The 57,508-nt window shown below is 66.8% G+C and carries 55 protein-coding genes and 1 tRNA gene (2 of these 56 running past the window's edge); 28 read left to right on the top strand and 28 right to left on the bottom strand.

The features are described from left to right. The 3 genes from J6U32_RS11385 to J6U32_RS11375 all read right to left on the bottom strand — a co-directional run. On the bottom strand, positions 1-1,077 hold the beginning of the coding sequence (locus tag J6U32_RS11385) for a PEP/pyruvate-binding domain-containing protein (RefSeq protein WP_208795535.1). 1,476 nt of this gene lie to the left of the window's left edge; only the first 1,077 of its 2,553 coding nucleotides appear in the window; the start codon lies at positions 1,075-1,077; its stop codon lies beyond the left edge, outside the window. Beyond that, positions 1,074-2,030, bottom strand: coding sequence for a DUF7064 domain-containing protein (locus J6U32_RS11380; protein ID WP_244332818.1), 957 nt, complete (start codon positions 2,028-2,030; stop codon positions 1,074-1,076). Before J6U32_RS11380 ends, J6U32_RS11385 begins: the two co-directional genes overlap by 4 nt. Before the next feature lie 63 nt (positions 2,031-2,093). Then, positions 2,094-2,690, bottom strand: a complete 597-nt coding sequence (locus J6U32_RS11375) for a TetR/AcrR family transcriptional regulator (protein ID WP_208795533.1) — start codon at positions 2,688-2,690, stop codon at positions 2,094-2,096. A gap of 151 nt (positions 2,691-2,841) precedes the next feature. On the opposite strand from J6U32_RS11375, the gene J6U32_RS11370 reads away from it, so the two are divergent. Continuing rightward, positions 2,842-3,465, top strand: a complete 624-nt coding sequence (locus J6U32_RS11370) for a histidine phosphatase family protein (RefSeq protein ID WP_208795532.1) — start codon at positions 2,842-2,844, stop codon at positions 3,463-3,465. 29 nt (positions 3,466-3,494) lie between these two features. Further along, entirely contained in the window at positions 3,495-4,352 is an 858-nt protein-coding gene (locus J6U32_RS11365) for a patatin-like phospholipase family protein (protein ID WP_208795531.1), read from the top strand. A 27-nt stretch (positions 4,353-4,379) separates the two neighbouring features. Here the strand turns inward: J6U32_RS11365 and J6U32_RS11360 are convergent, their stop codons facing one another. From J6U32_RS11360 to mca, 3 genes are read right to left on the bottom strand one after another with little or no spacing between them, the layout of a single operon-like run. Next, positions 4,380-6,416: a thioredoxin domain-containing protein gene (locus tag J6U32_RS11360; RefSeq protein ID WP_208795530.1), complete on the bottom strand. Its 2,037-nt coding sequence runs from the start codon at positions 6,414-6,416 to the stop codon at positions 4,380-4,382. A 52-nt stretch (positions 6,417-6,468) separates the two neighbouring features. Then, positions 6,469-6,789 (bottom strand): hypothetical protein, encoded by a 321-nt coding sequence (locus tag J6U32_RS11355; RefSeq protein ID WP_208795529.1) that lies wholly within the window; start codon positions 6,787-6,789, stop codon positions 6,469-6,471. Next, positions 6,786-7,652, bottom strand: coding sequence for a mycothiol conjugate amidase Mca (gene mca, locus J6U32_RS11350; protein WP_208796069.1), 867 nt, complete (start codon positions 7,650-7,652; stop codon positions 6,786-6,788). The genes J6U32_RS11355 and mca overlap by 4 nt, the downstream gene beginning before the upstream one ends. Positions 7,653-7,814: 162 nt before the next feature. On the opposite strand from mca, the gene J6U32_RS11345 reads away from it, so the two are divergent. The 4 genes from J6U32_RS11345 to J6U32_RS11330 all read left to right on the top strand — a co-directional run bounded on the left by J6U32_RS11345 (position 7,815) and on the right by J6U32_RS11330 (position 10,701). Further along, a complete protein-coding gene (locus J6U32_RS11345) occupies positions 7,815-8,303 on the top strand; it encodes a DUF4307 domain-containing protein (protein WP_006372303.1) in 489 nt (162 codons plus the stop codon). Continuing rightward, complete coding sequence (locus J6U32_RS11340; protein WP_208795528.1) at positions 8,300-9,052, top strand: queuosine precursor transporter; 753 nt, start codon at positions 8,300-8,302, stop codon at positions 9,050-9,052. The genes J6U32_RS11345 and J6U32_RS11340 overlap by 4 nt, the downstream gene beginning before the upstream one ends. A 138-nt stretch (positions 9,053-9,190) precedes the next feature. Continuing rightward, positions 9,191-9,685: a transcription elongation factor GreA gene (gene greA, locus J6U32_RS11335; protein ID WP_006372305.1), complete on the top strand. Its 495-nt coding sequence runs from the start codon at positions 9,191-9,193 to the stop codon at positions 9,683-9,685. Between the two features lie 116 nt (positions 9,686-9,801). Further along, positions 9,802-10,701: an SGNH/GDSL hydrolase family protein gene (locus J6U32_RS11330; RefSeq protein ID WP_208795527.1), complete on the top strand. Its 900-nt coding sequence runs from the start codon at positions 9,802-9,804 to the stop codon at positions 10,699-10,701. A gap of 24 nt (positions 10,702-10,725) precedes the next feature. Here the strand turns inward: J6U32_RS11330 and J6U32_RS11325 are convergent, their stop codons facing one another. From J6U32_RS11325 to J6U32_RS11315, 3 genes are all read right to left on the bottom strand, one after another. Further along, a complete protein-coding gene (locus J6U32_RS11325) occupies positions 10,726-11,607 on the bottom strand; it encodes a hypothetical protein (protein WP_208795526.1) in 882 nt (293 codons plus the stop codon). 174 nt (positions 11,608-11,781) lie between these two features. Then, positions 11,782-12,525 (bottom strand): DUF4352 domain-containing protein, encoded by a 744-nt coding sequence (locus tag J6U32_RS11320; protein WP_244332817.1) that lies wholly within the window; start codon positions 12,523-12,525, stop codon positions 11,782-11,784. Between the two features lie 124 nt (positions 12,526-12,649). Beyond that, entirely contained in the window at positions 12,650-13,528 is an 879-nt protein-coding gene (locus J6U32_RS11315) for a hypothetical protein (RefSeq protein ID WP_244332816.1), read from the bottom strand. A 166-nt stretch (positions 13,529-13,694) separates the two neighbouring features. On the opposite strand from J6U32_RS11315, the gene J6U32_RS11310 reads away from it, so the two are divergent. The 3 genes from J6U32_RS11310 to J6U32_RS11300 all read left to right on the top strand — a co-directional run bounded on the left by J6U32_RS11310 (position 13,695) and on the right by J6U32_RS11300 (position 15,957). After that, entirely contained in the window at positions 13,695-13,997 is a 303-nt protein-coding gene (locus J6U32_RS11310; RefSeq protein ID WP_208796067.1) for a hypothetical protein, read from the top strand. 89 nt (positions 13,998-14,086) lie between these two features. Further along, positions 14,087-15,124 carry an ATP-binding cassette domain-containing protein gene (locus tag J6U32_RS11305; RefSeq protein ID WP_208795524.1) on the top strand — a complete coding sequence of 346 codons (1,038 nt, stop codon included), beginning with the start codon at positions 14,087-14,089 and terminating at the stop codon, positions 15,122-15,124. Continuing rightward, positions 15,121-15,957: an ABC transporter permease gene (locus tag J6U32_RS11300; protein WP_208795523.1), complete on the top strand. Its 837-nt coding sequence runs from the start codon at positions 15,121-15,123 to the stop codon at positions 15,955-15,957. Before J6U32_RS11305 ends, J6U32_RS11300 begins: the two co-directional genes overlap by 4 nt. On the opposite strand, the gene J6U32_RS11295 is transcribed toward J6U32_RS11300, so the two are convergent. Further along, complete coding sequence (locus J6U32_RS11295; protein WP_208795522.1) at positions 15,939-19,250, bottom strand: BTAD domain-containing putative transcriptional regulator; 3,312 nt, start codon at positions 19,248-19,250, stop codon at positions 15,939-15,941. The two genes, J6U32_RS11300 and J6U32_RS11295, sit on opposite strands and share 19 nt — an antisense overlap. An 80-nt stretch (positions 19,251-19,330) precedes the next feature. Here J6U32_RS11295 and J6U32_RS11290 point away from each other — a divergent pair, with 80 nt between their 5' ends. Beyond that, positions 19,331-19,849: an SRPBCC family protein gene (locus J6U32_RS11290; protein WP_208795521.1), complete on the top strand. Its 519-nt coding sequence runs from the start codon at positions 19,331-19,333 to the stop codon at positions 19,847-19,849. A 40-nt stretch (positions 19,850-19,889) separates the two neighbouring features. Here the strand turns inward: J6U32_RS11290 and ilvA are convergent, their stop codons facing one another. The 3 genes from ilvA to J6U32_RS11275 are packed head-to-tail and all read right to left on the bottom strand — an operon-like array spanning position 19,890 to position 23,696. Continuing rightward, positions 19,890-21,089 (bottom strand): threonine ammonia-lyase, encoded by a 1,200-nt coding sequence (ilvA, locus tag J6U32_RS11285; protein WP_208795520.1) that lies wholly within the window; start codon positions 21,087-21,089, stop codon positions 19,890-19,892. Positions 21,090-21,097: 8 nt separating this feature from the next. Continuing rightward, positions 21,098-22,252, bottom strand: a complete 1,155-nt coding sequence (locus J6U32_RS11280; protein WP_208795519.1) for a cystathionine gamma-synthase — start codon at positions 22,250-22,252, stop codon at positions 21,098-21,100. A 43-nt stretch (positions 22,253-22,295) separates the two neighbouring features. Next, entirely contained in the window at positions 22,296-23,696 is a 1,401-nt protein-coding gene (locus J6U32_RS11275; protein WP_079930412.1) for a cystathionine beta-synthase, read from the bottom strand. 139 nt (positions 23,697-23,835) lie between these two features. Between J6U32_RS11275 and J6U32_RS11270 the strand changes: the two genes are divergently transcribed. Beyond that, a complete protein-coding gene (locus tag J6U32_RS11270) occupies positions 23,836-24,774 on the top strand; it encodes an SGNH/GDSL hydrolase family protein (RefSeq protein WP_208796066.1) in 939 nt (312 codons plus the stop codon). 37 nt (positions 24,775-24,811) lie between these two features. Here J6U32_RS11270 and J6U32_RS11265 read toward each other — a convergent pair whose 3' ends face one another. Continuing rightward, a complete protein-coding gene (locus tag J6U32_RS11265) occupies positions 24,812-26,212 on the bottom strand; it encodes an MDR family MFS transporter (RefSeq protein WP_208795518.1) in 1,401 nt (466 codons plus the stop codon). A gap of 85 nt (positions 26,213-26,297) precedes the next feature. On the opposite strand from J6U32_RS11265, the gene J6U32_RS11260 reads away from it, so the two are divergent. Together J6U32_RS11260 and J6U32_RS11255 are read left to right on the top strand one after the other, a co-directional pair. Next, positions 26,298-26,900, top strand: coding sequence for a TetR/AcrR family transcriptional regulator (locus J6U32_RS11260; RefSeq protein WP_208795517.1), 603 nt, complete (start codon positions 26,298-26,300; stop codon positions 26,898-26,900). Between the two features lie 59 nt (positions 26,901-26,959). Next, entirely contained in the window at positions 26,960-28,183 is a 1,224-nt protein-coding gene (locus J6U32_RS11255) for an acetyl-CoA C-acetyltransferase (protein ID WP_208795516.1), read from the top strand. Positions 28,184-28,250: 67 nt separating this feature from the next. Here the strand turns inward: J6U32_RS11255 and J6U32_RS11250 are convergent, their stop codons facing one another. The 3 genes from J6U32_RS11250 to J6U32_RS11240 form a co-directional block, all read right to left on the bottom strand. Then, complete coding sequence (locus J6U32_RS11250; protein ID WP_208795515.1) at positions 28,251-29,108, bottom strand: Bax inhibitor-1/YccA family protein; 858 nt, start codon at positions 29,106-29,108, stop codon at positions 28,251-28,253. A 121-nt stretch (positions 29,109-29,229) separates the two neighbouring features. Further along, a complete protein-coding gene (locus J6U32_RS11245; protein WP_208795514.1) occupies positions 29,230-29,910 on the bottom strand; it encodes a TetR/AcrR family transcriptional regulator in 681 nt (226 codons plus the stop codon). Next, positions 29,864-32,245: an MMPL family transporter gene (locus tag J6U32_RS11240; protein WP_208795513.1), complete on the bottom strand. Its 2,382-nt coding sequence runs from the start codon at positions 32,243-32,245 to the stop codon at positions 29,864-29,866. The genes J6U32_RS11245 and J6U32_RS11240 overlap by 47 nt, the downstream gene beginning before the upstream one ends. A gap of 165 nt (positions 32,246-32,410) precedes the next feature. Here J6U32_RS11240 and J6U32_RS11235 point away from each other — a divergent pair. From J6U32_RS11235 to cynS, 5 genes are all read left to right on the top strand, one after another. Next, positions 32,411-32,484: transfer RNA gene (locus J6U32_RS11235), tRNA-Leu, on the top strand. A gap of 239 nt (positions 32,485-32,723) precedes the next feature. Continuing rightward, a complete protein-coding gene (locus tag J6U32_RS11230) occupies positions 32,724-33,152 on the top strand; it encodes a hypothetical protein (protein ID WP_208795512.1) in 429 nt (142 codons plus the stop codon). Next, the gene (locus J6U32_RS11225) at positions 33,149-33,346 is read left to right on the top strand and encodes a hypothetical protein (protein ID WP_208795511.1); all 198 of its coding nucleotides are present in this window, start codon (positions 33,149-33,151) and stop codon (positions 33,344-33,346) included. The genes J6U32_RS11230 and J6U32_RS11225 overlap by 4 nt, the downstream gene beginning before the upstream one ends. Positions 33,347-33,453: 107 nt before the next feature. Beyond that, on the top strand, positions 33,454-33,597 hold the full coding sequence (locus tag J6U32_RS11220) for a hypothetical protein (protein WP_208795510.1): 144 nt from the start codon (positions 33,454-33,456) through the stop codon (positions 33,595-33,597). Positions 33,598-33,903: 306 nt separating this feature from the next. Then, a complete protein-coding gene (cynS, locus tag J6U32_RS11215; protein ID WP_208795509.1) occupies positions 33,904-34,356 on the top strand; it encodes a cyanase in 453 nt (150 codons plus the stop codon). A gap of 98 nt (positions 34,357-34,454) precedes the next feature. On the opposite strand, the gene J6U32_RS11210 is transcribed toward cynS, so the two are convergent. Then, positions 34,455-35,726 carry a chloride channel protein gene (locus tag J6U32_RS11210; RefSeq protein ID WP_208795508.1) on the bottom strand — a complete coding sequence of 424 codons (1,272 nt, stop codon included), beginning with the start codon at positions 35,724-35,726 and terminating at the stop codon, positions 34,455-34,457. 293 nt (positions 35,727-36,019) lie between these two features. On the opposite strand from J6U32_RS11210, the gene J6U32_RS11205 reads away from it, so the two are divergent. Beyond that, positions 36,020-36,655, top strand: coding sequence for a GPR1/FUN34/YaaH family transporter (locus tag J6U32_RS11205; protein WP_244332814.1), 636 nt, complete (start codon positions 36,020-36,022; stop codon positions 36,653-36,655). Here the strand turns inward: J6U32_RS11205 and J6U32_RS11200 are convergent. The 3 genes from J6U32_RS11200 to J6U32_RS11190 all read right to left on the bottom strand — a co-directional run bounded on the left by J6U32_RS11200 (position 36,580) and on the right by J6U32_RS11190 (position 40,393). Then, positions 36,580-38,406: an MFS transporter gene (locus J6U32_RS11200; protein ID WP_208795506.1), complete on the bottom strand. Its 1,827-nt coding sequence runs from the start codon at positions 38,404-38,406 to the stop codon at positions 36,580-36,582. The two genes, J6U32_RS11205 and J6U32_RS11200, sit on opposite strands and share 76 nt — an antisense overlap. Beyond that, positions 38,403-38,837 carry a MarR family winged helix-turn-helix transcriptional regulator gene (locus J6U32_RS11195; protein WP_006373008.1) on the bottom strand — a complete coding sequence of 145 codons (435 nt, stop codon included), beginning with the start codon at positions 38,835-38,837 and terminating at the stop codon, positions 38,403-38,405. The genes J6U32_RS11200 and J6U32_RS11195 overlap by 4 nt, the downstream gene beginning before the upstream one ends. A gap of 98 nt (positions 38,838-38,935) precedes the next feature. After that, entirely contained in the window at positions 38,936-40,393 is a 1,458-nt protein-coding gene (locus J6U32_RS11190) for a dihydrolipoyl dehydrogenase family protein (RefSeq protein WP_208795505.1), read from the bottom strand. 214 nt (positions 40,394-40,607) lie between these two features. Here J6U32_RS11190 and J6U32_RS11185 point away from each other — a divergent pair, with 214 nt between their 5' ends. From J6U32_RS11185 to J6U32_RS11165, 5 genes are all read left to right on the top strand, one after another. Continuing rightward, positions 40,608-42,131: a phospholipase C gene (locus J6U32_RS11185; protein ID WP_244332812.1), complete on the top strand. Its 1,524-nt coding sequence runs from the start codon at positions 40,608-40,610 to the stop codon at positions 42,129-42,131. Positions 42,132-42,166: 35 nt separating this feature from the next. Then, positions 42,167-42,403 carry a hypothetical protein gene (locus J6U32_RS11180; RefSeq protein ID WP_208795503.1) on the top strand — a complete coding sequence of 79 codons (237 nt, stop codon included), beginning with the start codon at positions 42,167-42,169 and terminating at the stop codon, positions 42,401-42,403. A gap of 279 nt (positions 42,404-42,682) precedes the next feature. After that, on the top strand, positions 42,683-44,209 hold the full coding sequence (locus J6U32_RS11175) for a DEAD/DEAH box helicase (protein WP_208795502.1): 1,527 nt from the start codon (positions 42,683-42,685) through the stop codon (positions 44,207-44,209). Between the two features lie 109 nt (positions 44,210-44,318). Beyond that, the gene (locus J6U32_RS11170) at positions 44,319-44,954 is read left to right on the top strand and encodes a TetR/AcrR family transcriptional regulator (RefSeq protein ID WP_208795501.1); all 636 of its coding nucleotides are present in this window, start codon (positions 44,319-44,321) and stop codon (positions 44,952-44,954) included. A 13-nt stretch (positions 44,955-44,967) separates the two neighbouring features. Then, positions 44,968-47,313, top strand: coding sequence for an MMPL family transporter (locus J6U32_RS11165; RefSeq protein WP_208795500.1), 2,346 nt, complete (start codon positions 44,968-44,970; stop codon positions 47,311-47,313). Here the strand turns inward: J6U32_RS11165 and J6U32_RS11160 are convergent. The 3 genes from J6U32_RS11160 to J6U32_RS11150 all read right to left on the bottom strand — a co-directional run bounded on the left by J6U32_RS11160 (position 47,305) and on the right by J6U32_RS11150 (position 48,880). Then, a complete protein-coding gene (locus J6U32_RS11160; protein ID WP_208795499.1) occupies positions 47,305-47,754 on the bottom strand; it encodes an Imm63 family immunity protein in 450 nt (149 codons plus the stop codon). The genes J6U32_RS11165 and J6U32_RS11160 overlap by 9 nt on opposite strands. Before the next feature lies 1 nt (position 47,755). Next, positions 47,756-48,256: a TNT domain-containing protein gene (locus J6U32_RS11155; protein ID WP_244332810.1), complete on the bottom strand. Its 501-nt coding sequence runs from the start codon at positions 48,254-48,256 to the stop codon at positions 47,756-47,758. 303 nt (positions 48,257-48,559) lie between these two features. Beyond that, positions 48,560-48,880 carry a putative quinol monooxygenase gene (locus J6U32_RS11150; protein ID WP_208795497.1) on the bottom strand — a complete coding sequence of 107 codons (321 nt, stop codon included), beginning with the start codon at positions 48,878-48,880 and terminating at the stop codon, positions 48,560-48,562. Between the two features lie 158 nt (positions 48,881-49,038). Between J6U32_RS11150 and J6U32_RS11145 the strand changes: the two genes are divergently transcribed. Both J6U32_RS11145 and J6U32_RS11140 read left to right on the top strand, forming a co-directional pair. Beyond that, entirely contained in the window at positions 49,039-50,466 is a 1,428-nt protein-coding gene (locus J6U32_RS11145; protein WP_208795496.1) for an aldehyde dehydrogenase family protein, read from the top strand. Positions 50,467-50,724: 258 nt separating this feature from the next. Further along, positions 50,725-51,975, top strand: coding sequence for an SAM-dependent methyltransferase (locus tag J6U32_RS11140; RefSeq protein WP_208795495.1), 1,251 nt, complete (start codon positions 50,725-50,727; stop codon positions 51,973-51,975). Here the strand turns inward: J6U32_RS11140 and J6U32_RS11135 are convergent. From J6U32_RS11135 to J6U32_RS11125, 3 genes are read right to left on the bottom strand one after another with little or no spacing between them, the layout of a single operon-like run. Continuing rightward, complete coding sequence (locus tag J6U32_RS11135; RefSeq protein ID WP_208795494.1) at positions 51,938-52,780, bottom strand: alpha/beta hydrolase; 843 nt, start codon at positions 52,778-52,780, stop codon at positions 51,938-51,940. The two genes, J6U32_RS11140 and J6U32_RS11135, sit on opposite strands and share 38 nt — an antisense overlap. A 2-nt stretch (positions 52,781-52,782) precedes the next feature. Further along, on the bottom strand, positions 52,783-53,175 hold the full coding sequence (locus J6U32_RS11130; RefSeq protein WP_208795493.1) for a hypothetical protein: 393 nt from the start codon (positions 53,173-53,175) through the stop codon (positions 52,783-52,785). A 57-nt stretch (positions 53,176-53,232) separates the two neighbouring features. After that, positions 53,233-54,183 carry a helix-turn-helix transcriptional regulator gene (locus J6U32_RS11125; RefSeq protein ID WP_208795492.1) on the bottom strand — a complete coding sequence of 317 codons (951 nt, stop codon included), beginning with the start codon at positions 54,181-54,183 and terminating at the stop codon, positions 53,233-53,235. A 159-nt stretch (positions 54,184-54,342) separates the two neighbouring features. Here J6U32_RS11125 and J6U32_RS27390 point away from each other — a divergent pair, with 159 nt between their 5' ends. Next, a complete protein-coding gene (locus J6U32_RS27390; RefSeq protein ID WP_348273372.1) occupies positions 54,343-54,519 on the top strand; it encodes a DUF433 domain-containing protein in 177 nt (58 codons plus the stop codon). Positions 54,520-54,925: 406 nt separating this feature from the next. Here the strand turns inward: J6U32_RS27390 and J6U32_RS11115 are convergent, their stop codons facing one another. Further along, positions 54,926-56,197: a CoA transferase gene (locus tag J6U32_RS11115; protein ID WP_208795491.1), complete on the bottom strand. Its 1,272-nt coding sequence runs from the start codon at positions 56,195-56,197 to the stop codon at positions 54,926-54,928. Between the two features lie 20 nt (positions 56,198-56,217). On the opposite strand from J6U32_RS11115, the gene J6U32_RS11110 reads away from it, so the two are divergent. Then, positions 56,218-57,508: the 5' portion of an amidohydrolase family protein gene (locus J6U32_RS11110; RefSeq protein ID WP_208795490.1), read on the top strand. 131 nt of this gene lie beyond the right edge of the window; only the first 1,291 of its 1,422 coding nucleotides appear in the window; the start codon lies at positions 56,218-56,220; the stop codon falls past the right edge of the window.

The raw sequence follows: 57,508 nt of genomic DNA, 5'->3' as shown, positions 1-57,508 counted from the left end.
GGTGCCGCGTCTGCCTTTCGGCAGGGCCCGCGCCATACTGGCCGCGTAGGTTCCGTCCATGTACATGTACCCGTTGAAGAACTTGAACGGCTCACGGACCGCGAGATCACCACGCTTCTGCAGCCGCGGGAGTTCGACGAACATCGGGATGTCCATCCACGCGCCCATCACCGCCGACGACAAGGGCAGCGAGTATTCGGATTTGTACTCGTCGCCCCATCGTCGCGACCACACGTTGTCCGGGTCGGCGCTCGGCAGCGAGGTGATGGGACGATCCTGCAGGACGTACACCGAGCCGTCGCAGATCGCCCATTCGATGTCCCGGGCGGGCCCGATGGTGCTCCCCACCTGACCAGCGGTGGCGTGCAGTGCCGCGAGGTCCGTGTCGTCGAGGCATGCCACCTCCGCGCGTTCCGGTGGCACCGGACGGTCGAGAAGTGCTCCTTCATACACGGTTTCGATCTTCTTGTGGGCGACGCGTTGCTCTCGCACCGATCCGGTGACTCGGTCGAGCACCACGTGGTCGGGGTTCACCTTGCCCGACACGATCGACTCGCCCAGACCCCAGGATGCGTCGATGACGATGTCGTGAGCGAAGGGCCGGTGCGGATTGGCCGTCAGCATCACCCCGGCGCATCGCGGTTCGAGCATCCGTTGCAGCACGATCGCAATGCCTCCGGCACCATCGATGTCGCGGCCCTCGCGATACACCGCGGCGCGGTCCGCACCATGTGCACGCCAGCACTGCGCCACCGCCGCTTCGAGTTCGGCCTGGCCGTCGACGCCCAGAACGGTCTCGTACACGCCCGCGAACGACGCGCCATCGAGGTCCTCGGCGACAGCTGAGGACCGCACGGCCCAACGCGCGTCGGGATACTCCGCATGCACCTGGGTCCACCAGCGTTCCAATTCGTGGGCACACCGCTGCTGCAGATCGTCGTTCAGCGATACCTCGGCCGGGATCACCCAGGCCTCGGGCACGGTGAGTCCGGCTCGCAGTAGTCGGACCAATCCCAGTGCCTTGCCACCGATTTCAGCGATGTCCGCCGATAGTCCGGGTTCGAGTCGCAGGATCATCGCAGTCGCCCTTTCAGTCCGGCACCAACCACCCGCGCCAGGTCGGGAATCCGGCGTGCGATCTGTCGGCGATCGGCGTGCCAGGCATGCTCGAGAACCCCGTGCCCACGACGGGGGACCCCGTCGAGGACCGTCTCGAAACGGGCGTGCGTCTCCTGGAGGAAGAGTCCCTTCTTCACCAGCGGCACCTGAGCGATCGCGGTGGCGGTGATTTCATACGTGGCGCCGGTTTCGTCGCGCATGAAGATTCGCGCGGACTCCGGCACCTGCGGCACCCGACCCCAGGTGTAGTCGACGTCGATCGCGGTGACCGCTCGATTCTCGCCGTCACGGAACACGAATCCGGCGGGTTCGTCGCTGCTCGCAAGCAGTGCCAGGGTTGCGTTGAACGCGAAATCGGGTCCGAATTGTGCTGTCAGCCATTCCCATCCGGTGATCGACGCCCAATCGCGCACACCCCACGACTTGTCCCGATGACCCAGAGCCTCCACCCGGCGTGTCTGTCCGCCGATTCCGATGGTGCCCTCGACGGTGCCGACCTGCTCGAAATGGTGGGCACCATCGGTGGCGTCGCGCAGCTCGGTGAAGTCGTGCGGCGGACCCGCCGCCGTCCATGTCAGTGCGACCTCGGTGGGGCCGGTCAGCTCGATCCGCCACCGTTGGAACGGCTCACGCATGGTGTACGAGAGCCTGCCCACAGCCAGCCCTCGCTCGACCGGTACCGACCGATCCTCGGCGGTGACGGCGATACCGACACCCGGATAGACGTATTCGAGCTGTCCGTCGCGGACCAGGATGAGCAGTGCGTCGGCCTTTCCATCGGCCGGGTTCACCCCGATGCGGGTCAGTCCGAAGGACCGGCCGTCGACGTCGGCCCAATTGAAGTAGTAACTCTCCTGCCAGGACCGCTGGTCGGCGGGAGGGTGCATTTGTTCATCGACAACTGTGATCACGAGAAGATCCATTCATGAGAGTGACGACCAACACACTCTCATCATTAATTGACACTTGTCAATCTACTTCTGGCGCAGCCCGTCGATCACCACGTCGACCGCCAGCAACGCGACGTCACTACTGCGCAGCGACTCGCGTCCCCGGATCTGCGCGGTGGTGCTCGCGAGGCCGCCGATCCCCCATGTCGTCAGGAAGAAGTAGACCGCCTCGACCGCGCCGGCGCGTATGACCTGGGCACTCTGCAGTTCTTCGAGCAGCGCCGCCGTGAGTTCCCGGGTCGGGGTGATGTATCGCTCCAACATGTATTCGAATCGCGGGCCCGGACGTGCCGATTCCTGTTGGATGATCCGCGCCAGCGCGGGATGATCGAGAGTTGCCAAGGCGTACTTGCGCATTCCGATCCGCAGCAGTTCCAGCGGGTCGTCATCGGATTCGTCGGACTCGATGGTCAAGTCCGAGAAGAGCTGCGCGAAACCATGATCGACTGCCGCATACCATGCCGCTTCCTTCGACTGGTACCGACTGTGAATGAGGTTGTGGCTGATACCGAGGTGCCGGCACAGGGCGCGCACGCTCGCACCCTCGAAGCCGAGATCGGCGAATGCGCGCAACAGATTGTCGAGGAGGTCGGCCTCACCGATGACCAGAGGACGGGGCATCGGCCCAGTATAGGAAGCAAGACCCCGGTACCGGTTCCTCCTCGACGGCCCACCGACGTCGGGACGTGTCACGGCAAATCGACCATCGCCGAGACCCTCCACCGGCCCGGATGTGCCCTCACCTCGTGAACCGGCGACTACGCTGAATCGCGTGTCCACCGATCGCACCCGCCGCCGTGTTCTGCTCATCCGCCACGGACAGACCGAATGGTCGCTGTCCGATCAGCACACCGGGCGCACCGACATCGACCTGACCGCCAAAGGCGAGCAGGATGCCGCGGCACTGAGGGGCATCACCGAGCGCATCGGTTTGCACCAGCCGTTCGTGTTCGCCTCTCCCCGACGCCGCACCCAGCGGACCGCCGAACTCGCCGGCCTCAGCGTCGATGAGACCAGCGAGTTGTTCGCGGAGTGGGACTACGGCGACTACGAGGGGTTGACCCGCGTGCAGATCCAGGCGGATCACGATCCGACATGGGCGATCTGGACCCACGGCGCACCCGGTGGCGAATCGGTCGCGGACATGACCACACGAGTCGACGCCGCCGTCGATCGCGTCGAAAGTCAGCTCGGCTCAAGTGATGTGGTGGTGGTGTCGCACGGGCACTTCTCGCGGTCGTTCATCTGCCGATTCCTGCGATGGCCCATCGGCCAAGGCGCCGACATCGACTTGCGGCCGGCGGGTTCGGCGCTGCTCGCCGAGGCGGGCGGCGATCGCCGACTGTCCGAATTGCGTGGGCCCGTGGGCGAATGGGCCACACCCACATCAATCTGACAAGCGATGGATCCGAGAGGTGGCCGGTGATGACGACAGCAATCGTGCTCGGCGGTGGCGGTCTGGTCGGTATCGGCTGGATGACCGGCGTGCTCGCTGCACTGGAGGAGGCCGGCGCGGTGCGCCTCGGTGACGCCGCCGCAGTGATCGGCACCTCCGCGGGATCGGCAGTCGGTACGGCCATTCTTCAATCAGGCTCGGCCGCCGATCAATTCGACATCATGGTGCGCGCGTCACGGCGCAATGCAGAGCTGGGGCCCGAGGGTGACGTCGCCTCGGCGCTCGAGGCGTTCTTCGAGGTGGCCACATCCGGCGCACCGCGCGCCGAGCGGGCCCGGCGATTCGTCGAACTGTCACACACTCACGCCGGCACGGAACCGGACCGCCGTCGAGCCGCGGTCCGCGGCCGGTACACCTCCGAGTTCTGGCCGCCGAACCTGCAGATCACGGCACTGCGCGAGGATGGCGAACTCACCGTCTTCACCACCGAGGAGCGCACGGTGCCCGACGGAGCGCGATGCGTCGAAGGCGTTGACCTGACCGATGCGGTGACCGCGAGTTGCGCCGTCCCCGGTATCTGGCCGACCGTCACCATCGGCGGCGCCGAGTACATCGACGGCGGATCGTTCTCGCCCACCAACGCCCACCTGGCCGCCGGGTTCGACGAGGTCATCGTCATCGCGCCGATGCTCGACGATCCCGATACCGTCGCCCCGCAGGTCGCGACCGTCCTGGCCGCAGCGCGCGTGATCACCCCGTCGCAACGTTCGGCAGCCGGTTTCGGAACCAACCCCCTTGATCCCGACATCCGTGGTGTGGCAGCGGTTCTCGGCTACGACGACGGCGTCCTCGCGCTCACGTTGTCGGAGTGGTCGGCGGCGGTGTGATGATGCGACTCGCACCTCGCAGCCCGATCACCCCAGCGCAGTGCGCAGCGCCTGCCCGTCGGTGACCGGGAGATCACACACCGTACCTCTGCACACATAGGCGGCATCGACACCTGAGACGGGCCCGCGATCTTCCAGTAGCGGCAGCGAATCCCGTTGACCGGCAACGACGATCGATCCTCCGGGAGCGAAGGTCCGAGCCTGGGCGGCGAGTTCCCCGGTGCTGCCCGGCGTCTGGGAGACCGCGATCTGCAATGGCCCGGCGGCGCGCGCCTGTGCCACCGCGAGCCACTGGCCGGCCGAGCGCGGAAGTTTCGCCAACAGCACCGCACCCCGGCCGAGAGTGGCGTCAAGCAATTCCGCGTAGCGCGCGGCGCGAGCGGTATCGGCCAGTGCCGACGCGGCGAACAATGCCTCGGCCAGCAGTGACGCACCTGCGGGAGTGGCCCCGTCGATCGGGTCGCGGGGTCGTGCGATCAGGTCGGTACCCGCCGCGTCGTACCAGCTTCCCGGCTCGTCGGGGTCGGCGAAGATCTCGATCGTGATGTCCAAGAGTTCCAGCGCCTGCTCCCGATGGGAGATCTCGCCGGTCACCTGGTGCAGGGTCAGCAACGCGGTAACCAGCGCTGCGTGATCATCCAGTGCGGCAACGGGATCGCCGATGACGCCACCGAGCGACGCCCGGCGCAATCGGCCGCCTCGGACGTGCTCGGCGAGTAGCGTCGCGGCAACCTCACGTGCGAGGTCGATCCATTCCGGGTGACCGAGCCCTGCGCCTGCCTCTGCCAGGGCGGTGACGGCGATCGCGTTCCAGCCGGTGACCACTTTGTCGTCGCGGGCCGGTTGGGGCCGATCGGCACGCGCGGCCAGCAGCCGTCGGCGTACGTCGTCGAATCGTTGTCGAACGGCATGGGTGTCGAATCCGTCGGGGTCGAGCCGCAACCGCAGGGTCGAGGTACCGTGTTCGAAGGTCCCCGACTCGGTCACACCGAAAAGTTCTGCGGCCCAACGGCCGTCCGGGTCGCCGAGCACCTCGGTCAATTGCGCCGGCGTCCACACATAGGTCGATCCTTCGACGCCTGCGGCATCGGCGTCGAGCGCGGACGCGAAGCCCCCGGGCACCCGTAGGTCCCGTCGGAGGAACTCCACGATCTCACCGGTGACGCGGGTGGCCAGAGGATCGCCGGTGATGCGCGCCAGATGCGCGTACACCCGCAACAACTGCGCGTTGTCGTAGAGCATCTTCTCGAAATGCGGTACAACCCAGTCGTTGTCGACCGCGTAGCGGGCGAACCCGCCGGCGAGCTGGTCGTGGATACCGCCGCGCGCCATGGCATCACACGTGCGGCGGACCGCGTCGAGGGCCTCGGGCGTTCCGGTGTATTCGGTGTGCCGCAGCAACGCTTCGAGCAGCGCCGACGGCGGGAACTTCGGTGCTCCGCCGAATCCGCCGGACTCCCGGTCCTCCTCGCCGAGGACGCTGTTCACCGCGTGCGTGAGGAGCCGATCATCGACGTCGAGTGCCCCGGCCGGCAACGCCGAGGCGTTGGCGTGCAGATGATCTCGAACCTTGCGACCGACTCCGGAGACCTCGTCGCGCCGTTGCGTCCACGCCTCGGTGATGGCGGTGAGGAGTTGCCGGAAAGACGGCATGCCGTTGCGCGGCGAGTCCGGAAAGTACGTGCCGCAGTAGAACGGCTCCCCGCCGGGCGTGAGAAAGCAGGTCATCGGCCAACCGCCCTGCCCGGTCATGGCGACGGTGGCGTTCATGTAGATCGCGTCGATGTCGGGCCGCTCTTCACGATCGACCTTGATGCACACGAACTCGGCGTTCATCTGTGCGGCGGTCGCCTCGTCCTCGAACGATTCGTGCGCCATCACATGACACCAGTGGCATGCGGCGTACCCGACCGACAGCAGGACCGGGACGTCCCGGCGGGCAGCCTCGACGAGCGCATCGTCACCCCACTCGCGCCAGTGCACCGGGTTGTCGGCGTGCTGACGCAGATAGGGGCTGGTCGCCGCCCCGAGTTCATTGCGCGTAGCGCTGGACTCACTGGTCATCGGTGTCCTCGCATCCGGAGCTCGGGTGTCCGACGATCCACCTGCCGCCGGATCAGGTGTCGGCCGGCTTCTTCGCCGTACCCGCGTCACCGATGGCGTTCGCATCGCTCAGCGACTGCGGGGTCGTGGGGCCCACCGAATCGGTGCCCTCGTCGAAGGCCTGATCGGCTTCGGGGTGCTCGGTGTCGAAGGTCTTGGGCAGCTTGCGCAGTTGCCGGTTCATCGACCAGATGAGCAGGGCCGTGCAGATCAGCAGCAGGATGATGATCAGCAGACCCAGCGGAGAGGCCTTGCCGAACTCCGGGCCCTGTGGCTGCTGGTCGGCGGCCAGCAGCACACCGTGCAGCCCGGCGGCGATCGAAACGGACGTCATCGGGAAACCTCGCTGTTCGCCTCGAGCCCGGCGAACAGATCGCTCTCGGGAATCGAGGTGGTCACACGGGTCTGCGCCAGCTCGAACTCCTCGGTCGGCCACAGACGCTGCTGCCACTCGAGCGGGACCGCGAAGAACATCCCGTTCGGGTCGATCTGGGTGGCGTGCGCACGCAACGCCTCGTCACGTTGAGGAAAGTACTTGCCGCACTCGACCTGGGTGGTCACCCGCGCCATCAGGTCGCCGCGGCTGGAGTCCCACTTGCTCAGCCACTCCTTGAACGGGCTCTCCTGCCCGTGGCGTTCGAACTCGTCGGAGAACAGGATCATCCGGTCCCGGATGAAGCCGTGGGTGTAGTAGAGCTTCGAGACGGTCCACGGTTCACCGGTCCCGGGGTAGGCATCGGGGTCACCGGCGGACTCGAAAGCGGCGACCGACACCTTGTGGCACATGATGTGGTCGGGATGGGGGTATCCGCCGCGCTCGTCGTAGGTGATCATCACGTGCGGCCGGAACTCGCGGACGAGCTTCACGAGCGCTTCGGTGGGCACCTCGAGCGGCAGGGTGGCGAACGACCCCTCCGGCAGTGGCGGTGGCGGATCGCCCTCGGGTAGCCCGGAGTCGACGAAACCGAGCCACTGTTGCTGCACACCGAGCGCCGCGGCGGCCTTGGCCATCTCTTCCTTGCGGACCTCGCTCATCCGCTCCTTGACGCCCGGACGATCCATCGCAGGGTTGAGGATGTCACCGCGCTCACCGCCGGTCAGCGTCACGATGAGAACGTCGTTGCCCTCCGCGGCGTATTTCGCCGACGTCGCCGCCCCCTTGCTGGATTCGTCGTCGGGGTGGGCATGCACCGCCATCAGTCGGAATCCACCGCCCGGCGACGTCGTGACAACCCCGGTCGGCGTCGACGCGCCGTCCCCCTGGGTCGACGATGTCGACGGGTGGGATTCGGCGGTGTGGGTCTCGCGCACGGTTCCTCGCCTTCGGGTCGGTACTTCTCTCATGGTAGGTATTGACCCGTGAACAGTTCAGACGGGGGCACGCCACCGGGCTCCGACCTGCAGGATCGCCCGCAGAGCGGCCCGCGGGCGACCTATCCCGTCGCGCAATCGGCGTCGAGCCGTCGACTGTGGTTCATCGCACTGTCGGTGCTCGTCGTGGTCGTCGGCGTCATCCTCGCGGTGATCGGGTACCACAAATTCGCCGATCCGGACGTCTCCGGTCAGGCCACCGGATACGACATCCTCAACTCGTCGACCGTTGCGGTGCAGTTCACGGTGAACCGCGCCGATCCGTCACAGCCGGTCGCCTGTGTCATCCGAGCCCGCTCCAAGGATGGGTCGGAGACCGGACGCCGCGAGGTGCTGATCGGCCCCGGACAGGTACAAGAAGGACACCGGGTCGAGGTGAAGACCTCCGAGCCACCGGTGATCGGTGAGGTGTTCGGCTGCTCGACGAGCGTGCCCGCGTATCTGACCGCACCGCCGTCGGCAGGATCGGCCGGATGACCGCGACCGACACGCGTACCAACCGCGCGGTCTTCGCGACCGTGTCGAGCCACTATCTACCGATGCTGACCGCGCTGTTCGTCGGGGTCATGCTCATCAGCAACATCACCGGCACCAAGGGTGTGCTGCTGTTCGACCAGTGGTTGCATCTCGATCTCGGCCCGTTCCACCTCAACGGCCTGGTCACCGACGGCGCCTTTTATCTGTTCCCGCTTGCCTACGTACTCGGCGACGTCATCAGCGAGGTGTACGGCTTCAAGACGATGCGACGGGTGATTCTCGCCGGATTCGTCGTCCTGCTGATCGCCTCCGCATGCTTCTGGCTGACCATTCACCTCCCGGCCGCCCCGTTCTATTCCAATCAGGAATCATTCAAAGCCGTCGCCGGGGTGGTACCGCAGTTCTTGTTGGCCGGACTACTCGGATATCTCGCCGGCGAATTCCTCAACTCCTTTGTCCTGGTGAAGATGAAGGAACGCGCCGGAGAACGGCGACTGTGGGCTCGGCTACTCGGCTCCACCGTCGTCGGCGAATTCGCCGACACCCTGGTGTTCTGTTCGGTCGCCGCGTCGGCGCTGGGCATCTCGACCTGGGGAGACTTCTGGAACTACACCATCGTCGGATTCTTGTGGAAGACCTTGGTCGAGATCATCATCATGCCCATCACCTATCTGGTGTGCGCATGGTTGAAGAAGGCCGAGCCAACTTATGTGACGGCTCTTGCGGAGGCACACGCGACCCCGTCGTGATGTGCGTTCGATCTCATTCGCTGGTATCCTCGTCGGATACACGGCTCCGCAAGGGGTCGTGTTGCTGCATTTAGAGCAGTCCACATGCCCGTCGTGAAGACATCGCGGCGGGGCGCGGACAACACAAAGGAGTGACCGATGACCGACACCCAGGTGACCTGGCTGACCCAGGAGTCCTACGACCGCCTCAAGGGCGAGCTGGATTCCCTGATCGCCAACCGTCCGGTCATTGCTGCGGAGATCAACGAGCGTCGTGAAGAGGGTGACCTCAAGGAGAACGGCGGCTACCACGCTGCCCGCGAAGAGCAGGGCCAGCAGGAGGCGCGTATCCGCCAGTTGCAGGAACTCCTGAACAACGCCAAGGTCGGCGAGGCACCCACCCAGTCGGGTGTTGCGCTGCCCGGTTCGGTCGTGACCGTCTACTACGACGGCGACGAGAACGACACCGAGACCTTCTTGATCGCCACCCGCGAGGAAGGTGCTCAAGGCGGGAAGCTGGAGACCTACTCCCCCAGCTCCCCGCTCGGCGCTGCGCTGATCGACACCAAGGTCGGCGAAACCCGCGAATACACCGTCCCCAGCGGGGCGACGGTGAAGGTGACGCTGGTCAAGGCCGAGCCCTACCACAGCTGACCGGTTCATCCCGAGATCTGCGATCGCGGCCGTCCCTCACCGGACGGCCGCGATCGTCGTCTCCGGGTGCGCTGATCCGGCCACGTGGCGAACGAGAACGTGTTACAACATTCGGCGTGAACCTGCATGCACGCGCACGCAGGGTCGGGGGCCTCATCGCATCCGCCGTCGTCGCTTCCGCGTTGATGGGCGCCGGACCTGCCCTCGCCACCCCTGGACCGACCTCTGCGCCGACCACCTCTGCGCTGACCTACGTGAATCTCGGCGACAGTTATTCGGCCGGTTCCGGTGTCGTGCCGACGGCACCGGGCACCCTCGAGCAATGCGCACAATCGGCGGACAACTACTCGCACCTCATCGCGCAGCGGTTCGGCTATCACCTCACCGACGTCAGTTGCGGCGGCGCGACCACCGAGGATTTCTTCGGGGTGCAATACCCGGGCCTTCATCCACAACTCGACGCCCTCGGCCCCGGCACCGACCTGGTCACCTTCATGATCGGTGGCAACGACGGAATGGTCTTCGCCGGGACCGTGGGCAAGTGCCTGGCAGCCGCCGCGACCACCCTGGGCCGCGGCTCACCGTGTAAGGACACCTACGGCGACACCATCGCGAATGAGATTCGGACACAAACCTTTCCGAAGCTGGTGAAGGCCATGAGAGCGATACGCAGCAAGGCACCGCACGCTCGCATCGCGGTGATCGGCTATCCGTGGATCATGCCGGCGACCTACGAGCCCTGTCCCGCATTTCCGGTCGCCGCAGGCGATGTCGCCTACACCTACGACATCGAGGCAACGCTCAACGACGCGATTCGACGCGCCGCCGCCGAGACCGGTGTGACCTTCGTCGACGCCACCACCCCGTCGGTCGGCCACGACAGTTGCAAGCCGGTCGGGACCCGCTGGATCGAACCGATCCTGACCACCCAGCAAATCGTTCCGGTCCATCCGAATGCGTTGGGCGAGCGGGAGTTGGCCTCGATCACTGCCGGTGCGCTGGGTCTGGGGCGCTGAGGGCCACATCACCCGGATTGCCGCTCACGCAGCATGCACCAGGGTCAGGCCCGCACCGGATGCACCGACGTCGGTGCGCACCGCGCCGTCGTGCATGGCATGCGCGAGTGCGATGGCGAGTTCGACGACCGGTGACAGGTTGTCGGCGACCGAATGATGCTGCTGGAGCGGAACATCGATCACTGTCGCCTCGGTGAGGATCGACGATTTCCATCCCATGCCCCGCAGTGGCTGCAGCGCAGTACTCCGGGTCAGTGGGCGCAGAACCACCATCGGTGCGATGTCGTCGGCGTGCGCGGCCCACGCACCGATCGCCTTGGGATGCCAGAGCAACCCGTCGACAGTCACCTCCGGCATGACCGGGGTACCCGGCCCGAGGTCCTCATGCATGCGCGCCGGCGGCCGCTCGAACAGCAACAACCCACTCGGCCCGAGTGAAGCGAGGATTCGGGTGTCGCGCATATCGATTCCGGGCGTACCCAGTTCCGTCATCACGGTCTCGGGCACCCAGACCGGGCCGACCCCGGCCACCGCCTCGCTGATGGCCTCGGTGGTGAGCATGCTGCGATACACGGTCACATACATGTAGGCGTGTTCGAACGATCGGGCGTCGAGTTCGCGAAACGCGTCGGTGTCCTGCCGGCCGTTGGCCTTCATCGCGTCGAGCACCCGATCATAGTGTTCGAGGCGCTTCTCGATGTGTGCGAGGTGGTACGGCCATTCGGTCAGGAGAAGGCGGTAGGCCTGCACGAGACCGGAGTACACCGTCGGCGCCCAACCCGGGCCCCACGGCGAGATCTCCTGACCATCAGTCGCTTTCGCCTGCGCGAGCTGGTCCTCGAGACGCTTGCGTCGGCGCGGGGTAGGCGTCGCTGGCTTCGGGGTTGTGTAGTGTCGTCGTCCCATGCGTTGCAGCGTAAGACCGTTCGGCACGAAGGCCGCTCCGGAATTCCACAGGCACGAAAAACGATGAACTCATCGGTTCACATTCGCGGCAAGCTCCCTCGTGACGACACCCTCCGGTGTCCGCACCGCCCATTGCGGACGGTGCGGACACCGGTACGTCGTGGCTTCCTCAGGTCAGCCGAGGGTGACCTTCGCGCCGCCGAAGAACATCGAGTCGTGCAGCTCGATGGCGGTGGGCACCGCGTCCTTGGACATGTCGAAGACCACCTTGGCGGTCACGGTGTTACCGGGATTGATGTTGTCCCACACCGGGATATCGGAGCCGCCCAGGGCGATCTGCGCACTCGTGCTCGGCTCGAATTCGCGCCCCTGCGCGTCGAGCAGCTTCTGATCCGACGGGCTGAATCCGTAGGCCTTGTCGGAGATGTTCTTGACGGTCATCGTGACGACCACGAACTGCCCTTGCGCCTGCTCGGTGAGATACGGGTTGTCGCCGACGCTGGCGAGCCCCTTCTCGACACCGGTCACGACGAACTCGAATTTGCCGTCCCGCACCGGGGTGTTGAGCCCGGCCGCCTGCTCCCCGCCGCCGTTCGCGGGCGCATTCTGGGCTGCTCCGTTCTGCGCTGGTCCGTTCTGCGCTGGTCCGTTCTGCGACCCACTCGGAGACGAGTCGTCGGAGCCGCCGCTGGTCGCCACAGCGATGATGATGATCAGCACCACGATGGCGCCGAGAATCCACGGCCACTTGCGCTTCTTCTTGGGCGGTGCCGGAATCGGTTGCGGCGGAAACCCATAACCGGTCTGGCCGTACTGGGGTGCACCGAATTGGGGCGACCCGTATTGGGGTGTACTGTACTGGGGTGCTCCATACTGGGGCCCGGCGTTCTGGGCATTCGGATCCTGGGGAGTGGTCACGTCGATCTCCTTTGACTTGGTGCGGTAACCGGTCGGTACCGCCTCCCGACTCACTCAACAGAGAGGGTCTGACAATTCCGACGAATCTGTCATTCGACCGGACGACCCGTGGGACCCGCACCCGTCATGCGGCCTTCGCAGCCACCTGCACCATCCATCCCCCATCGATCTCGACGAGACCGATAGTGTTGTTCTGCAATGCCTTTCCGATTCGACACAGCATCTCGATCAACGGCCGCGCCCCATCGGGAACGTCGAAAGTGCTTCCGATCGGCACGCGCACGCCGGTCACCTCGACCAGGGTCGACGACACACAATTCTCACGTTGCGGCGAACGTGCACCACGCCGACGAGCCAACGCCACCACCTCCAGGACCTCATCGACCTCGCCGTCGACACCGTCATCGACCATCCCGTCGTCTTCGGGTTCGGCCGTCCACCACAGCACCGCGTCGACATCGACGTCGGGTGTCTGCGGACAGTCGCATTCATAGATCTCGCCGGCCTTGACGAAGGGTTTCGCGAACACCATCAGCCCTCGTGGAAGCAGTCCGGTCAAGCCGAAGGTGCTCTGACCGGCGACATCGGTCGCCGCCGAGGCCACCGTCAACGCCGACGTCGGTAACCAGATCGGCGCAAGGCCCGAAAGTGCCTCGCTCGCATCGACGCAGCGATTCGCCACCTCGTCCGCCATGCGATACATCGACAACTGAGCTCGCACTTCACCAAGCAGCCAGCCGTAGTCCTCGTCACCGGTCTCGCGACCCAGGCCGGCCAGCTCGTGGCATCGGGCGCTCAATGCGCGCAGACGTGGCTCCAAGTCTTCGGTCACCGCGGCGCAGTCACGCAGGATCCGGTCATAGGCGTCGGAAAGCTCATCGCGGAGCACGACCATCCGTTCGGGTGACCACCGCGCCTGGAGCGATCGGGACGACGTCCGGTTGGCGCGCCGCGCGTGCGACGTGGTGCGAGGAGCTCTGCGGTGGCGTTTGCGTTTTCCCATGGCCGAGGAGGCTAGGCGCATCTCGGGCATTCACGGCGAAGCTGTCCACAACCAGTGCGATGGGTCACAGACGATCCACAGGTTGATCGCAGACCGCCGTCAACCTGCGGGTTCACAGTGGTTCTATCGCGTTCACCACAACTCGCGAACGGAGAGACCGATGAGAATGCACAAGCCCGCACCCGAGGTGCCGATGATCGTCCTCACCGACGATCGGGCCGTCCACGCCTACGCCGACACGCTGTTCGACGCGGGGGTACCGCTGGCCGTCGTCAGCAGCACGTACTCCGACGTCGTGCCCTACATGCTCGGCAACAACGGCCATACCGTCGCGCTCGTCGCCGATGTCGACGACCCCGAGCAGCTCGCGGGCGCCATCGTCACGGTCGAGCGCCGTCTCGGCCCGGTCGGTGCGGTCGTCCGCTACGCCACCGACCTTCCGGCAGCCTCGGTGTCCTCGGCCGCCTGACCTGCAGAGATCGTCGCGCTGTCGGTCGCCGACACCACGCGTAAGCCGACGTAAGCGCGACGACAGCAGCACCGGGCACAGTGGTGTCCATGACCACAGCACTGCACACCAGCCCGGCTCCGGGTGGCGCGGCTCGGACCACCGACCTCGCCATCGACGCTCACGGCCTGGTCAAGACCTTCGGTAACAACCGCGCCGTCGACGGCGTGGACCTGGCCGTCCCCACCGGTTCGGTCTATGGCGTCCTCGGCCCCAACGGCGCCGGCAAGACCACAACGGTCAGCATGCTGGCCACCCTCCTGAAACCCGATGCGGGGTCGGCGACGGTCTTCGGATACGACGTCGTCTCCGACGCGGTCGCGGTCCGCTCGCTCGTCGGTGTCACCGGGCAGTACGCCTCGGTCGACGAGGATCTCACTGCCACCCAGAACCTCGTCGTCTTCGCCCGGCTCCTCGGTTTCTCCCGCAAGGCCGCGAAGTCACGCGCCGAGGAACTCCTCGACGAGTTCTCTCTCACCGACGCCGCCGACCGGCCGCTGAAGAACTTCTCCGGGGGCATGCGTCGCCGCCTGGATCTCGCGGCCAGTCTCATCGACACCCCGCCGCTACTGTTCCTCGACGAGCCGACCACCGGCCTCGATCCCCGTACCCGCGCCCAGATGTGGGACACCATCCGCAATCTCGTCCGCGGTGGGTCGACGGTGCTGTTGACCACGCAGTACCTCGACGAGGCCGACCAACTCGCCGATCGCATCGCCGTCATCGATCACGGACGGGTCATCGCCGACGACACCGCCGACGGGCTCAAGAACTCGATCGGCGCGGCCACCCTGCAGCTGCGGCCCGCGGACCGCGCCGACGCCCCGCGCGTCGCGGAGATCGTCGAGCAGATGCTCGGCGAACCCGCCGCACTGTCGGCCGAGGCCGGCCGGGTCTCGGCGTCGTTGCACCGCCCCGACCTCGTCCCCGACATCCTCATCGCCATGCGTGAACAGGACATCACCGTCGACGAGATCAACGTCCAGAAGCCCAGCCTCGACGAGGTGTTCATGACGCTCACCGGCAAGCCCGCGGAGACCGACACCGACACCCCCACCGATGACTCCACCGAGGAGACCCAGTCATGACCACCACACTCAACCGGACGTCCACCGCGTCGGCCATCACCACACGCGAAGTCCGTGACAAGGTGAAAACCTCTGTGAGCCTTGGTGAAACGATCCGCCAATCGTTCACCATGGCCTACCGCGGTGTGCTCAAGATCCGACACAACCCCGAGCAGTTGTTCGACGTGACGCTCCAGCCGATCATCTTCACGCTGATGTTCACCTACATCTTCGGTGGCGCGATCAGCGGCAACATCCACTCGTATCTGCCGGTGATCATTCCGGGCATCATGGTGCAGACGGTGATCACCACCTCCATCGTCACCGGCACCCAACTGCGTGAGGACATGGACAAGGGCGTCTTCGACCGATTCCGGGCCCTGCCCATCGCGCGGATCAGCCCGCTCGCCGGCGCGCTGCTCGCCGACATGATCCGCTATCTGATCGCCACCACACTGACCATCGTGATGGGCATCATCATGGGCTGGCGCCCCGACGCCCTCGGCGCCATCGGTGCCGCCCTGCTGGTCATCGTGTGCAGCTTCGCAATCTCCTGGATCTTCGCACTCATGGGCTGCCTGATGAGCAAAGCCTCAGCCGTGCAGGGCATCTCGATGCTGATCCTGTTTCCGCTGACCTTCATGTCCAATGCCTTCGTCCCGGTCAGCACCATGCCCGGCTGGTTGCAGGGCTTCGTCAACGTCAATCCGATCAGCCATCTCGTCACCGCGGTCCGGGAACTGACCACCAACGGACACATCGGCATTCACGTGGTGTGGTCGTTGATCGGTGCGGCCGTCATCACCGCGGTGTTCGCACCGCTCGCGGTGCGCGCCTATATGCGCAACGCCTGAGCACCATCGGCACGCCTCGACGCCAGGATGGCCTGCAACCGTGCGGCCGCCTGGCGTCGGGGCAGGTCCGCGACCGGACCAGTGTGCGCCTGCCACTCCTCATCGGTGAGACCCGACAGTTCCTGCATGTGCTCAACGGTGTAGACGAAGCCCGGGTAATCCCGACGAGCCCGTAGTCGCTGCGACAGCACCATGAGTCGGGCGCCGTCGCCGCGCGTCTGCGGGTCGGCGCTCAGGACATAACCCGCGGCCAGGGCCATCGCCCCGGCCTGCGGCGAATCGTGCCAGCCGAGCGCGGAGAATGTCGCCGCCACACCGTCGCCCAGGATCGGCAGATAACCGCGCGCCAGCTCGGTCAGCCCCGCTCGCATCAACCCGATCACCGCCACGCTCACCATCATGAGCGCTCCCGGGTCCTGGCCCCCGAGTGGATGCTCGCGCCTCACCAGCTCACCGGCCCGACGATAGAGATCACCGGCGACTTCGGTGTCCCCCTTGGCGAATCGGAACTCGGCGTGGGCAAGCATCAGAGCCGCACCGATTTCCGGGCTGCCCTGCGGATCGGGCTGATCCGGCGTCCACCCGTCCGAGACGACCTCGAGCTCTGTTGCCGCAGAATCCATTTCACCGAGCGCGATCAAGGTGACCACCAGATACGTTCGGGTCTGCATCTCGTCCTCGTAGGCGCCGAGGCGCACGAGTTCGACGATGCCCCTGCGATAGTGACCTACCGCGTCACGCCACAGCATCTGCTGGCCCAGGACGCTACCGACACTGATCTCGACCATCGCCGACATCCACGTGTCGCCGTTCGCCTCGGCTCGCTTCTGCAGGGTCGCCCCGTCGCGCAGCGCACCCTCGAGGTCACCCATGTTCTCTCGGATGTTCATGCGCGCGGCCATCGCCGCGGTGGCCACTCGCTCCTCGGCGGCCCGTGTGCCGCGGACGATGTGGCGCATGGCCTCGAGGGCGGTACGGCTGAGCGCGCATGCCGCGATCAGATCGGTCTGTTCATCGTAGGCGTGATCGGGTCGGTGGAGCAGGCGCAGGTGATAGCGACCCTTCGCCAGCGCACGCAGATCACGGCGCATCACCTGATGGGCGAGCGCGGCGAGCAACGACGCCTCCCAGTCTCGCCGCACATCGTCGGCGACCGTGCGCGGCGGCGTCGGGGCCACCGCGAGAATCCTTGTCCCCCAGTTCAACACCTCGGCGTGCAACCCCCGCGCCATCCACAGGCCGGCGAGCACGGGGAAGACCCGGATGACGGTCAGGAAGGTGTCGGTCGGGGCGCCGGAGTGCAACGACGGCTCGCCGGCGCTCAGGCGGTCGAGGCAACTGCGCAGCACCCAGACGAGGTTCTCGGCGTCGGCGGCCACCGCGCCGAGCAGCACGTCGTCGATGCCCTCGTCGTAGCGTGCGGCCGCGTCGACGCAGAATTCGCGGGCCCACCGCCACATCCGCTGGTCGACCTCTTCCGACCCCTCCGGGGTGGCGCCGAGTTTGCCCTCGCCGAATTCGCGCACCGTCTCCAGCATCCGGTAGCGCACGCGTCCACCGCTCTCGGTGACCTCGAGCAAGGACTGGTTGACCAGTGCGGCGAGCGTGTCGTCGAGGCGGAAACCGCTGTAGCCCAACACCGTTGCGCCCGCGTCGGTGGTGAATCCACCGGGGAATCGACACAATCGACACAACGCGATCCGCGCATCCTCGTCGAGCAGTTCCCAGCTCCAGTCGATAACCGCATAAAGGGTGCGGTGCCGATCGGGTGCACTGCGATCGGCCCCGCGTAACAACGCGAACCGTTCGACGAGGCGATCGGCGATCTCCTCGACGGTCATGGTGCGGATCCGGGCAGCGGCGAGTTCGATCGCCAGCGGCAGACCGTCGAGGTGGCGGCACAATGCCGCCACCCGATCCGGCGGCAACAACGCGTCGGGCCGCACCGCGCGGGCCCGAGTGACGAACAGTTGTACGGCCGGCCCGGTCTGGCGCGCATCGAGCGTCGGCAGCAGGTGGATTCGCTCGGAAGCCAACATGAGTGGCGAGCGGCTGGTGACCAGGATCCGAATGTGGTCGTCGGCGGCGAGTAGGTCGGCGACGACCTGGGCACACCGGTCGATGACCTGCTCACAGTTGTCGAGGATGAGCACCGCGTCGCGACCTCGGACGGCGTCGAGCAAGCGGTCGTGCAGATCGCCGACGGTCATCCGAGGGCGATTGCGACTCAGATCGGACTCACCGACCCCGAGGGCAGCGGCGATGGCCGGGACCACGTCGTCGTCGGCGCGGATGGGCGCCAGCGGCACATAGAAGACCGAGGCGCCGGCATCGACGAGGTGATGGCCGACGCGGTTGGCCACGCGGGTCTTGCCGACCCCACCCGGTCCCTGGATGGTCACCACCCGACTGGTCTCGATGGCCGACACGATGGCATCGACGTCGCCGTCGCGACCGATCAGCTCGGTGGTGTCGGCGAGCAATCCGGTGCCCCGGCCGCGGCGTACGGTCCGGGGCGTCTCGGCCGACGCCGGGGCCGGGGCCGGGGCCGAAGTGTCGGTGCCGCTGAGCAATTGGGTGTGCAGCGCACTGATCTGGGCGCCCGGGTCCACCCCGAGTTCGGCCGAAAGCCGTCGACGGAGTCCGGTATAGACCGCGATGGCGTCGGCGACCCGACCCGCGGCGGCCAGCGCCCGCATCAGATCCAGGTGTGCCGACTCGTCGAGAGGATCGGCGAGGCAACGCTTTTCGGCGATCGAGCGGGCCGTGACATCGTCGCCGGCAGCCATGGCCGCGGTGTAACGGGAGCGGTCGAGACGATCGGCGACCTGCCGGGCACGGGCGGTCAGCTCGTCGATCAACCCTCCCGGTTCTTCGGTACCGAGATCATCTCCGGGGGTCCCGCGCCACCAGATCGCCGCGCGCTCGGCGTCGTCGGTGGAGGTGATCATCTCGGTGACGACGTCGAGGTCGGTGCGACACCCGACGAGCCGGTATCCGCTGCCCGAGCCCTGCAGGTGGTCGGCGCCGAGCAACTGCCGCAACCGGGAGATCTGGGTGTGCAGCGCCGAGGTCGGCGACCGGGGTGCGTCGTCGCCCCACACGTCGTCGATGAGTCGCTCGGCCGACCGGGTCCGTCCATCGGCCAGGGCCAGCGAGGTCAGCAGGCGCTTGGCACGAAGACCGGGCACCGGCGTGGCCTGGGGTCCGTCGGAGTCCGAATCCGGGTGCGGCGCAGCGATCACCGACACCGGACCGAGCAGTCCGATGATCACCTCCCCGTCATGAGCCACCCCGCCAGCGTAGTGGACTCCCCGACCGGACAGACGCATCGCGGCGCTGCACCGGGGAGGCGATGGCCTAATCTCGACTCATGGCGCGCACCTACGACCTCGAACCGTTCGACCTCGACTTCTTCGACACGGCACCGATCTCCTACCGCATCGATATCAACATCCCGGTGTCACCGCAGCGCGCGTGGGCCGAACTGACCCGACAGAACACCCTGGACTGGTGTAAAGCGATCAAGTCGATCGAGTTCACCGCGGCGGCGCCCTACGGCGTCGGCACCACCCGGCAGGCGTCACTTGCCCCGGGCTACGTCTCGCTGTCGGAGGTGTTCTTCGACTGGACCGAGGATGCCGAGAACTCGATCTACCACAACGCTTTTCGCGTCGCCAAGGTCAATGTCCCCGGGATGCGGCGGTTCGGCGAGTACACCGAGGTCACCCCGGCGGCGGTCGGGTCACGGCTGGTATGGGCGTTCGCCCTCGAACTCGGCCCGTCGTCGCGGGCGCTGAACGCGTTCTCCAACCCGGCCTCGGTGCCGGTGTTCAAGAGCATCGAATCGGACACCCTGCGGCACTTCGCGCATCTGACCCCGCAGGCCTGACCCCGGATCGGGCGGCTCGGCACGTCACCAGATCAGCGCCTCAACGCAGGAACCCGGCCTGGGCCAGCGCCTCGCGCACCGTCGCCTGGTGGTCGGGCCCCCGGGTCTCGGCGCTGACGGTCACCTGCACCTGCCCGAGCGCTAGTCCCTCGGCGACACGTGAATGGACCACGTCGACGACGCTGGCTCCCTGGTCACGCAGCATTTCCAGCAGCGAGATCAGGCCCCCGGGGCGGTCGGGCACGGTGGCGGTGACGGTGAGGAACCGTCCGGCGGCGCTCAGTCCGGTCGTGGTGACGTGGCTGAGCACGAGCGGATCGATGTTGCCGCCGGAGGCCACCACACACACCGGCCCCGACAACTGTCCACACGCGCCTTCCACCACCGCCGCGACCCCGGCGGCCCCGGCCGGTTCGACGAGGAGTTTGGCGCGCTCGAGCATCAGGAGCAATGCGGTCGCCAACGCGTCCTCGTCGACGGTGACCACGTCGTCGACGAGTTCGGTCACGTGGGCGAACGGGACCTCCCCCGGTAGTGCCACCGCGATGCCGTCGGCCATCGTCGCCATCCGGGCCGCGACCATCGGCGAGCCGGCGGCCAACGACTGCGGCCACGCGGCCGCCTCGGCGGCCTGCACACCGATGATCCGCACGTCGGGGCGAACGGGTTTGACCGCGGCCGCGATCCCGGCGAGCAGCCCGCCACCGCCGAGCGGCACCACGATCGTGCCGACGTCGGGCATCTGTTCGCAGATCTCCACGCCGACGGTCGCCTGCCCGATCACGATGTCGCGATGATCGAACGGGTGGATCAGCACTGCCCCGGTTCGCTCGGCGAACTCGCGTGCGGCGACCAGGGATTCGTCGATCGTGGCACCCATGAGCTCCACCTCGGCGCCATAGGCGCGGGTGGCGGCGATCTTCGGCAGGGCCGCACCGACCGGCATGTACACCCGCGAGGAGATCCCGAGTCTGCTCGCCGACCACGCCACGCCCTGCGCGTGGTTGCCCGCACTGGCCGCAACCACACCGCGTTCGCGCTCGGCCGGGCTCAGCCGGCTGATCCGGTAGTAGGCCCCGCGGGGTTTGAACGAGCCGGTGCGTTGCAGGTTCTCGCACTTGAGCCAGACCTCGCGGTCGGCGCGCTCGCTGAGCACCCGGGACGCGACCAGCGGGGTACGGCGCATGACGCCACGCAGTTCGGTGACGGCCTCGGCGATTTCGGACGCGGTGATCAGCATCGGCGTCGCTACTGCAGTGCCTGCTCCAGGTCGGCGAGGATGTCGTCGACGTCCTCGATACCGACCGACAGCCGCACCAGGTTGGCGGGCACCTCGAGCAGCGAGCCCGCCGTCGACGCGTGGGTCATCGCGCCGGGATGCTCGATGAGTGACTCGATCCCGCCCAGGGATTCGGCGAGGGTGAACACCTCGGTGCGAGCGCAGAACTTCTGGGCGTCCTCGATGCCGCCGGCGACGAGGACCGAGACCATCCCGCCGAAACGCTTCATCTGCTTGCTCGCGACCTCGTTACCCGGGTGCATCGGCAGTCCCGGGTAGAGCACGCGGTCGATCCGGTCGTGATTCGACAAGAACTCGACGACGGCTTCGGCGTTGTCGCAGTGCTTTTCCATCCGCACCGCCAGGGTCTTGATGCCGCGCATGGTCAGGTAGGCGTCGAAGGGCCCCGGTACCGCACCGGCCCCGTTCTGTAGGAAGGCGATCGCGTCGTCGAGTTCGGCGTCGTCGGTGACCAGGGCGCCGCCGACCACATCGGAGTGCCCGCCGAGGTATTTCGTCGTCGAGTGCAGCACGACGTCGGCCCCCAGCGACAGCGGCTGCTGCAGGTACGGGGTGGCAAAGGTGTTATCCACCACCAACTTTGCGCCGGCGTCGTGGGCGATCGCGGCGGTCTGTTCGATGTCGCCGACGTTGAGCAGCGGATTGGTGGGCGTCTCCACCCACACCAGCTTCGTCTGCGGGGTGATCGCCGCGCGGATGGCGTCGGTATCGGTGACCGGCGCGACCGAATAAGTGATGCCCCACTGGGTGAAGACCTTGTCGATGAGCCGGAAGGTGCCGCCGTAGGCGTCGTTGGGGATGACCAGATGGTCCCCCGGGCGCAGGCACGCGCGCAGTAAGGCGTCGGTGGCGGCCATCCCGGAGGCGAAACCCCGTCCGTAGGTGCCGTGTTCGATGGCGGCGATGTTCGCCTCGAGCACCCGACGTGTCGGGTTGCCGGTGCGGGCGTACTCGAATCCGTCGCGCATGCCGCCGACGCCGTCCTGGGCAAAGGTCGAGCTGGCGTAGATCGGGACGTTGACCGCACCGTTGAGCGGGTTGGGCTCGTAGCCGGCGTGGATGGCGTCGGTGGCGAAGCCGCGGGGACGCTGCTGGGAACTCACGGGAAAACTCCTCGTCGGTGGACGTCGGGGGGGGGAGCCGGTGTCAGCCGGCGGTGATGGTCGGGTGGGTGCTGACGAAGGCCAGCAGATCGTGGCGGGTGATCACGCCGATCGGCTTGCCGTCCTCGACCACCATCAGCGCGTCGGTGTCCGAGAGCGCCTTGGTCGCCGCCGACACCGGCTCGCCGGAACCGATGAGCGGGAACGGTTCTCCCATGTGCGCCGACACCGGGTCGGCGAGGTTGGCGCGGCCCTCGAACACGGCGCTGAGCAGATCCCGTTCGGTGACCGCACCGGCGACCTCGCCGGCCATCACCGGCGGTTCGGCGCCGACGACCGGCATCTGCGACACACCGTATTCACGGAGGATCTCGATGGCGTCGCGCAGGGTCTCCGACGGGTGGGTGTGCACCAGGTCGGGCAGTGCGCCGGTCTTGCCGCGCAGCACGTCGCCGACGAGTGGTTCGGTGGCCTTGGCGTCGAGGGGGGTTCGCAGGAAGCCGTAGCTGCTCATCCACTCGTCGTTGAAGATCTTCGCCATGTAGCCGCGGCCACCGTCGGGCAGCAGCACGACGACGACGGCGTCGGGGCCCTCGCGCTCGGCGACCCGCAGCGCCGCGACCACGGCCATCCCGCACGATCCGCCGACGAGCAGGCCCTCCTCACGGGCGAGGCGTCGCGTCATGTCGAAGGAGTCGGCGTCGGAGACCGCAATGATCTCGTCGGGCACGCTCGGGTCGTAGGCCTCCGGCCAGAAGTCCTCACCGACGCCCTCCACCAGGTAGGGCCGTCCGGTACCGCCGGAGTACACCGACCCCTCGGGGTCGACACCGACGACCTTTACCGCGCCGCCGGAGACCTCCTTGAGGTAGCGCCCGGTACCGGTGATGGTGCCGCCGGTGCCGACGCCGGCCACGAAGTGGGTGACCCGGCCGTCGGTGTCGGCCCAGATCTCCGGCCCGGTCGTCTCGTAGTGGCTCTGCGGCCCAGCGGGATTCGCGTACTGATTGGGCTTCCACGCACCGTCGATCTCGCGGACCAGCCGGTCGGAGACGTTGTAGTAGCTGTCGGGGTGCTCGGGTGCGACCGCCGTGGGGCACACGACGACCTCGGCGCCGTAGGCGCGCAGCACGTTGCGCTTGTCCTCGCCGACCTTGTCGGGGCAGACGAACACGCAGTGGTATCCGCGCTGCTGTGCGACGAGCGCCAGACCGACGCCGGTATTACCCGACGTCGGCTCGACGATGGTGCCGCCCGGCTTGAGCGCACCGGATTTCTCGGCGGCCTCGATCATGCGGAGCGCGATACGGTCCTTGCTGCTGCCCCCGGGGTTGAGGTATTCGACTTTGGCCGCCACCAGCCCGGAGCCGGGCGTGACCACCGAATTGAGTTTGACCAGGGGCGTGTTGCCCACCAGGTCGACGACGTGATTGGCGATGCGCATACCCTCCATGGTCCCAGAACCGTCTCCGCCGTTTCCATCCGACGTCGATTCCCGGATCACCGACCACCGCCGCAGCGATGACGGCCCGCAGACCCGCAGGTCACCGATCGCTCACGGACGCATCGGTAAGCTGTTCACCGTGACCGGTCCGCGTCCCACCGACCACCATCTACTGCGCGATCTCGGGGCCACTGCGGCCGCGACGACCGCCGCCGCGGGCATCACGTGGGGCGGCTACAACCTGCTGGTGTGGCAGGCACAGAAGGCACGCACCGTCATCCCGCACCGCACCGACAACGCTCCCGACGGTGACGGGATCTATCGCCCCGACGGCAGCGGGCCACATCGGGTGACCCGCGACAACCGTGACGAGATCGAGCTGCATCTCGCGGTGTTCGGGGATTCCACCGCCGCGGGTCTCGGCGCCGACACCGGTGCGCAGACCCCCGGCGCACGGGTGGCCCGTCGAGTGGCCGTCGAGACCGGGCATGTGGTGCGCTACAGCAACAAGGCGATCGTCGGCGCGACGTCGAAGGGTCTGGCCGCGCAGATCGACGCCATGCTCATCGCCGGTGACCGTCCCGACATCGCAGTGATCCTGGTGGGCGCCAACGACGTCACTGCCCGCAACGGCGTTCGCGCCTCGGCGGGCCGACTCGGGTCGGCGGTGAGCAGACTGCGCGCCATCGACGCCCAGGTGGTCGTCGGCACCTGCCCCGATTTCGGTGTGATCACCGCGATTCCCCAACCGCTGCGCTCGGTGCTGCGGATATGGGGCATGCGACTGGCCGCGCGGCAGAAGGCCGTGGTCGTCTCGGCAGGCGGGCGTGCGGTCCCGATGGCCGATCTGCTGGCGGAGGACTTCCGCGACGCCCCGGACCGGATGTTCTCCTTCGATCGCTACCACCCGTCGGCCGACGGATATGGGCTCGCCGCCGACATCCTGCTTCCGGAGGTGCTCGCGGCGCTCGGCGAGTGGGGTCCCGAGCCGCTGCCCGAGCCGCCCGAGGTGTCGCCGTCGGTGGACAACAGCAAACTCACCGAGAGGATCCTGCGGATCGCGCGCACGGTGCGCTGAGCGTCACCCCGCTGTCGCTGGTCATTCACCGTCGCTGTCAGGCGGCGCGTCCGTCGGGCAGCAGCAGCGAGACCCCGGCGCCGACGGCGGCGAGACCCGCGGCCCACCAGAACGCGTCGTGGAATCCGGTGCCCGCTCCCATCCCCGCGGTCAGCACCACCGCGAGCAGGGCCGTGCCGAACGATCCGCCCACCTGTTGGAAGGTCCGGTTCAGCATGCTGACGTCGTGACGTGCCGAGCCCGGCAATCCGATGAACCCGGCCGACATCAGCGGCGACAGCAGCGTCCCGAGACCGAAGCCGCGGACGAGGAGGACCGCCATCAGCCAGACCGTGTTGGTGTGATCACCGGCGAGAGCGAACGGAATCGTCGCCACGGCCACCACCGCGAAGCCGGTGACCGAGACCCAGCGTGCACCGATCGTGTCGGTGAACCGTCCGGCCAGGCTCCGGGTGGCCAGCGCGCCGACCCCCTGTGGGATGAGCACGAGCGCGGCCTGCAGGACCGAGTCGCCCCGGATCTGCTGAAAGTACAAGGGCATCAAGAACATCGCACCGAAGGACGCGATACCGAAGAAGCACAATCCGAGCGAGGACACACTCACCGAACGCCGACGCAGTTCGCCGACGTTGACCAGGGCGACCCCACTCCGACGCAGCGCATGCCAGGTGAAGGCGGCGGTCAACACCGCCCCCGCGGCCACCGGAACGATGACGTCGATCTGTCCGATTCCGTTGTGCGCGTTGGAGAGACCGAGGAGCAACGTCGCCAGCCCGGGCGCGAGCAGCAGCAGTCCGAGTATGTCGAGCGGTGCCGCGGGGCTGCGGTCGGCGGGGATCCGTCGCGCGAGGATCAGTGCAGCGATGCACAACGGCACGTTGACCAGGAACAGCCAGCGCCAGTCGAGCCAGTTCAGGATGATCCCGCCGACCACCGGGCCGAGGATCGGCCCGAGCGCCGTCGGCAGACTCACCATCGCCACCAGCCGGCCCAGCGCCACCCCGCCGGAGGCCGCCACCAGTATCGAGGTCATCAGCGGCATGATCAGCCCGGCACCGAATCCCTGGATCACCCGAAAGACGATGAGCGAGTCGATGTTCCACGACGCAGCGCACATCACCGATCCGGCGAAGAACAGCACCAGCCCGGCAGTCCATGCTGCGCGGGAGCCGAATCGTGTTGCCGCCCAACCCGCCAGCGGGACCGCCACCGCGAGTGCGAGAAGGTACCCTGTACTCACCCATTGCACGGTGCTCACCGTCGCGTGCAGATCCCGACTCAACGCGTCGAGCGCGATGGTCACGATCGTGGTGTCCAGAATGGGTGCGACGAGGCCGACGATGACCGCGATCGCCACCCGCCGGACCTCGCGCGGTACCTCCTGCGTCGGCGCCTGTTCGCCGTTGGTCCCTTCGCCGTTCCGCACAGTGGTGGACATGAGCGGGCCTCGTTCCTCGTGGAGTAGTTAAGATACATATATGTATCTATTCCTCGAACGTAGACCGACGCGATAAGATACGCAAGTGGATCTTGAGGAGCCGGCGAAACCGACGCGTCGTCGTGGGGCGGAACTCGAGGCGGCGATCCTCGACGCCGCATGGGATCAGTTGTGTGACCGCGGCTACGGCGGTCTGACGTTCGAGGCGGTGGCCGAGCGAGCGGGCACGAGCCGACCGGTGCTCTATCGCCGATGGTCCGACCGCGCGGACCTGGTGCGTGCGGTGATCCGACGCCGCGGCGAGCTGGCCGCTCCTGTCCTCGCCGACACCGGGACGCTGCGTGGCGATCTGCTGGCCGCGTTACGCGACGCCAACCGCAACCGGTCGAACTTCCTGGTGATGCTCAGCGCCGCACTCGGCGAGTTCTATGCCGAGACCGGGGACACCCCACGCGACTTACGCGCGGTGCTGATCGGCGCACGGTCCTCCGCGGTCGAGACGATTCTCGATCGAGCGGTCACCCGCGGCGAGGTCGACCCGACCCGACTCACCGCGCGAGTCGTCGCCGTGCCGTTCGACCTCTACCGTCACGAGGTGATGATGACGCTGGCGCCGGTCGCCGATGAGACGCTCGAGGAGATCGTCGACGAGGTCTTCCTGCCGTTGGTCACGCCTGACCCCGGATAGCCGCCCGCATCCGACGGCGCCTGGTCGGCCGCATCGCGCGGTCCAGTAATCTGGGCCACATGCCTGAAGCCGTGATTGTCGCCCATGCCCGCTCCCCGATCGGCCGCGCCGGGAAGGGGTCCCTGAAAGACATCCGACCCGACGAGCTCTCCCGCCAGATGATCGCCGCCGCTCTGGCGAAGGTTCCCGAACTCGACCCGACCGACATCGAGGACATCCACTGGGGGATCGGCCAGCCCGCCGGACAGGGCGGCTACAACATCGGCCGGGTGCTCGCCGTCGAACTCGGCTACGACCACATCCCCGGTGTCACGGTGAACCGCTACTGCTCGTCGTCGTTGCAGACCACCCGGATGGCGTTGCACGCCATCCGCTCCGGCGAAGGTGACGTCTTCATCTCCGGCGGCGTCGAAAGCGTCTCGAGCTTCGGGATCTCCGGTGGTGCCGACGGCGCCCCGAACTCCAAGAACCCCATCTTCGACGACGCGATCGCCCGCACCGAGAAGACCTCTCAGGGCGGCGCCCCGGCGTGGCACGATCCGCGCGAGGACGGCATCCTGCCCGACGTCTACATCGCGATGGGCCAAACCGCCGAGAACGTCGCGAGCTCCACCGGTATCTCCCGCGAAGACCAGGATCGTTGGGGAGTGCGCAGCCAGAACCTCGCGGAAGAGGCCATCAAGGCCGGCTTCTTCGAGCGCGAGATCGATCCGGTCACCCTGCCTGACGGCACCGTGGTCAGCACCGACGACGGTCCGCGCGCCGGCACCACCTATGAGAAGGTCAGCCAGCTCAAGCCGGTGTTCCGACCCGACGGCACCATCACCGCCGGCAACGCCTGCCCGCTCAATGACGGCGCGGCGGCCCTGGTGATCATGAGCGACACCAAGGCCAAGGCGCTCGGGCTCACCCCATTGGCCCGCGTGGTCGCCACCGCCGCAACCGGACTGTCACCGGAGATCATGGGACTCGGCCCGATCGAGGCGATCCGCAAGGTACTGAAGGTGTCGGGGATGTCGTTGTCCGACATCGACCTGGTCGAGATCAACGAGGCCTTCGCGGTGCAGGTGCTCGGCTCGGCCGACGCCCTCGGCATCGACCACGACAAGCTCAACGTCTCCGGCGGTGCGATCGCCCTCGGCCACCCCTTCGGCATGACCGGTGCCCGCATCACCACCACCCTGCTGAACAACCTGCAGACCCACGACAAGACCTTCGGCATCGAGTCGATGTGCGTCGGTGGCGGTCAGGGCATGGCGATGGTGCTCGAGCGCCTCAGCTGAGCTGATCAGATCAAAAAGAACCCCGCTCGTTCGGCGAAGGAGCGGGGTTCTTTTTTGATGCCTAGGACTAGTCCGACTGGAAGTAGCTCAGCAGTCGCAGGATCTCGACGTAGAGCCAGACCAGGGTGACCGTCAGGCCCAGGGCCACACCCCAGGCGGCGCGGTCGGGGGCGCCTGCTCGGATGAGACGGTCAGCGGCATCGAAGTCGACGAGGAAGCTGAACGCGGCCAGCGCGATGCAGACCAGCGAGAAGATGATCGCGATCGGGCCACCGTCACGGAGGATGCCGGCACCGCCGGTGAACAAGCTCATGATCAGGTTGCCGACCATCAGCACGATGACGCCGATGAGCCCGGCGAACAGCATCCGGGTGAACCGCGGGGTCACGCGGATCGCACCGACCTTGTAGACCAGCAACATGCCGAAGAACACACCGAAGGTACCCAATACGGCCTGCCCGATCAGTGCACCGGCACTGGTGCCGCTGACCATCCAGTTGGCGAAGACGTAGGAGATCGATCCGACGAACAAGCCCTCGAACACCGCATACCCCAGCACGATCGCCGGATTGTCCTGCTTGCGACCGAACGAGGCGATCAGTACCAGGACGAGCCCGACGATGGCACCGATGCCGAACAGCGGCATCGCCAGCGCTTCGTTCGCCGAGACCAGGAAGTAGGCCGCGATCGCCGAGATGGTGAGCACGCCCAGGGTGATGGCGGTCTTGGTGACGACGTCATCGATGGTGAGCTGCCGGGTCGTGGTGGTGGGCTGCTGGGTGTACGGCGGCACCTGCTGGCCGTACTGGTTGTACATGGCTGCCTGACCGACACCGGCCGCACCGGTGCCGAAGCCCGCATAGCCGCCGGCACTCTGATTGTCGCGGACCACGCCGCGCATCACCGGATTGCTGCTATCTCGCACCTGGCGCTCCCTATCTGAACGTAAGTGGGTATCTCGTCTGGACAACGGGCGATCACCCGTCAGAGTTCCGACTTTACCTTCTCTTGACCATTCGCGTCAGAACCCGGGTCCGACAAATCGGTCAGCGGGTGCTCAGCTCGGACAGCAGCCCGCGGACCTCGTCGGGCTCTAGGGCTGCGGTCACACCCATCACGGCCCGGCCCAGACACATCGACCGCAGCATCGTCTCGGCACGTTCGAGGTCGTCACCCCAGTTCAGGCTGGGTTTGGAGATCATCAGCGAGGCGATACCGTGGGCGGCCGACCACCATTCGAGGACGATGTCGGCAACCTCCCCCGCCTCGAACATCCCGGCTTCGGCGAGTTCGGTCACGGTCCGCGAGAACCGCACGACCGCCGACGTGGCGAGCACCTCGTCGACCCTTGTCGGGGTGTCGGCGGTGACGCGGGAGAACGCCTGCCGGTACAGCACCGGGGTCGACAGCGCGAACCGGATATAGGCCATCCCGAGGCTCAGTGCCCGCTCCAGCGGGTCCGCGACACCGTGCTCGGCGCCGGCCAGTTTCTCGTCGAGTTGCTCGAAGTAGTGGGCGCACACGGCGTCGAGGAGTGCGTCCTTGTCGGCGAAGTGCAGGTAGATCGACGGCGGCGTCACCCCGACTCGGGTGGCGACGGCACGGATCGACACCGCCGACGCATCTGCCTCGTCGAGGAGCAGGTCGGTGGCGGCGTCGATGATCTCGTCGGCGAGCAGTTCACCCGATCCGCGGGGGGATCTGGTCCGCCGCCTCTGGATGGTCACGTGTCTCCTGACGGTCTTGTGTGGGCTGGAGGTCTGGTGTGGGTTGGTGGTCGGTGGGGTCCGGTGCTGGTGCCGGTGAGCATTCGTCGGCGAGCCGGGGATCGGGCGGTCCCGCCTCGGTGAGTCCGATGCGGCCGTGCAGCGCCCGCAACGGACGCGGCGCCCACCAGTTGGCGCGCCCGGCGATTCGCATGAACGCCGGTACCAGCAACATGCGAATGACGGTGGCATCCATCAGTACCGCCAGCGTGAGCCCTACGCCGAACATACGCATGAACGACACCTCCGACGCAGCGATTCCCGCGAACACGATGCTCATCAGCAGGGCCGCGGCGGTGACGACGCGACCGGTGCGCGCCAGGCCGACGGCGACGGCGTGATCGTTGGCCGCCCGTGTGCGGTCCGAGGCCAGCCACTCCTCACGGATTCGGCCGAGCAGGAACACCTCGTAGTCCATCGACAGCCCGAAGGCGATGCAGAACATCAGCACCGGCATGGTGGCCACCAGGAACCCCGTTGCGGTGGTTCCCAGTCCGCCGAGGTGGCCCTCCTGGAAGAACCACACCATCGCCCCGAACGTTGCCGACAGTGACAACACATTGAGGACCAGCGCCTTCAGTGGCAGGACGACGCTGCCGGTGAACAGGAACAGCAGGACGAACGTGGCGATGGCGATCACGCCGAGCACCCACGGCAGATGCGCATAGATGGAGTCGACGGTGTCGGTGTTGCTGGCTTGCAGCCCCGCGAATTGCGAGGTCATGCCCTCCGGGACGGGCGCTGCACGCAGGGCGGCGAGTTCGTCGGCGCCGGCGTCGGTCAGTGGTTCGGCGCTGCCGCTGACCGACAGCAGCGCGGTGGTGGTGCCGTCGGCCGCCGTGTGGAGGTCACCGGGCTGCGGTGGTGCCACCTGCCTGCCGTCGACAAAGGTGCCCGCAGCACCCGACACCGAACTGATCCCGTCGACACGCGACAGGGTTTGCGCGTACTCGATGCGGGTCGGGTCGGTGCCACCGGTGACGACGGCGGTCAGGGCGCCCGAGAGATTCTCGGCGAAGTCGGCGCGCATCTCCTGCGAGACCTGGTGCACGGTGGCGGTCTTCGGCAGGACGCGGTCGTCGGGGAAGCCGAAGGTGATCGACGCGAACGGCGCACCGAGGACCAGCAGCACCAGGATCGCGCCGGCACCCACCGGAACAGCGTGCCGCAGAACGCCACTGACGAACCGATACCACCGGCCCTGCTCGATCGGAACCGGTGCGGGCTCGCCCCGCCCGACCAGACGGCGCAGGGGTCGGCGGGCGTCGAGTGCGTCGATACGCGGGCCGAGCAGCATGAGCATGGCCGGGGTCAGCACCAGTGCGGCGAGTACGGCGACGACGACCACCCCGAGTCCCGCGTAGGCGAACGACCGTAAGAAGTACATCGGGAAGATCGCCAACGCGCACAACGACAGTGCCACCGTGACCCCGGAGAAGGTGACCGTCCGGCCCGCGGTCTGCATCATCACTGCGATCGCCGACCGCGTGTCCCGGCCGGCGGCGAGCTCTTCGCGATATCGGGTCACCAGCAGCAGGGTGTAGTCGATCGCCAGCGCCAAACCCATTGCGGTGGTGAGATTCAGCGCGAAGATCGACACGTCAGTCATCGACCCGATGACGCGCAGCATCGCGAAGGTCGCAACAATCGCGACGACGCCGACGAGGATCGGCAGCAGCGCCGCCACCACTCCCCCGAACACGACGATGAGCACGAGGAAGCTGATGGGGATCGCGATGGCCTCGGCGACCGCGAGGTCGCGGGTGGTCTGCGCGTTGACGTCGTGGAAGACCATCGCCTGCCCACCGGCCCGGATGGTGATGCCCTCACGCATGCCGCTGTAGCGCTGGGCGAGTTCCTCGGCGTAGCGCGGCGCATCGTTCTCACCGCCGGCCAGAGTCGTGACGATCAGCGCCGACGACTTGTCCTTGCTCAGCAGCGCCGCAGCGAGGTCGGGATTGGTCCAGACCGACAGGATCGGTTGCTGCACGTGGCCGCTCGAGCCCAATTCGGAGATGATCTGTTGGCCGGTCATCTTCGCGGTCGGGTCGGTTGCCATGTCGACTCCCGGCGAGCCGTCGAGCTTGAGAACGAACTGCGGACCACCCCGATCGAAGGTCTTGTCGATGACCGAGGCCGCCTTCGCCGACTCGGAGTTCGGGTCCTCGTAGCCGCCGGCGAGCAGATGACCCGCCGCGGACGCGCCGTACAGCCCACACCCGACGAGCAGCACGAAGGCCACGGCGAGAACGGTTTTGGGAAATCCGGTCACGAACCGGGTCAAACGATCCAGCATGTCCACTCCAGCCGTGGAAGGTGAGTTACCCCCGTTAAGTTATCGGTAGTAAGTCAACGGGTCAAGGCCGCATCCACCACGTGACGACGACCTTTCGTCAGCAACCGCCGCATAGGTGCGATCCGCCGACGACGATCCGAGGCGGCCGTGGCATGCTGTGGGCGCGCCCCTATAGCCCAATTGGCAGAGGCAGCGGACTTAAAATCCGCGTGTTCCGGGTTCGAATCCCGGTGGGGGCACCCACTATCCGCAGGTAGATGGCGGTTTCTCCGACGCTCTCAATGCCATGCATGTCAAGCGCTAGTACCGAGCATGTCCACACGAGGGCTTTCACGGCCATTCCAACAGTGCAAACCGTTGGAAGGAATACCCCTGTGAACCACGCTCGAATCATCGTCAGCGCGCTACTCATCTTCGCGTGCTTGTACCCGCTCCCGATCGCCGTAATGGCTCTGTGCGTCCGCATGGGGTGGCACGCATGAACAACGACCCCGAAGTCATCGCCGCCACGCAAACCCTGCTCGACCAAGCCGCAGACCGCGCCTGGAACCGAATGATCGACGCCCAAGGCACACCCCTGCACAGCATGTGCCGAGATATCGCCTTCGCTGCGAAAGACCGCGCCGACACCTACCGCCACACACACCGGGCCCCGATCAACCCCGCCATCGAAGCTCTCAACACTGCCGCATGGCAAGCCCACGACATCGAACCCAACAAACCGCAAGCCGGACACCTCCGAGCGTGGTTGGAGCAGTTCGAAGACGACACCAACAGCCTCGCCCCCGATCTGAAAGTCATCGCGTGCGCGGTATTGCGGGCACTGTCGATGCTCACGGGTGTGTCCACTGTCGATGTACTCGACTCGCTGCCTGCTGTCGCCGCATGGATCGGTGGTCAGTCGTGACCGCAGTCATCGGACCCGATCAGTTCACCAACGGCTACCGGGCAGCGACAGAAACGTTGGCGCAGCTACCCGGCCCACTATTGGGAATCATCACCAACAAACTTCTCGCGGTCACACCCGACCCCGACGACGATCCCGACTATGACGCCGGATACCGCCAAGCCCTCCGCGACGCAGCAGGAGACATCCAGTGACCACCCCGCACATCGATCCACCAGAAGACGACGACTGAACCGCCTACACGTGGGTACGCGCCGCGATCGGTGACCACCTCACCGTCGACCTGATCAGCGGACACAACTTGCTCACCGACAAGACCGACGCGCCCGTCATCGTGATTGGTGATCGCCGCGACACCGTGGAAGTCAACAACCGTCGCGAACTCGGCGGACTGATCGCTGCTCTCAACGATGCTCGTGCCGTGTGGGGCGCCCTCAACCCGTAACCCTCACCTCTGTGGCTTTTGTTGCGTCACAGGCCGAATGAGAGCCCCCTATGGGTGGCCCTGATGGTCGTTGCGTTGGTTCGACTCCACCGAGGGCGCTGCGCACACCGACCGATTCGACCGAGTGAGCCCGTCGTTCTTGTACCGCTCGACGTAAACCAGCGGGCAGCACGTAGCCCAGTCCTCCACCGCGCTTGGGGGCCACCACTCTCGATGTCGCGAACCGGCGGGATCGGCTTTCCGGTGGACGAATGCCACCACGGTGGTCAAGGTGGGGGAATCATCCGCACCAGCAGAGGAGACCCGATGTCCACCGCCATCATGCCGAAATCACACGCCGCGGAATTGATCGTCGCCGAACGCATTCGACGCGGCCTGACCTGGGCCGACATCGCCGAGCACATCGACGCACCCTTGGTGTGGACGGTCGCCGCACTGCTGGGCCAACATCCGGTTCCCGCCGACAAGGCGATCACGGTGTCCGCCTTCTTGGGACTCGACGACAGGTTCGTGGAAAGTCTCGTGCGCCAACCGACCCGCACCGCCGACGATGCCGCCGCATCGGACCCGACGATCTACCGTTTCCACGAGGCGCTGACCGTGTACGGTCCGGCGCTCGCGGAACTGATCCACGAAGAGTTCGGCGACGGCATCATGAGCGCCATCAACTTCAAGGTCGACTTCGCTCGCCGGCCCGATCCCGACGGCGACCGCGTCGTGGTCACCTTCGACGGGAAGTTTCTCGACTATCGCTGGTAGCCGTACTCCGGAGACCACTTGTCGCCGGTGCCCGCCTTCTGGATCACCGCCACCCCAGAATCGCCTACACCCTGAGGTGGCGTCAGCACCGCTACGGCTCAGGGGCCACGCCGGCGGATCGCGAAGCGACCACCAATCCCGTTCCGTCGCAGAATCGGAACCCCCGTCTGCACCGCGTACCCCACCACCGCGATCAGGGCCAGAGCACACAGGAACATCGGTGGCGGATGAGCCAGCTCCCACGCGAAGACGACAGCGAACAGCGGTGCTCGTTGCGAAAAACCCAGGAACGCCGCGGCGGCGAGCAAAGAGACCGCGGCGGGATTGATGTCCCAGCCGGTCCAATGCTCGGCCAGGATCGCGACGGCCGCACCGAATGCGGCGCCGGTGGCCAGTGCCGGGGTGATCAGGCCGCCGACCGCACCGGCACGCAGATGAATGGCGGCGAGGACGGGTTTGAGCAGCGCCACGGCCACCACCGTGAGCAGAGGTCCACCGCCGCCGAGTGATTCGGTGATGATGGACTTGCCGTTGCCGGGTAGTTCGGGAAACCACAGCGCGCTGATGCCGGTCAGCGCACCGGCACCGGTCAGCGCAGGGATCAACCACCATCCCGAGACCGGTTGTCGCTGAACATGACTCATCAGCCGCGAGAACGCCGCACCCAGGACCATGCTCGCCGCTACGGCGCCCGGTGCCACCACCGCGACCGCCGCAGTGAGATTGGCGCCGGGCCAGACGAATGTCGGTCGATCGCCGACAACCGGCCACGCCGCGACGACGGCCACTACAGACGTCAACGTCGCGGTGAGCACCTCGCGAGGGCGCCACGAACGCAGCAGGAGCTGGACGGTGAACAATGCACCGGCCAACGGCACGTTGTACACCGCGCCGAGCCCGGCGCCGGCCGCCGACGCCAACAACACCCGGATGTCCGATTCCGACAACGGGATTCGACGGAGTGCGAGGTCTGCGGCGACGGCTGCGAACTCACGGGCAGCTCCCTCTCGCCCCAGCGATGCCCCGGTCCCTACCAGCAGGATCTGCAGCGACGAGTCGGCCGCGCGAGGGGCCGTCGCCACCGGCTCACCGCGCTCGATCGCGACGGTCAGTGGGATCAGTTGCCGACGACGTCGCAACCACCACCAGCCGGCACCGGTGAGTGCTCCCCCGACCACGGGTCCGGCCACGCGACGCCAGGCCGTCGCTGCGCTGATGCCGTCGAGCAGTGTGCCCGACCAGTATCCGAACGTCACATGCTGAATCGCCTTGAGCACCACGGCGGTGGCGCCACCGGCGAGACCGGCCAGCACACCCGCGGCGATCACGCCGAGCACGAACCAGCCGAACCTACGCATCACGCTGTCCATGATGCGGCAGTGTCACCCGGCGAGCCGGGGTCTCGGTCGGCGTCCACTCGCCAAGGGGTGCCGGCGAGGCACTCGCCAAGGGGTGCCGGCGAGGCACTCGCCAAGGGGTGCCGGCGAGGCACTCGCCAAGGGGTGCCGGCGAGGCACTCGCCAAGGGGTGCACTGACCCGCTGACCTGATGGCCAGTCGCGGAATAGGATTGTCGACCAATCATTGTGACCCCGGACACAACGCGCCTACGTTGACGATCGGCATCGCCGATGAATGCCATTCTCTCCGCGAAGGACACCCCCATGACCGACGTTGCACTTGCCCCACCCGATGTGATCACCACCGCCGATACCGCACCGCCGGCGCCCGTGGGCAATCCGGCGACCATCGGCGTCCCGACCTTCATCGTCGGATCGGTGGCACTCGGGATGGTGCTGATCGGATTCGTCCCGGCGACCGCGGTAGGCGCGTCGATCCCGATCATCTTGGCCGCCACCGGAATCGGACAACTCGTCGCCGCCGTGTGGGCATTGTCGCTCGCGCAGAACGCGGTGGCCGCGGTGTTCGGCATCTTTTCCGGATTCTGGCTCAGCTACGCAGCGCTCGTACTCGGCCTGACTCATAACTGGTACGGCGTCGGAGCCGACAACGCCGTGGCCACGCAGGAGGTGTTCCTCACCTCGTGGGTGGTGGTGATCGTGATGCTGACCTTGGCCACCTTGCGCCTTCCGTTCGCGTTCACCCTGCTCTTCGTGCTCATCGACGTCGCACTGATTCTCGTCCTGCTGGCCACCGCGCAGGGCAGTAGCACCATTCAGACGGCCGCAGGTTGGGTGGTGTTCGCCTTCGCCGCGGTCGGCACCTATCTGTTCTTCGACGCGATGTCGAGTTCCACCGGCGGCTCGGCGCTGCCACTGGGACGTCCACTGCTGTCGTGACCCGTGCTGTCGAGACCACTGCTGTCGTCGTCTCCTGTGCACACGACCTCCGGCGTCGACGTCAGCGTCGGCGCCGTGGGGGCACCGCGCAGCAGTGAGGCGACGGCCGCACAGATCGACAATCCGATGGAGGCGACGAAGACGATGACGAGTCCGTCGTGGAACGGTCCCGACAACAGATTCGGGAAGAACTCGTGACCGGTGAGGGTCTGCTGCTGCGCAGTGCTGAGGTGGTCGAGCACCCCGGTGCCGGCAAGAAGGTGCTCGATGGGATTGACGCCCAGCAGCGCCGAGAACAACGAGGCCACCGGTGGCAGATGGGCGACCTCGCCGGCGATCCCGGCGGGTACACCCTGCTGCTGCAGTCCCGCCGACATGGTCTCGGGCAGGTGCGCCGCCAATCCAACGATCATCAGTGAGAAGAAGACTCCGATCGACAACGCCGTGCCGGAATTCTGGAAGGTGGCCCGCATTCCGGACGCCACCCCGCGATAGCGGGCGGGAACACTTCCCATGATCGAGGAGGTGTTGGGTGCGGCGAACATGCCGGTACCGATGCCGTTGAGCGCGATCAACAGCGCAAACGCCCAGTACGGGAACACGATCGGCAGGAACAACAGGCCGACGAAGCTCGATCCGAAGAGCACCATGCCGACGGTGGCGAAGCCGCGCGCACCGAACCTGTCCGACAGTGCACCAGTCAGCGGGCCGGCGACGAAGAACCCGCAAGTCAAGGGCAGCAGGAAGATTCCCGCCCACAGCGGGGTATCGGCGAAATCGTAGCCGTGCAGCGGCAACCATATGCCCTGTAGCCAGATGATCAACACGAACTGGAGTCCGCCCTGCGCCAGCGACGCGCACAGCGCCGCCAGGTTTCCGGCGGTGAAGGCACGAATCCGGAAGAGTGTCAGTTCGATCATCGGTTCGGCCACCCGACTCTCGATGAGGCCGAAAGCGATCAGCGACACCACGCCCGCGACCAGCAGCGCGACCACGACCGGGTTCTCCCAGCCCATGGTGTGATCGCCGTAGGGCTGCAGCCCTATGGTGATGGCGATGAGGATCGCCGAGAGGCCACAGGCGAACGTCCCGTTGCCCCACCAATCGATCCGCCCCGGATGGCGTTCGCCGTTATCGCGGAGTTTCCGGTAGGCCCATACCGTGAAGAAGACGCCGACCGGGACATTCACCCAGAACACCGCCCGCCAATCCCATGCGGCCAGCAGACCGCCGAGGACCAGTCCGCTCAACTGTCCGGCGAGCGCGGCAACCTGATTGAGCCCCAACGCGAATCCCCGGCGATCCGGCGCGAACGCGTCGGTGAGGATGGCAGCCGAATTGCAGGTGAGCATCGATCCGCCGAGCGCCTGCAGCAACCGCCACGCGATCAGCCAGATCGCCGCGCCGGATGCGTGAAAAGGGTCGAACGACAACAGGATCGACGCGACGGTGAAGACCGCGAATCCCGCGTTGTAGATCCGTACGCGACCGAACATGTCTCCGAGCCGGCCCAGCGTGGTGACGGCCACCGCCTGCACCAGTCGGTAACCCATGATCATCCAGAGCAGGAAACCGATGTTCTGTGACGCCAACGGGTCCAGCCCGATACCGCGGAAGATCGCGGGCAACGAGATGATCACGATCGACCCGTCGAGCGCCGACATGAACACCGCGGCAGTCGTGTTCGACAATGCCACCCACCGGTAGCCGGGGTCGTCGGTGACCGTCTCTGCGTCCGTCGGCGCGCTCACAGGGCCTCGGCCACCCGGTCGAGCAGCGGCAAAGCTGCGGCGACGACCCGGATCTCGTCGGCGTCGAGGACCGAGGTCATCGCGGTCGCGATGGCCTGGGTGCGATGGTTGCGCCGATCACCGAGTACCGCACGGCCTTTGGCGGTCAATCGCAGCACCGCACGCCGACCGTCGGCGGGGTCGGGAGCCTTGGCGACCAGTCCCCCGGAGAGCAATGACGAGATCGTGACCCCCATCGACTGCGGCGTGATCTGTTCGCGGCGGGCGAGTTCGGCTGCGGTGCTCTCGCCGTCGCGGTCCAGGCGTGCCAGCACCGTCGTCTCCGGGACACTCGGATCGTCGGGGTTGCGATGGGCCCGGAGCCGTCGCAACAGCACGCCGAGCGTGAGCCGCAGTCCTGCCGCGACGTCGAGGATGTCGTCATCGGTCATGATCGACAGCCTAGGCTTATCAGTTTTGGTTGATCAAATGGCTCGTATTGCGCGAACGGCGTATTTCCGACAGCGCCCGATCCCGGGGCGTCGAAACCTCAGTGCACCTGCTCCAGGAGCCGCAGCCATACCTCGCTGACCGTCGGATACGACGGCACCGCATGCCAGAGCTGTTGCAGCCGAACCCTTCCCACGACGGCCACGGTTGCCGAATGCAGCAGTTCGGCGACCTCGGGGCCGACGAAGGTGACCCCGACGATCAGATCGCGGGACCGGTCGATCACGAGTTGTGCGTGACCGCGGTAGTTGTCGCGTTCGAGGGCCGATCCGGCGACCGCGATGTCGAGGGCCGAGATCTGCACATCGATGCCCGCGTCGCGCGCGGCGCGTTCGGTGAGCCCGACGCTGCCGACCTGCGGGCGGGTGAAGACCACCTGGGGCACGGCCCCGTGATCGGCCGAGGCGCGGTAACGGGGGTCGACGAGATCGGCGCCCTCGGCGCGGGCGGCGATCACCTCGCCGGCGACCCTGGCCTGGTACTTGCCCATGTGTGTCAAGGGCGCACGCGAATTCACGTCGCCGACCGCATAGAGCCATGAGTGCTCGCCGACGGTGAGATGATCATCGACGTCGAGTGGTCGGTGCGGATCGATGCCGAGGACCTCGAGACCGAGGTCGGTGGTCGCGGGTGTGCGACCGGCGGCGACGATGATCTCGTCGACCTCGATCTCGTCGGTCACCGCGCCGTCGCGATCGGCGATGTGCACCCGGACCGGTCCACCGTGGCGCCGACCGTATCCGGTGTCGCGGGCGTCGTCCCTACCCACCTCGGCGATCGTGGCGCGCAGTCGCACATCGACGCCACGCTCGAACAGTGCGTCGGCAACCCGTTGTCCGGCAAAGGGTTCCGCATTCGCCAGGAGGCGATCCCCGCGGACCACCAGCGTGACCGCGGAGCCGAGATCGGTAAGCCAGGTCGCTGCCTCGCACGCCACCACGCCGCCGCCGAGGATCAACACCCGGCGCGGTACGTCGAGCATGTTGGTGGCGTCGCGGGAAGTCCAGGGCAGCGCGGCGGCCAGGCCCGGGATCGGCGGGATGGTGGCGGTACTGCCGGTCGCCAGGACCACCGCCTGGCGTGCGTGCAGCCGCCGGGTGCCCTCGGCGCCGCTCACCTCGACCTCCCGCTCCCCGACCAGCTGCGCGCGTGCACGGATGACGTCGATGCCGGCCGATCGCGCCCACTGCACCTGGGAGGCGTCGTCGCGGTGGGAGGTGAAGTCGTCACGCCAGGCGAGCAGCGCGCCGCGGTCCGGGCTCATCGACGCCAGCGACGGACGAGCACCGGGAAGACCGGCCACCCCGTCCAGGGCGGCACCCGCCCCGAGCAATGCCTTACTCGGCATACATGCCCAGTACGAGCACTCCCCGCCGACGAGTTCGCGGTCGATGATCGCGGCGGTGCGTCCGCTTCCGCGGATCGCGTAATCGGCCGCATTTTCCCCGGCCGGTCCGCCGCCGATCACCAGGACGTCGTAAGTCGCTGTTGTGGACATCCCTCCACGGTAGGCGCGCCGCGATGCGGGATTCGACAACTCCGGCAATCCCGGCGACACTCCTCCGCGAGCACCTCGAGGCGCTAGGGTGCTGAGGGATTCGCGGGCATCACAGCGGATTCACCCGCCGTTGGTGTGGGTCGGATACCGTCCGCGGGTCATGGCGGGGCACAGCCTGCCCCGTGGGACTCGACGAGGAGATGTGGGTTCATCGATGTTTGCAGGACTGGGTCGGCGTGAATTCCTGAGGCGTGTCGCCGCAACCGGTGGGGGCGCGTTGCTCACCTCGTGGGCCGCACCGATCATCGACAAGGCCTACGCATCGGCCGATCCCGGCGGCACCGGATCACTCGCCGACATCGAGCACATCGTGCTGTTCATGCAGGAGAACCGCTCGTTCGACCACTACTTCGGAACCTATTCCGGCGTACGGGGTTTCGGTGAGGCATCCACCAAGTGGAAGCAGTACGGATGGGCGCCGGGCAAGGGCCCGACGCCCAGCGGCTACACCATGCCGTTCCGGCTGGACACCACCGCGGGGCCCAACCTCGACGGCGAGTGCATCAACGACCCCGACCATTCGTGGGCCGGCCTGCACCAGGCCTTCAACGGCGGCCGCAACGACGGCTGGCTCCCCATGTCGATCAAGTCCGTCGGTCCCGATAACGCCCCGGCACTGATGGGCTACTACGAGCGTGAGGACATCCCGGTCCACCGCTCACTGGCCGAGGCATTCACCCTGTGCGACGGCTACCACTGCTCGGTCCTCGGACCCACCGACCCCAATCGCCTGTACTGGATGAGCGCGACCCTCGATCCGGAGGGACGCCACGGCGGCCCACTCCTCGAAACCCCCACGCTCATCCCCAAATTCGTCTACTCGTGGCGCACCATGCCGGAGAACCTCCAAGAGGCCGGGGTGAGCTGGAAGATCTACAACAACAAGGACTTCGGCCCGGTCTCATCGGTGATCCTCGACGGCATGATGGGCTGCTTCAAGCAGGCCCAGGACCCGAATTCCCAACTCGCCAAGCGCGGTATCGCCCCCACCTACCCCAACGACTTCGCCGCCGACGTCAAGGCCAACCGCCTGCCGAAGGTGTCCTGGGTGATCCCCCCGGCCATGGAGTGCGAGCATCCGGCATTGCCGGCCGCGCTCGGCGCCGTCGGTATCGTGCAACTCCTCGACATCCTCACCTCCAATCCGGCGGTGTGGGAGAAGACCGCATTGATCATCAGTTACGACGAGAACGGCGGCTTCTTCGATCACGTCACCCCGCCGACCGCGCCTGCAGGCACCCCCGGCGAATACGTCAGCGTTGCCGACCTCAACCGGTTCCCGGCCGCCAAGGGCGTCCGCGGCCCGATCGGCCTCGGCTATCGCGTGCCCTGCTTCGTGATCTCGCCCTACAGCCGTGGCGGACTCGTGGCCTCGGAGACCTTCGACCACACCTCGCAGCTGCGGCTGATCGAGAAACGGTTCGGCGTCGACGTGCCGAACCTGACGGCGTGGCGCCGCGCGACCGTCGGCGACATGACCTCGGCCTTCGACTTCGACAGTCGGCCGAACTCCGCACGACCACACTTCGGCGACCCCAACCCCGACGCGCAGAACGCCCTGCTGCAGTGCGGTCCCAACATCGCGGCGGGTACCGCAGGACACGGCCGGCCCTACCCGGTGCCGCCCAATTCGATGCCGCGTCAGCAGCCGGGAACCCGACGCGCGCCGACCGGGTGACCGGCGCCGCGAGATGGCCGTGATGTACTCGGATCATGATCGGTACGCGTGATCCGGGCCGCTTTCCGCAGGTGCTCGGGATGAGCAACGGCGCCGTTGCCGGCCTCACCATCGGCATCTCGATCTATGCCGCGGCGATCCTCATCGCCGTCGGCCTCGGCATCAGCGCCGCACGTCAGGGCCGTCGCCGCACGGCCATCGCGTGCGCGGTCGTCGTCGGTGTCCTCACCGTCGCCGGGGTGATCGTCGCCGTCGCGAGCAGCGTCGCCTGAGACGCGTGGGACCGGAGGTGACTCGCGCCACGATTCGCCCATTCTCGCCGTAACCGTGTAGCGTTGCTCAACGAATGACCCGCCCAGCGCGGAGTCAGACGTCGTAGAACGACTGTTTTCGGCGGTCCCACCCGGGCCCACTGGCCTGCCGGTCGGAGAGAACCGCCTCGATCACTCCACTTCATACGGCGAACGAATGCGCGGACCCGCGCGTTCGCCATCCATCTCGCGATGTGGGTGATCCCTGCGCCGTGAGACTGCCCGAAAGGCACCACACGTATGACGACATTCGCATCCCTCGGTGTACCCACCGCACTCGTCGAGGTACTCGCCGCCGACGGCAAGACCGAGGCATTTCCCATCCAGGCCGACACCCTGACCGACACCCTCGACGGTGCCGACGTCCTCGGCCGTGGCCGCACCGGCTCCGGCAAGACGTTGGCCTTCTCCATCCCGCTGGTCGCCGGACTGGCCGAGATGGAGGTCACCCGCACCCCGGGCGCACCGACCGGACTGGTTCTTGCCCCCACCCGTGAGCTGGCCACCCAGATCGCCACGGCCATCGAGCCCCTCGCCGCGGCGCTGAGCCTGCGCGTCACCACCATCTTCGGCGGCGTCAGCCAGAAGCGTCAGGAAGACGCGATGCGCCGCGGCGCCGACATCGTCGTCGCCTGCCCCGGTCGCCTGGAAGACCTTGTGCAGCAACGCATCGTGCGTTTGGACAACGTCGAGATCACCGTGCTCGACGAGGCCGATCACATGGCCGATCTCGGCTTCCTGCCCGCCGTCACCCGCATCCTCGCGGCCACCCCCGCCGACGGACAGCGGATGCTGTTCTCGGCCACCCTCGACAACGGCGTCGACAAACTCGTCAAGCGATTCCTGAACCAGCCGGTGATGCACTCGGTCGACGATTCCTCCTCGCCCGTCGAGCAGATGACCCACCACGTCTTCGAGGTGTCAGGCGCCGGCGAGAAGACCGCATTGATCAACACTCTCGCTTCCGGCACCGGCCGACGAATCCTGTTCACCCGGACCAAGCACCAGGCCAAGAAGCTCGCCAAGAAGCTGACCGCCGACGGCATCCCCGCGGTGGATCTGCACGGCAACCTGTCGCAGGCCCAGCGCGACCGCAGTCTCGCGGCCTTCGGCAACGGCTCGGTCCGCGTGCTCGTCGCCACCGACGTCGCCGCGCGCGGTGTGCACGTCGACGGCATCGAGCTGGTCGTGCACGTCGATCCGCCGGCCGAGCACAAGGCCTACCTGCACCGCTCGGGTCGCACCGCGCGTGCGGGCAACGCCGGTGACGTCGTCACCGTGTGCCTGCCCGAGCAGCGCCGGGACCTGCGGTCGCTGCTGCACAAGGCGAAGATCCAGGTGACCCCGCAGCGTGTGGACGCCGGCTCCGAGGCCGTCGTCACCCTCGTCGGCGAGCGGGCCGCACATGTCACACCCGCTCCCGAGCAGCCCGCGGCTCAGCGTCCGGCTCGCGGTCCGCGCCGGTCCGGCGGCCAGTCCGGCGGACGCGGCCGCGGCGGTGCCCGCGCCGGCGGTCGCGACGGTGGCGGTCACAGCGGCGGCCGGGCGCGCACCGAGCAGTCCGGTGGACAGAGTTCACGGTCGCGCTCGGGCAGCGGTCACCGGTCGGCGACCGGCCACCCGGAGTCGAGCACCTCTCGCACCGGAACCGCCGCACGGTCGGGCGGGACCCGAGGCCACGACGGTCAGAGCAGCTCGCGGCGTGGCAACGGCCGCAACGGCAACGGCCAGGTCGGACGTCGACACACCTCGTCGTCGGCTCGCTGACACCTCTCGCGTGACCCGCATCACCCGCGGGTCGCGGTGAGACGAGCACCTCAAAATTGCACGGGTCTGCAACATTGCAGGCCCGTGCAATTTCCGTACGGTAGGAGTCATGCGATCCTCCGGCCTACGTGAGTCCAAGAAGGCGGCCACCCGTCTCGCTCTCGCCGAAGCCGTCCTGACCCTGGCCACCCGCGATGGCATCGACGCGGTGACCATCGACGCCGTCGCCGCCGAGGTCGGGGTGTCGGTGCGCACCTTCCACAATTACTTCACCAGCAAAGAGGACGCCCTCACCGCCTTCGTCGGTGTTCTCGTCGACCGTATCGACAACGGCGTCCGCGCCCGCCCGGAGGGCGAATCACTCTGGGATTCCCTGCGATTCGCGATGACCGAAATCGCCACCGCCTCCGACACCGACCCGGAGGCGCTGGTCACGCTGCTGCGCCTGTTCGATACCGAACCCGCCCTGGCCGCGCACTCCCGCACCATCGATCTCGGCGACTCGATCGACATCCAGTTGTCGGAGATGATGGCCGCCCGCGGTGCCGATCCGCAGACCCTGCACCCCCATCTCGCGTTCACCACCGCACTGTGTGCGGCACGGACTGCACTCGAATTCTGGTCGGCACATCGCGAGACGCGCGACCACTCTGCCCGCGAGATGCTCGACGCCGCTTTCGATCAACTGGGAGCCGGTATGAGACAACAGCTTCCGATCACATCCCCGAGCTTGTCCAACAACTGAGGAGTTTTGTTCCGTGGCAACATTCCTGTCCCGGGTGGGCCGCTGGGCCTACACCAACCGGTTCAAGACCATCGCAGTGTGGATATTGGTGCTGATCGCACTCGGTGTCGGCGCCGCGTTCCTGTCCAAACCCACCACCGAGAGCTTCTCGATCCCGGGCATCCCGTCCGAGCGGGCGCAGAACCTCATGGTCGAACGCTTCCCGGACAAGCCGAAATTCGGTGACGACGTCAGCGTGACCTACGTGGTGGCCACGCCCAAGGGTGCATCGCTGTCCGACCCGCGTTACGCCGACGCGGTGCAGCGCATGCTCGACGAGCTCAAGACCGTCGAGAAGGTGAAGAACCCCGACAAGCTCATCAATCCGCTGCAGGTCTACGGCACCCAGGCCAACCCCGGGCCTATCCGTCAGCAGCTGATCGCCTTCCAGGAGAAGACATTCGGCGCCACCCCCGAGGCCGCTGCGGCCACCGTGCAGGCAGGAGCGCCGGTCAACGCCGACGCCACCGCCGTGCAGTTCGGGGCGGGGTTCGATGTCTCGGCCGCCGCGGATGTCACCTCGTCGATGCACGACGCGATGGACAAGGTCGCCCAGACCGGCCGCGACGCCGGCCTGACCGTCGAGATGAAGGGCACCGCCACAAGCGGATTCAAGCTCAGTGAAACCTCGGAGATCATCGGTATCGGGATCGGCGCGATCATCCTGATCCTGACCTTCGCCTCCCTGGTCGCCTGGGGTATGCCGATTCTGACCGCGATCATCGGTGTCGCCGTGGGCATGCTCGGTGTATCCATCGCCACCGGCTTCTTCGACCTGAGCCAGGAAACCCCGGTGCTCGCGACGATGATCGGCCTGGCCGTCGGGATCGACTACGCCTTGTTCATCGTCTCGCGCTACCGACACGAGATACACAGGTCGGCGAGCCGCGCCGAGGCCGCCGGACGCGCAGTGGGCACCGCGGGCTCGGCAGTGGTGTTCGCCGGGTCGACGGTGGTGATCGCGCTCGCCGCGCTCGCCGTGGTCAACATCCCGTTCCTGACCGCGATGGGCATCGCCGCCGCGGGCACAGTCATCGTGGCCGTCCTGGTGGCGTTGACGTTGCTGCCCGCGATCCTGGGGCTGTTCGGCAGCAAGGCCTTTGCCGGCCGCCTACGCTTCCTCAACGCCCCCGACGTCACCGGCGATGAGTCGGTGCGCGTGCACAACGGGCAGCGCTACGTGCGGCGGGTGGTGGATCATCCGCGCGTGATCACCGGTGTCATCGTCGTGCTGCTGATCCTGCTGGCCTTACCGCTGGTGGGACTCAAACTGGCGTTGCCCAACGACGGCACCTCGGACCCCTCGACCACCCAGCGACAGGCCTACGACCTCGTCGCCGACGAGTACGGACCCGGCTACAACGGACCGCTCGTCCTCGTGGTCGACGGACGCGGCGTCAACGGCGAGCCCGAACGCGTGCAGGCCTTCGATCGCCTCGTCGGTCAGGTCCGCGCCACCGACGGTGTGGCACACGCATGGATCGCCGCCGACGGCATCAACAAGGCCGGCGACACCGTCGAGATCTCCGTGATCCCCTCCAGCGCCGCCGATTCGGACCAGACACACGATCTGGTGACCCACCTGCGCGACATGGAGTCCGGCGTCGAGAAACGCACCGGCCTGACCTACGGGGTGACCGGGCAGACGGCGATCGAACTCGACGTCTCCGACCGGTTGTCGAGTTCACTGATCCCCTACGTGCTGATCGTGGTCGGTCTGGCCTTCCTGATCCTGATCGTGGTGTTCCGCTCGATCCTGGTGCCGCTGGTCGCCGCACTCGGGTTCCTGCTGTCGGTCGCGGCCACCTTCGGTGTCACCGTCGCACTGTTCACCGACGGCTGGGGCAGCATCGTCAGCAACCCGCAGCCGCTGGTGAGCTTCTTGCCGATCATGTTGGTGGGCATCGTGTTCGGCTTGGCGATGGACTATCAGGTGTTCCTGGTGACGCGCATGCGGGAGGCCTACGTACACGGCGCCGACGCGAAGCCGGCGGTCGTCATCGGGTACCGGCACAGTGCGCGCGTGGTGGCCGCGGCCGCCGCCATCATGATCTCGGTGTTCGCCGCGTTCATGTTGCAGGACATGCAATTCATCAAGGTGATGGGCTTCGCACTCGCCATCGCCGTCGTCTTCGACGCGTTCATCATCCGCATGACGCTGATGCCCGCCGTGCTCACCCTGCTCGGCGACAAGGCGTGGTGGCTGCCACGCTGGCTCGACCGCATCCTGCCCAACATCGACATCGAGGGCGAGCAACTCGGTGCCGGCACGGCACCCGATGACGAGCCCGAACGCGAACCCGTTAGCACCTCACGCTGAGTCCTGCGCCGAGGGCAACCCGTCGAGCACCGCGGCGTCGGCGCCACGCGAGATCAACTCTGCTCGCGTGGCGTCGAGCCATTGCCGGGCCCATGCCTTGTCGACCGATCCGAGTGCGTCGTACTGTTCCTGCCATGCCGCACGCCGGAAGCCCGGTGTACCCGGCTCGTGGAGCCGGTGGGCCCGCATCTCGGCGATCTGCTCGGCGACCATCCGCACGAACTCCTCACGATCGGTGGCCACCCGGTCGGAAATGACCTGCCCCCGTTCCCGGCTCATCAGATGCCAGGAACCGTCCGGCGCCTGCCAGCACGACGGGAAGCCGTCGTCGCGCACGAATCCGAGTTCCGGCACATCACCCGGCCGGGTGTCCATCCGGCGCGCGAGGTCCTCGATACGCGTGCGCGTCTCGTCGTCGAGCAGGTTAGGCGGTCGGGTCACGCTACTGCGGTCCCGGAAAGGTCTGTTGCAGGTAGCCCGCGCATCGCAGCCAGAAGACGTTCACCGTCGCTCCGCACTCCTCGTCCTTCGGTGTGACCACCAGCAGGTCGGCCACCACCTCGTATTGCAGGCCGAGGCTGGGCTGCTCGAATACCGGGGCGATCTTGCCGCTGTAGACCTTCATGGGCTTGAGCACCGTGTAGTCGTGGTAGTTGCACGACTCGGGGTAGTCACCAACCAGGTTCACCGGGGGCAGGCCACGCCTGGCGTACGGGGTCCCCTCGGGCGCCAAGAAGTTGCCGTACTCGCTGCCATAGCGGTCGATTCGCGTTCCGGGCGACAGGGTGATCTCACTCTTGATCGGATTGCCGTTGCCGTCGAGCACGTAGCCCTGCTTGTCGGGCCAGTTCCAGGTGTTCTTTCCGTCATTCCACCACTTCTTCAGGAAAGATGTGGCGTTGAGCTTTCCGAATCGGTGGTAACCGACCAATTGCGGACCCACCGGAGCCTTGTTCGACAGAGTTTCGGGCCCGAGTCGCTTGTCTCCGTTGAACAGTTCTTTCGAGCAGCCGTGTGTGATTCCCGGAATATCCCAGCCGGACGACCCGAGATCGACCGAACCCGGTGCAGCCGAGGCAATCCCGCCGCCCGAGAGAATGATCGAGACAGAAACGCACAGAATCAACAGAACTCTGCGACGAACCATGGCCGCGCCTTTCAACAAAGGTGCTCGTCACCATGGCGAGCTGCACAGATCTTAACCGCGCCTCACCATTTGTACAGCCCGATCTCAGGGAAGCGCAGCCTAATCGACCGCCATCTCCCCCAATTCCGACCATTCATCCTGATCGACGGTGGTGTTGATGATCTTCGGAGTCTCGGCGAGATAGGCCGGCAGCTCGGCGGTGGCCTTCGCGAAGTGATCACTGTTGACGTGGGCTCCGGCGGCGTCGTCGTCGAAGGCCTCGATGAGTACGTAGGCGTTCGGGTCGTCGATGCTGCGCGACCACTCGAACCAGCGATTGCCCGGTTCGGAGCGCGTGGCCTCGGTGAATTCCTTGCTCAGCGACGGCCAGGAGTCGGCGTATTCGGGCTTGATCTTCCAGGTGGCGACGATGTGGATCATGAGGATCAGCCTAGGACGCCAACCGGTCGTTCGGTGCGTCGATCCGTCTCGTTCTGAGACAGTTCACCTGCGCTTACCGACCGCTAGCTCGGGCGTTGTCGGGGAGGGATAGTGTGGGGTGGAACACACATGGGCATAGGCCCCGAGACGGAGGACACATGCGCGAGATCACCAAGTTCTACATCGATGGCCAGTGGGTCGAGCCGACCGAACTGAACCTCATCGACGTGATCAACCCGGCCACCGAGAAGTCGGCGGGTCAGGTCGCACTCGGCACCGCCGCCGACGTCGATGCCGCCGTCGCCGCGGCGAAGCGGGCCTTCACCACCTGGGGCGTCACCTCCGTCGAGGAGCGCACCGCCGTACTCAACGCCATCGTCGCCGAGTATCAGAAGCGCATGGACGACCTGGCCGCTGCGGTCACCGAGGAGATGGGCGCTCCGGCCGGACTGTCGAAGGCCGCTCAGGTACCGATCGGGCTTGGTCACCTCATGACCGCAGCGGCGACTCTGCCCACCTATTCGTTCGGTGAGGACCGCGGCAGCCACCGCATCGTCAAGGAGCCGGTTGGCGTGTGCGGGTTCATCACCCCGTGGAACTGGCCGCTCAACCAAGTGATGTGCAAGCTGGCCCCGGCCCTGGCCACCGGCTGCACCGTCGTGCTCAAGCCGTCGGAGATCGCGCCGTTCAGCGCGGCCATCGTGGCCGAGATCATGGATGCCGCAGGTGTGCCCGCCGGTGTGTTCAATCTCGTCAACGGTGACGGGCCGGGTGTCGGCGTCGCGTTGTCGTCGCATCCCGACGTCGACATGATCTCCTTCACCGGCTCCACCCGGGCGGGCATCGAGGTCGCGAAGAACGCGGCCCCGTCGGTCAAGCGCGTGGCACAGGAACTCGGCGGCAAGAGCCCCAACATCATCCTCGACGACGAGGACTTCGCGAAGAACGTCGCCGGCGGCATCGCGACGATGATGCTCAACTCGGGACAGTCGTGTAACGCGCCGAGCCGCATGCTCGTTCCCAACTCGCGGCTCGACGAGGTCGCCGAGATCGCCAAGGCCACCGGTGCCGATCTGACCGTCGGCGATCCCAACAGCAGCGTCCGGCTGGGCCCGGTGGTCTCCGAGGCCCAGTTCGACAAGATCCAGGGTCTCATCGAGCGCGCAATCGACGAGGGCGCCAATGCCGTCATCGGTGGGGCGGGTCGACCGGACGGTCTGGAGACGGGCTTCTATGTCAAGCCGACCGTGTTCACCAACGTCACCAACGACATGGAGATCGCCCGCACCGAGGTCTTCGGGCCGGTGCTGGTGGTGATCGGCTACGACTCGATCGACGAAGCCGTCAAGATCGCCAACGACACCGAGTACGGTCTCGCCGGCTACGTGTCCGGCAAGGACCTCGACGAGGTGCGCCGCATCGGCGGGGCGATCCGAGCCGGATCGATCTCGCTCAACGGCGCGCAGGTCGACCCGGCCGCCCCGTTCGGCGGCTACAAGAAGAGCGGCAACGGCCGCGAGTGGGGCGGCGACTACGGCTTCGAGGACTTCCTCGAGGTCAAGTCGCTGCTGGGCTACAGCGCCTGACCCACCGGCCGCAGCGTCGTATGGCGGCGCCTCGGCCACCGCCGACGGCGCTCCTCACCTCGCCGACAGCGTTTTCTCGGGCGCTGTCGGCGCTGTCAAGGGCGCTGTCGGCGGGATCCGGGGCGCTGTCGGCGTTGTCTCGGGCGCTGTCGGCGGGATCCGGGGCGCTGTCGGCGAACAACTGCGGCACGCGGTGACCCATCCGTACCGCGGCGGGCGGCGAACAACGGGTGACCGACCCCATCCCAGGAGGCCCCCATGACCGTCGCCGCATCGCTGGCACGAGTGATCGAAGACCGGATCGGCGGCGACCTGCCGGTGCATCTGACCGCGTGGGACGGCAGCACCGCCGGCCCGCACGACGCGCCCCACGTCGTCCTCTACAGCCGGGATGCGTTGCGGCGCATGCTGTGGCATCCGGGCGAACTCGGTGCGGCGCAGGCCTATGTGACCGGTGAACTCGACGTCTCCGGCGACCTCGATGAGGCGCTGTCCCACGTGTGGGCGGCGGTCACCGAGCGCGGTCTGGGACCGATCCGTCCGACACCCCGTCTGCTGTTCGACCTCGCCCGACTCGCCGTCGAATATCGGCTCCTCGGCCCGCCGATGGCCCCACCGGCCACCCAGGCGCGGGTGCGCGGGCGACTGCATTCGCGAGCCCGGGACCGGGCCGCGATCAGCCACCACTACGACTTGTCGAACGACTTCTACGCGCTGCTCCTCGACGAGCACATGGCATATTCGAGCGCGTTGTGGACCTCCGACGATCCCGGCTACTCGCTGGCCGATGCACAAGCCGACAAGCTGGATCGGGTGTGCCGCAACGTCGGGCTGGACCAGCTGGGGCCGGGAGCCCGCCTCCTCGACATCGGATGCGGGTGGGGTTCGCTGTCGCTGTATGCAGCCCTGCACTACGGCGCTCGCGTCGTCGGCGTGACGATCGCCGCCGAGCAGAAACAGTTCATCGACGCCCGGATCGCCGAACGCGGCCTCGGCGACCTGGTGGAGATCCGCGTCCAGGACTACCGCGAGATCCCTGACACCGGCTTCGATGCCGTCGCCTCCATCGAGATGGGCGAACATGTGGGGCAACGCAACTACCCCACGTACGCGAAGGTGTTGCACGACAAGGTGGTTCCCGGCGGCGGCGTGTGCATCCAGCAGATGTCGCGGCGCGCCGGACACCATCCCGGCGGCGGTCCGTTCATCGAGTCCTTCATCGCCCCCGACATGTACATGCGTCCGGTCTCGCAGACGGTCGGCATGCTCGCCGACGCCGGGCTGCACGTCACCGACATCCGGCACATGGGCCAGGACTACGTGCGCACCGTCGACGCGTGGTACGAGACGTTCGAGAAGAACCAGGCCGCCGTCATCGACCTCGTCGGCGAAGAGATGGCGCGGGTGTGGCGGCTCTACCTCGTCGGCGGGCGCATGGCCTTCCGCGACGGCCGCATGGACGTCGAGCAGATCACGATGCGCCGACCCGCTGCGCCAGCCAGCGCGTGAGAGTGCCGATCACCTCGTCCTTTTCGGGCTCGTTGAAGATCTCGTGACGCAACCCGTCCCAGATGATCAACGTCTTGTCGGTTGACGACGCCAACTCGTCGACGAGCCGGCTGCCGTCGGGGTTGGTGAGCGTGTCCTCGCTGCCGTGCATCACCAGCACCGGCATCCGCAGCGAGGGCAGCCGCGCGGGAAACGACTGCATGGTCGAGACCATCTCGGCTCCGAGACGGGCGGGAATCTTGCCGCGGTGCACCAGCGGGTCGGACTCGTAGTCGGCGACCACCGCCGGATCGCGGCTGATGCTGCCCGAGTCCAGGGCCAGGGTCGGCAAGGTGGGAGCGATCTTGCCCACCAGCTTGGACACCGCGATCAACGGACCGGGTAGATCGTCGCCCGGCATGATCGCCGCCCCGGACAACACCAGTCCGGCAAGGGCTTCGGGGTGATCGAGCGCGTAGTCCAAGGCGATGCACCCGCCCATGCTGTGGCCGATCAAGAAGGTCGGCACGCCGTCGATCCCCATCTCGGAGATCACCCGGGCGAGGTCGTCGGTGTACTGGCTGAACCGGGTGATGCGCATCCGCGCCCCACCGGATCGCCCGTGACCGAGGTGATCGGGAACGGCGACGAGATACCCGGCCCCGGTGAGTGCATCGACGACGTGTCGGTAGCGCCGGCCGTGCTCACCCATCCCGTGTGCGATGACGACCACGGCACGCGGCTCGCCGACATCCGGCCGGTACAGGTCGTAGACGATCGTCTCGCCGTGCGCCCCGCGGAACTGCCGTTCTTCGGCTGCCGACATGGTCACCCCAGCCCGATCCGCGACATCACACTGCGTCCGGCCGATTCGATCGCGCCGAGCGGCTTCAGCGCCGTCTCACCCACCGCGACAAGCACTTCCACCCTGCCGACGACCTTCTCCAGACGGGCGACGACGTCGGCCATCCGATCCACGGTCGCATCGACCATGTTCAGGGTCGTACTCAGCTGGCCCAGGGTGGAGTTGAGCGATTCGATCGTGCCGTCCAGGTCGGACAGCGTGCGGTCGAAGCCGTCGAGCGCCGAGCCCAGGTCGGTCAGGATCGTGTCGACCTGCTCGACGGTCACATCCGCATTGAGTGCGGCCTGCGCCAGCTTCCGGATTCGCTGACGCTCAGCGGGACGCGCCCCCACCCCGTGCACACCTTTGTCTGCCATGGGTGTCATTATCGCTGTTCGCGCGAGGTACAGGGGGCAAATGCGGGCACCCGCAGCTCAGATGTGCACTGCCGCGAGTCGCTGGGCGCGTTCTGCCAACTCTCGTCGGAGCGCAGTCGGCTCGATCACCGACAGCTTGACGTCGAACGACAGCCACCACAGGATCCGTGTCGCGCGCGCCCCGTCGCCGAAGCGCAGCGTCACGCGCACCCCGCCAGCTGTTTCGGTCGCGTCGGAGTCGGGTTCCACGGACAGGACGGATACCGGTCCACGCGTCAGGGCCTCCACCGATTCCGGTGAGCACGCGACCGTCGCGTCGAGCGGAGTGAAACCGGAGCGGAACGCATCCCGACGGCGTTCCCACACCTGCTCGAGATCGACGGAGTCCGCACGGTCGGCGGGCTCGTCGAGAAGGCGCACGTCCGACATCCTCGAGATCCGGTACATACGTTCGTCCCCTTGGGAATTCGCGACCAGATACCAGGTGTCCCCGGCGACGATCAGCCCGATCGGATCGAGAACGCGTTCGGCGGGCTCGGCTCCGGGCCGCTGATAGACCACGGCAATCCGCAGGCCTTCGACGACGGCCTGTTGTACCGGCGGTAGCGCATCGAGGTGGTCGGCCGCTTTCACGAATCCGTCGGGACGCACGAGGATTCGACGGGCCGCGTCGGCCGCCTGGCCGCGGTGCGCATCCGGCAGGGATGCCTCGAGTTTGCGTTTGGCGCGCGCCGCCGCCGGCGAATCGATTCGCCCTCCGCCGGAGAGCAGGGCAATCGATTCGTGCAGCGTCAGTCCAGAGAGGTCCGTCCGATATCCCGGAACCAACGCGAATCCGCCATGGCCGCCGCGTTCGGAGTAGACCGGCACGCCGGACAACGACAGCGCCTCGATGTCACGGAGCACGGTGCGTTCGGAGACCTCCAATTCCGTCGCCAGATCGGCAGCGGTCATCCGGCCCCGTGATCGCACCAGCATCAGAACCGACAACAACCGCTCGGCGCGCATGCGAGAAGTCTGTCAGAAAATCACGACAGAAGGTGTCAGCTATTGCCATCGTCCTATCCATGCGAGCCTCTGTGTGCGCGATCCACGACGGTTACCATTGGTGCCACGTCTGAACTGGGACGAGTCGTCAGCGATCCGGAGATCTGCCACGGACAGCCCGTGATCCGGGGGCTGCGCTACCCCGTGTCCATGCTTCTCGATCTCCTGGCGTCTGGGATGAGCCGGGAAAAGATTCTCGCCGACTATCCCGACCTCGAGTCCCAAGATCTGGTCGCCGCCCTTGAGTTCGGCGCGCTCACCGCAGGTGGCCATCCAGTTCCGTTCGACGCAGCGTGAGGTTCTTGGTCGGCGCGCAGTTACCCACACGCCTGGCCGATCTGTTGAACCGAGCCAGGGCACGAGGCGACTCACTCGTCAGAGCTGGGCGATGGCAATCGGACAATCTATCGAGAAATCTGCAGACGCACCGACCTTGAACACCGCACCGTCATCGCCAGGGACCGCAACCTTTGCGACACCCATTTGTTCAGCAGCACAACATGATCAGTACTCACCGGCTCGCCTCGGGATCGTCAATCGCCCCGCCACTGCGGCAGCAGCCCCGCGGCTACACCTACCCTTTACCGCACCGAAGACATTGGCATGCGCATCATCGGCGCTCCTCGGGCTAAGTTGGGTCATCACAGCGACACGGGGGTCGACGGCAGAGGTAAGAGGTAGTCGCCCATCACAAGAATTCGACTCAACCCCGAATCCGTTTTCGCACAATATCATCGACAAACGAGTCGTCCACACCGAGCCGAGGACCCGAACCGACGATTGCGGGCCCGACAGGGGCACGCACGGCAGGCAGCGACCTATCTGCAATCTCAGCCACGGCGAAGCGGGCATACCGTGCCGCAGTTGCAGCAAGCGAGATGTCGATGGTGCACGCACGTCCGATGGCGATTGCCCGCGCGATCGCGGCGGCTGTCTCGATTCCGGTCAAGGGATCGGCGATCGCGTCGCCGCAGAACACTGGCTGTTCGCGAGTCCCGGCCACCAGTCCCCCCGCGACTGCTGCGTCGTCGCCGAAACCCACCCACTCCGCCGGCGGACCGTGCACGCCGTGTGCGGTGAGCCGGACCCATACTTGTCCGGGCCGCGGAGAGACACTCTTGGCGTCCAGTCCACGACGCCGCAGCGCAGCCGGACGAGATCCCTCGACGACGACGTCGGCGACCGACAGCAGTTGGCGTAGCTTGTCGCCATCGCGATCGAAGTCGACCACCTTCGACAGTTTGCCGCTGTTCATCCAGTCGAAGAAGTGATGATCACCGACACGGGTTCCGTCAGGTCGGCTACGGGTTTCGACTTTCACTACAGTCGCCCCCGCCACCGACAACAATCGTGTGGCCAGTGGACCAGCCCACATCGACGCGAGATCTACCACCAACAATGGGTCGTAACCGGCCTCCGCTGTCGCCTCCGAACGGTGCACGACGAGAGGCTCGTTCGCGGCGGCCTCCCCCAGCACTGCGCTGGGGATTCCGAGTAACCGCGCTCGTTCCACCCAGTACGACGCCGACGCCGATCGCGCGGCGCGTTCGACCGCCTCCCACATGGCTGCTGGCTGGTCGGCGTTCTCATCACTCAACAGCAAGGCGGGTACCGCGGCGATGTCGTCGGGACGGGCCAGCGTCAGCGCAAACCACTCATCGAATGCCTGGATGAGGTGTGTGCCTCCTCCGGCGGATATCTGTCCTCGGCGTTTCCACCCGAGAAGCCCTGCGCGCCCGGACAGCAAGACGTCGGCGCGATCAAAGCCACGACAATCGATCTCGACGCGCCAACCATCGCGCGTGGAGTTGACCGATCGCATGAGCTTCCAGAACTCGTCGAGTCGGCGTTGCGCTTCGGCGAGCACCATTGCGCAGGAGAAGTCCGGTGGGCCTTCGGGCAGTCCGGTCAGATAGGCAAGACCTGAACGCGCCCACTGCTCCGCGGCAGCGAGGTCTCCGTCCCTGTGGTTCATTGCGGAATAGCATACGAAACATGCCCAGCACCGAGTTGTTGATCGTCAACGCAGATGTCGGAGTAGGGCCGTTGCAGCAGATCGCGGTGGGAAAGGGCCGCTCCGGTGCGTCGGTGGTCACCGGCATCAGTAGCGAACTCGACACCGCACCGGGGGTCGTCATCGACGCAGACGGATGTGCCGTAATCACCGGGATTGTCGACCACCACGTCCATCTGTTCGCGATGGCGGCGGCGATGTCGTCGGTGACCTGTGGCCCGCCCACCGTGCACGATCGGACGTCGCTGCACGATGCACTCGCACACGCCGAACCCGACGACGGCGGCTGGATTCGCGGTGTTGGTTACGTCGAGACCGTCGCCGGAGACCTGACTCGAGAAGCCCTTGATGCAATGACCGGGTTTCGACCCACCCGAGTGCAGCATCGCAGCGGAGCCCTGTGGATGCTCAACACCGCAGCCATCGACGCAACCGGACTCGCGCAGTCGGATCATCCCGGTATCGAGCGGTCGGCCAGGGGGGAACCGACCGGCCGATTGTGGCGCGCCGACAGCTGGCTTCGTAGCCGACTGCCCCCCACGGGGCCGCCTGACCTCGCGGCCGTCGGACGAGTCCTCGCCGACCACGGCATCACCGAAATCACCGATGCAACGCCAGATCTCGACGACGACGCAATCGGCCTGATCAAGGACGCAGTCTCAGACGGCACTGTCCCGCAACGTGTTCTGCTATTGGGCGCACCGCTCACCGATCGGCCTGCTGGAAGCACAGCTCGAATCTCGTTCGGACCGTACAAAATCGTCCTTGCCGATTCGGCGCTCGTGCATCCCGACGCTTTGGCATCGCGTATCAAGGCCGCACACGCCGTCGGTCGTTCCGTCGCGATTCACTCCGTCAGCTATGCGGCGCTGGCGATTGCGTTGGCGGCGTGGGGAGACGTCGGCGTTCGTGCAGGTGATCGGATCGAGCACGCCGGCATGGTATCTCCAGACGCCATCGCCGAAATATCTTCTGCCGGTCTGATTGTGGTCACCCAACCCGGCTTTCTCCCCCATCGCGGCGACGATTTCCTCGACGTGTCCGACGACGGCGACCACAACGATCTCTATCGCTGTGGATCACTGATCGCCGCCGGCGTGCCCGTAGCCCTCAGCAGCGACGCACCATACGGCCCGATCGACCCATGGAACAACATCGCGGCCGCGGTCCACCGGCGCACCGCGACCGGGCGCACCGTCGGGGCGTCAGACGATCGGATCAGTGCCCTCGACGCGTTGGCGCTCTACCAGAAACCCGCACGCAATCCAGGTG

Source organism: Gordonia polyisoprenivorans, from assembly GCF_017654315.1.
Classification (GTDB): Bacteria; Actinomycetota; Actinomycetes; order Mycobacteriales; family Mycobacteriaceae; genus Gordonia; species Gordonia polyisoprenivorans_A.
The sequence above is the reverse complement of the archived record's forward strand: the minus strand, read 5'-3'. Positions and strand labels throughout refer to the sequence as shown.

Coding starts and splice junctions, on each gene's coding strand:
- J6U32_RS11375 (WP_208795533.1), bottom strand. CDS start 2,690: ATGCCCCGTCCTCTGGTCATCGGTGAGGCCGACCTCCTCGACAATCTG.
- J6U32_RS11365 (WP_208795531.1), top strand. CDS start 3,495: ATGACGACAGCAATCGTGCTCGGCGGTGGCGGTCTGGTCGGTATCGGC.
- J6U32_RS11360 (WP_208795530.1), bottom strand. CDS start 6,416: ATGACCAGTGAGTCCAGCGCTACGCGCAATGAACTCGGGGCGGCGACC.
- J6U32_RS11355 (WP_208795529.1), bottom strand. CDS start 6,789: ATGACGTCCGTTTCGATCGCCGCCGGGCTGCACGGTGTGCTGCTGGCC.
- mca (WP_208796069.1), bottom strand. CDS start 7,652: ATGGCGGTGCATGCCCACCCCGACGACGAATCCAGCAAGGGGGCGGCG.
- J6U32_RS11340 (WP_208795528.1), top strand. CDS start 8,300: ATGACCGCGACCGACACGCGTACCAACCGCGCGGTCTTCGCGACCGTG.
- greA (WP_006372305.1), top strand. CDS start 9,191: ATGACCGACACCCAGGTGACCTGGCTGACCCAGGAGTCCTACGACCGC.
- J6U32_RS11325 (WP_208795526.1), bottom strand. CDS start 11,607: ATGGGACGACGACACTACACAACCCCGAAGCCAGCGACGCCTACCCCG.
- J6U32_RS11315 (WP_244332816.1), bottom strand. CDS start 13,528: ATGGGAAAACGCAAACGCCACCGCAGAGCTCCTCGCACCACGTCGCAC.
- J6U32_RS11310 (WP_208796067.1), top strand. CDS start 13,695: ATGCACAAGCCCGCACCCGAGGTGCCGATGATCGTCCTCACCGACGAT.
- J6U32_RS11305 (WP_208795524.1), top strand. CDS start 14,087: ATGACCACAGCACTGCACACCAGCCCGGCTCCGGGTGGCGCGGCTCGG.
- J6U32_RS11300 (WP_208795523.1), top strand. CDS start 15,121: ATGACCACCACACTCAACCGGACGTCCACCGCGTCGGCCATCACCACA.
- J6U32_RS11290 (WP_208795521.1), top strand. CDS start 19,331: ATGGCGCGCACCTACGACCTCGAACCGTTCGACCTCGACTTCTTCGAC.
- ilvA (WP_208795520.1), bottom strand. CDS start 21,089: ATGCTGATCACCGCGTCCGAAATCGCCGAGGCCGTCACCGAACTGCGT.
- J6U32_RS11275 (WP_079930412.1), bottom strand. CDS start 23,696: ATGCGCATCGCCAATCACGTCGTCGACCTGGTGGGCAACACGCCCCTG.
- J6U32_RS11265 (WP_208795518.1), bottom strand. CDS start 26,212: ATGTCCACCACTGTGCGGAACGGCGAAGGGACCAACGGCGAACAGGCG.
- J6U32_RS11255 (WP_208795516.1), top strand. CDS start 26,960: ATGCCTGAAGCCGTGATTGTCGCCCATGCCCGCTCCCCGATCGGCCGC.
- J6U32_RS11240 (WP_208795513.1), bottom strand. CDS start 32,245: ATGCTGGATCGTTTGACCCGGTTCGTGACCGGATTTCCCAAAACCGTT.
- J6U32_RS11230 (WP_208795512.1), top strand. CDS start 32,724: ATGAACAACGACCCCGAAGTCATCGCCGCCACGCAAACCCTGCTCGAC.
- cynS (WP_208795509.1), top strand. CDS start 33,904: ATGTCCACCGCCATCATGCCGAAATCACACGCCGCGGAATTGATCGTC.
- J6U32_RS11210 (WP_208795508.1), bottom strand. CDS start 35,726: ATGGACAGCGTGATGCGTAGGTTCGGCTGGTTCGTGCTCGGCGTGATC.
- J6U32_RS11205 (WP_244332814.1), top strand. CDS start 36,020: ATGACCGACGTTGCACTTGCCCCACCCGATGTGATCACCACCGCCGAT.
- J6U32_RS11195 (WP_006373008.1), bottom strand. CDS start 38,837: ATGACCGATGACGACATCCTCGACGTCGCGGCAGGACTGCGGCTCACG.
- J6U32_RS11190 (WP_208795505.1), bottom strand. CDS start 40,393: ATGTCCACAACAGCGACTTACGACGTCCTGGTGATCGGCGGCGGACCG.
- J6U32_RS11185 (WP_244332812.1), top strand. CDS start 40,608: ATGTTTGCAGGACTGGGTCGGCGTGAATTCCTGAGGCGTGTCGCCGCA.
- J6U32_RS11180 (WP_208795503.1), top strand. CDS start 42,167: ATGATCGGTACGCGTGATCCGGGCCGCTTTCCGCAGGTGCTCGGGATG.
- J6U32_RS11175 (WP_208795502.1), top strand. CDS start 42,683: ATGACGACATTCGCATCCCTCGGTGTACCCACCGCACTCGTCGAGGTA.
- J6U32_RS11170 (WP_208795501.1), top strand. CDS start 44,319: ATGCGATCCTCCGGCCTACGTGAGTCCAAGAAGGCGGCCACCCGTCTC.
- J6U32_RS11150 (WP_208795497.1), bottom strand. CDS start 48,880: ATGATCCACATCGTCGCCACCTGGAAGATCAAGCCCGAATACGCCGAC.
- J6U32_RS11145 (WP_208795496.1), top strand. CDS start 49,039: ATGCGCGAGATCACCAAGTTCTACATCGATGGCCAGTGGGTCGAGCCG.
- J6U32_RS11140 (WP_208795495.1), top strand. CDS start 50,725: ATGACCGTCGCCGCATCGCTGGCACGAGTGATCGAAGACCGGATCGGC.
- J6U32_RS11135 (WP_208795494.1), bottom strand. CDS start 52,780: ATGTCGGCAGCCGAAGAACGGCAGTTCCGCGGGGCGCACGGCGAGACG.
- J6U32_RS11130 (WP_208795493.1), bottom strand. CDS start 53,175: ATGGCAGACAAAGGTGTGCACGGGGTGGGGGCGCGTCCCGCTGAGCGT.
- J6U32_RS11125 (WP_208795492.1), bottom strand. CDS start 54,183: ATGCGCGCCGAGCGGTTGTTGTCGGTTCTGATGCTGGTGCGATCACGG.
- J6U32_RS11115 (WP_208795491.1), bottom strand. CDS start 56,197: ATGAACCACAGGGACGGAGACCTCGCTGCCGCGGAGCAGTGGGCGCGT.